Below are 50,250 nucleotides of genomic sequence, written 5' to 3' on the forward strand. Positions count from 1 at the left end.
TCGCGCTGCGGCTGCCCGGCGCCCGCCCCCTGCCTCCGATGCCCGCGGACGCCGCGCTCGCCCTGATCGGCGGGCAGGTCGCCGCCCGCGCGGCCGACCTGCTCCCGCCGGACTGATCGGGGTGTGCGCACGACCGGCCGTCCTCAGACCGACGCGGGCTGCGCGGCGGGGGCGGCCGGTTCCTCGTCCACCACCGCGCCGGTGAACTGGGAACGGTAGAGCCGGTGGTACGCGCCGTGGGCGGCGAGCAACTGCTCGTGGGTGCCCTGCTCGACGATCCGACCGTTCTCCATCATGAGGATCAGGTCGGCGTCGCGGATGGTGGAGAGCCGGTGCGCGATGACGAAGCTGGTCCGGTCCGAGCGCAGCGCGGCCATCGCCCGTTGCAGCAGCACCTCGGTGCGGGTGTCCACCGAACTGGTGGCCTCGTCGAGGATCAGCAGCGACGGCTCGGCGAGGAACGCCCGTGCGATGGTGATGAGCTGCTTCTCGCCGGCGCTGACGTTGCTGCCCTCCTCGTCGATGACCGTGTCGTAGCCGTCGGGCAGGCTGCGCACGAACCGGTCCACGAAGGTGGCCTGGGCCGCGGCGAGGATCTCCTCCTCGGTCGCGTCCGGCCGCCCGTAGGCGATGTTGTCCCGGATGGTCCCGCCGAACAGCCAGGTGTCCTGGAGCACCATGCCGATCCGGCCGCGCAGGTCGTCGCGGCGCATCGTGGTGATGTCCACCCCGTCGAGGGTGATCCGGCCGGCGTCCAGCTCGTAGAACCGCATCACCAGGTTGACCAGGGTGGTCTTGCCGGCGCCGGTCGGGCCGACGATGGCCACCGTGTGCCCCGGCTCGGCGACCAGCGACAGGTCGTCGATCAGCGGCTTGTCCGGCTCGTACCGGAACGAGACGTGCTCGAACTCGACCCGACCGTGCGGGTCGGTGACCCGGGCCGGCTCGACCGGGTCGGGGGTCTGCTCGTCCGCGTCGAGCACCGCGAAGACCCGCTCGGCCGAGGCCACCCCGGACTGGAGCAGGTTGGCCATCGAGGCGAGTTGGGTGAGCGGCTGGGTGAACTGGCGGGAGTACTGGATGAACGCCTGCACGTCGCCGAGGCTCATCGTGCCGGAGGCCACCCGCAGCCCGCCGACCACGGCGATCGCCACGTAGCTCAGGTTCCCGATGAACATCATCGACGGCATGATGATCCCGGAGATGAACTGCGCGCCGAAGCTGGCCCGGAACAGCTCCTCGTTCTTGGCGTGGAACGCGGCCTCGACCTCGCGCTGCCGGCCGAAGACCTTCACCAGCTCATGGCCGGTGTACGCCTCCTCGATCTGGCCGTTCAACTCCCCGGTGTGTGTCCACTGTGCGATGAACTGCTTCTGCGAGCGCTTGGCGATGCGTTGGGTGACCAGCACCGACAACGGCACCGCGACCAGGGCCACCACTGCCAGCACCGGCGAGATCCAGAACATCACGGCCAGCACGCCGACGACGGTCAGCAGCGAGGTGAGCAGCTGGCTGAGGGTCTGCTGGAGGCTGGTGGAGATGTTGTCGATGTCGTTGGTGACCCGGCTCAGCAACTCGCCGCGCGGCTGCCTGTCGAAGTAGGGCAGCGGCAGCCGGTTGAGCTTCTCCTCCACCTCGGCGCGCAGTCGCAGCACGGTGCGCTGAACCACCCCGTTGAGCAGCCAGCCCTGCCACCAGGACAGCACGCTCGCCGCCAGGTAGAGCCCGAGCGCCAGCAGCAGCACCCGGCTCAGGGCGGTGAAGTCGATGCCCACCCCGGGCACCACGTCCATCCGGGCCAGCATGTCGGCGAAGCTGTCGTTGCCGCTGGCCCGGGCCGCCGCGACGGCCTGCTCGGCGGTGGTGCCGGCGGGCAGTTGCCGGCCGATCACCCCACTGAAGATCAGGTCGGTGGCGTGGCCGAGGATCTTCGGCCCGGCCACGCTGAACCCGACGCTCACCACGGCGAGGGTGATGATCGCGGCCAGGTGCAGCCGGTGCGAGCGCAGCCGGCCGAGCAGCCGCCGGGCCGACGGCCCGAAGTTCATCGACTTCTCGGCGGGCATCCCGGCGCCCATCCACGGCGGGCCGCCGCCCTGCCGGCCGGGCGGCAGCCGCTTCGGCGTTCGCGGGTCGCCGCCGGGTTGCTGGGGGGCTCCGCCGTCGGGCGTCCGCGCGTCGCCAGCCGGTTTCTGACTGGGTACGGCCGCACTGCGCGGCTCGTCACGCTCGCTCATGCCGCCACCTCCGTCGTCTGCTGCGAGGCCACGATCTCGGCGTACGTCGGGCAGGATTCCAACAACTCCGCGTGTCGTCCCACTCCGACGACCCCTCCGTTCTCCAGAACGATGATCTGGTCGGCGTCGATGATCGTGGAGACCCGCTGGGCCACGATCACCACCGCTGACTGCGCGGTGACCGGCCTCAGTGCCGCTCGCAGACGCGCGTCGGTGCCCAGGTCGAGCGCGGAGAACGAGTCGTCGAACAGGTAGATCTCCGGCTGCCGGACCAGGGCCCGGGCGATGGCCAGGCGCTGCCGCTGCCCACCGGAGACGGTGGTGCCGCCCTGCGCGATCGGGGCGTCCAGCCCGCCGGGCATCTGGGCCACGAAGTCCCGGGCCTGGGCGATCTCCAACGCCGTCCACAGCTCCTCGTCGGTGGCGTCCGGGTTGCCGTAGCGCAGGTTGCTGGCGACCGTGCCGGTGAACAGGTACGGCCGCTGCGGCACCAACCCGATGCGCCGCCACAGCTCGTCCGGCTCAAGCTCCCGTACGTCCACCCCGTCGACCAGCACCGCGCCGTCGGTGACGTCAACCAGGCGGGGGATGAGTGACAGCAGTGTCGTCTTGCCGGCGCCGGTGCTGCCGATGATCGCAGTGGTGGTGCCCGGGGTCGCCCGGAAGGAGATGTCGCGCAGCACCGGCTCCACCGCTCCCGGGTACTGGAAGCGCACCCCGCGCAGCTCCAGCTCCGCCCGGGTGGGCAGCTCGGTGACCGGCGCGGCGGCCGGGACCACCGAGGAGTCGGTGTCCAGCACCTCGACGATCCGCTCGGCGCAGACTGCGGCCCGGGGCACCATCATCAGCATGAAGGTGGCCATCATGACCGCCATCAGGATCTGCATCAGGTACTGCAGGAACGCGGTGAGCGCGCCGACCTGGATCGCGCCGGCGTCCACCCGCTGCGCGCCGAACCAGAGCACCGCCACGCTGGAGACGTTCAGCACCAGCATGACCACGGGGAAGATCAACGCCAGCAACCGACCGGTACGCAACGCGGTGGCGGTCAGATCGGCGTTGGCGACGCCGAAGCGCTCCGTCTCGTACGGCTCGCGGACGAACGCGCGGACCACCCGGATGCCGGTGATCTGCTCCCGCAGCACCCGGTTCACCGTGTCGATCCGGGTCTGCATGAGCCGGAAACCGGGCACCATCCGCCGGATGATCGCGCCGAGCGCGATGGCCAGCACCGGCACGCTGACCAGCATCAGCCAGGAGAGCCCGACGTCCTCGCGCAGTGCCATGAACACGCCGCCGACGCTCATGATCGGTGCGGCGACCAGCATCGTGCAGCTCATCAGCACGAGCATCTGCACCTGCTGCACGTCGTTGGTGTTGCGGGTGATCAGCGACGGCGCCCCGAACCGGGCCACCTCGCGGGCGGAAAAGCGGTTGACGTGCCCGAACAGTTCGGCGCGGACGTCGCGGCCGAAGCCCATGGCGACCCGGGCGCCCAGGTAGACGGCGGCGATCGAGCAGACGATCTGGATCAGACTGACCAGCAGCATCCAGCCGCCGGTGCGCACGATGTAGTCGGTGTCGCCCCGGGCCACGCCCTGGTCGATGATGTCCGCGTTGAGGCTGGGCAGGTAGAGCGAGGCCATGGTGCCCACGAACTGGAGCAGCACCACCGCCAGCAGCGGTCTCTGGTACGTGCGCAGTTGACCGCGCAACAGTCGGATCAGCATGACGGTTCCTCCGCGTCGGTGGGTCGTCCGGTCCGCGGGTCGTGGCCGCCACCGATGACTTCGAGTAGGAACTCCCGGATCACCTGGGCCTTCGCCGGATCGGCGTCGACCGAGGTGAGCGGGCGTCCGGAGTGCATGAGAGCGCCGAGGGCCGCCGCCCGCTCCCGGCCGGCGGGGGTGAGGGCGAGTCGGATGCTGCGCCGGTCGCTGTCGTCGCGCTGCCGCTCGACCAGACCGTCGCGCTCGAGCGTGTCGACGATGCCGGTGAGGGTCGCCGGCCGGACGAACCCCTTCTCGGCGACCGCCCGGTGTGGCAGCTCGCCGTGTCGGGCGAGCGTCATCAGGGTGATCATGCCGGCCTGGGTGAGGCCGTGCTCCTCGGCGAGGTAGCGGTTCCACCGCTGCCCGACGAGGTGCCCGGCCACCACCAGCAGCCGGCCGAGCGGCACGTCCTGGAGGGTCACGAGTTCCACGACAAGCAGGTTAGCCCCCTGATAGTCAGGGACCAAACGAATTTGCCGCAGCGACGGCCTTCCCCCTGTTGATCATGAAGTTATTGCCGCGACACGCCGACGCGGGAGGCAACAACTTCATGATCAACGGTGGGGGTGGGGTTACCAGCTGGTGGGGAGGGGCATTCCTTCGGTGAAGCCGGCGGCGCTCTGCACGCCGACGATCGCCCGCTCGTGGAACTGGGTCAGGTCCCGTGCGCCGGCGTAGGTGAAGGCGCTGCGTACCCCCGCGATGATCTCGTCGATCAGATCCTCGACACCGGGGCGGGCCGGGTCCAGGTGCATCCGGGCCGAGGAGATGCCCTCCTCGAAGACCGCCTTGCGGGCCCGGTCGTACGGGCTGTCGTCGGCGGTCCGGGCGCTGACCGCCCGAGCCGACGCCATCCCGAAACTCTCCTTGTACCGCCGGCCGTCCGCGTCGGTGTACAGGTCACCGGGGGACTCGTAGGTGCCGGCGAACCAGGAGCCGATCATCACGTTCGACGCGCCGGCGGCGAGCGCGAGCGCCACGTCCCGGGGGTGCCGCACCCCACCGTCGGCCCACACGTGCCGGCCCAGTTGGCGGGCGGCGGCCGCGCAGTCGAGCACGGCGGAGAACTGCGGTCGACCCACGCCGGTCATCATCCGGGTGGTGCACATCGCGCCGGGCCCGACGCCGACCTTGATGATGTCCGCTCCCGCCTCCACCAGGTCCCGTACGCCCTCGGCGGTGACCACGTTGCCGGCCGCCACCGGCACCCCCGGATCCAGCTTGCGGACCGCCTGAAGTGCGGAGATCATCCGTGCCTGGTGGCCGTGCGCGGTGTCCACCACCAACGTGTCCACCCCCGCCGCCAGCAGCGCCTCGGCCTTGCCGGTCACGTCACCGTTGATCCCGACGGCCGCCGCGATCCGGAGCCGACCCCGGTCGTCCACTGCCGGCGTGTAGAGGGTGGCCCGCAACGCGCCCTGCCGAGTCAGCACCCCGACCAGCCGACCCTCGGTATCCACCACCGGGGCGAGTCGACGACGGCCCGCCGAGAGCAGATCGAACCCGGTACGCGGATCCGCGTCCGCCGGAACGGTGTGCAGCTCGGTGGACATCACGTGACGCAGTTGAGCGAACCGGTCCACGCCCGTGGTGTCCGCCTCGGTGACCACACCCATCGGCCGGCCGGCGTCGTCGACAACGATCACCGCACCGTGCGAGCGCTTGGGCAGCAGGTGGATGGCGTCGCCCACGGTGTCAGTCGGGCCCAGCGTGATCGGCGTGTCGTAGACCAGGTGGCGCTGCTTGACCCAGGCGACGACGTTTGCCACCACCTCGATCGGAATGTCCTGCGGGATCACCGCGATGGCACCCCGGCGGGCGACCGTCTCCGCCATTCGCCGTCCGGCGACCGCTGTCATGTTCGACACCACCAGCGGAATGGTGGTGCCGGTGCCGTCGCCGGTGGAGAGGTCGACGTCGAGTCGGGAGCCCAGGTCGGAGTGGGCCGGCGCCATGAAGACGTCGGTATAGGTCAGGTCGTGCGCGGGGGCCGCGCCGTGAAGGAACCGCACCCGGCAATCATTCCCGCTCGCGGTCGGTTCCACCGCCGGTGGTAGTGGAAAACACTCGCACCCCGCCCAGGCGGCGTCGCCCGTCCAGGCTCCGTCAGCCCAGCAGCAGTGCCACGGCGAGCCCGGCCATCACCACGGCGATGACCACGTCCAGCACCCGCCACGCGCCGGCACGGGCGAGCAGCGGGGCGAGGCGCTGCGCGCCGACGCCGAGCGCGGTGAACCAGACCACACTGGCCAGGACGGCGCCGGCACCGAAGACCCACCGGTGTGGGTGTTGCTGGGCCACGCCGCCGAGGAGCAGGACGGTGTCCAGGTAGACGTGGGGGTTCAGGTAGGTGAAGGCGGCGCAGGCGAGCAGGGTCGTCCCCAGCGTGGCCGGCGGTCGCTCGGTGGGCAGCAGAGCGCCGGGGTGCAGGGCGCGGCGGGCGGCGAGCCCCGCGTAGCAGAGCAGGAAGGCTGCACCGCCCCAGCGGATCGCCGTGAGGAGGCCCGGTCGGCCGGTCACCAGCGAACCGACCCCGGCCACCCCCGCCATGATCAGCAGCGCGTCCGACGCGGCGCAGGTCAGCACCACGGGTACGACGTGCTCGCGACGCAGGCCCTGGCGCAGGACGAAGGCGTTCTGGGCGCCGATGGCGACGATGAGCGCGATGGAGATCGAGAAGCCGGCGACGGCGGAGGTGAGCACAGACTCGACGCTAGGGCTGCCGGCAGGAACCAGTCCAACTAAAGATTCTGACGCAACTTAAGCTCAGCTGATGCAAGGTCTGGACTCGGCGCAGCTGCGGACGTTCGCGGCGGTGGTGGCGGAGGGCAGCTTCGACGCGGCGGCCCGGCTGCTGCACGTCACGCCGTCGGCGGTGAGCCAACGGATCAAGGCGTTGGAGGAGGCTGTGGGCCAGGTGCTGGTCCGCCGCGCCCGACCGTGCGTGGCGACCGACGCCGGCCGCCCGCTGCTGCGCCTGGCCGGCCAGCTCATGCTGCTCGAACGGGAGGCGCTGGCCGATGCCCGCGGCCCGCTGGCCGGCGGTGGCCGGATCCGGGTCGCCGTGGTGGTCAACGCGGACTCGCTGGCCACCTGGTTCCCCGCCGCGCTGGCCCGGTTGCCGCAACGGGCCGGTGTCTCGTTCGACCTGCGGCAGGACGATCAGGACCACACCGCCGAACTGCTCCGCGACGGTTCGGTGACGGCGGCGGTCACCGCCCAGCGGGAGGCCGTGCAGGGCTGCCGGGTGCTGCGGCTCGGGGCCGTGCGTTACCGAGCGCTGGCCACACCGGATTTCGTGGCGTCCCACTTCGCCGGAGGACTCACCGCCGCCGCGCTGGCGAGCGCGCCGCTGGTCGTCTTCGACCGGAAGGACCGGGTGCAGCACCGCTTCATCCGGGCGGTGGCCGGTCGGCCGATCGACCCGCCGGTGCACTACGTGCCGTCGGTGCCGGCGTTCAGCGCGGCGATCCGGCTCGGTCTGGGCTGGGGCCTGGTGCCGGAACAGATCGCCCAGGCCGACCTGGCCTCCGGTCACTGTGTCGACCTCGCGCCGGGCCGACACCTGGACGTCCCGCTGTACTGGCAGCACTGGCGGCTGGAGTCGGAGGTGCTGAACGCCCTGACCGCCGCCGTCCGCGCGGTCGCCGCGGAGAACCTCCGCTGACCGCTGACCGGTCGCGACGGCCCGCCCGCCCGGCGGGGCGCGCCCTCCGGAACCGCTCAGGCGATGGTGCAGATCGGGGCGCCGGCGGCGATCACGGCACCGACCTCGGCGCTGAGACCGCTCACAGTGCCCGCCTTGTGCGCGTGCAGCGGCTGCTCCATCTTCATCGCCTCCAGCACCACGACCAGGTCGCCCTCGGCCACGGTGTCGCCGTCCGCCACCGCGATCTTGACGATGGTGCCCTGCATCGGGGAGGTGAGCGCGTCGCCGCCGACCGGGGCGCCGGCCTTGGCCCCGCCGCCGCGCCGGGTCGGCTTGCGGGAGGCGGGAGCCACTGTGGTCGTACTCCCGCCGAAGCCGGCGGGAAGGCTGACCTCGATGCGCTTGCCACCCACCTCGACCACGACGGTGTCGCGTTCGGCCGGCGCGTCGGCGGCGCCGGCGGTGGCGGTGAACGGCGGCACGGTGTTGTCGAACTCCGTCTCGATCCACCGGGTGTGCACGGTGAACGGCTCGGCGGTGAACGCCTCGTCCCGCACCACCAGGCGGTGGAACGGCAGCGCGGTGGCCATCCCGTCGAGGACCATCTCGTCCAGGGCGCGGCGGGCGCGCTCCAGCGCCTCGGTGCGCGTCTCACCGACGATGATCACCTTGGCGAGGAGCGAGTCGAAGTTGCCGCCGATCACGTCGCCGGCCGAGATGCCGGTGTCGACCCGCACACCCGGCCCGCTGGGCAGGCGCAGCGCGGTGACCGTCCCCGGGGCGGGCAGGAAGTTGCGGCCCGGGTCCTCGCCGTTGATCCGGAACTCGATCGCGTGCCCGCGCGGCGTCGGGTCCTCGGTGATCCGCAGCTTCTCGCCGTCGGCGATCCGGAACTGCTCGCGGACCAGGTCGATGCCGGCGGTCTCCTCGGTGACCGGGTGCTCGACCTGGAGTCGCGTGTTGACCTCCAGGAAGGAGATCGTGCCGTCCTTGCCGACCAGGTACTCCACCGTGCCGGCGCCGTGGTAGCCGGCCTCGCGGCAGATCGCCTTGGCGCTCTCGTGGATCTGCGCGCGCTGGGCGTCGGTGAGGAACGGCGCGGGCGCCTCCTCGACCAGCTTCTGGTGGCGGCGCTGCAACGAGCAGTCCCGGGTGCCCACCACGATCACGTTGCCGTGCTGGTCGGCGAGGACCTGCGCCTCGACGTGCCGTGGCTGGTCCAGGTACCGCTCGACGAAGCACTCGCCCCGACCGAACGCCGCGACCGCCTCCCGGGTGGCCGACTCGAACAGCTGCGGGATCTCCTCCATCGTGCGGGCGACCTTGAGGCCGCGCCCACCGCCGCCGAAGGCGGCCTTGATGGCCACCGGCAGGCCGTGGTCGACGGCGAACGCCATCACCTCGTCCGGGCTGCCGACCGGGTCCGGGGTGCCGGGGACCAGCGGCGCGCCGGCCCGCTGGGCGATGTGCCGGGCGGTGACCTTGTCACCCAGGTCGCGGATCGCCTGCGGGGTGGGGCCGATCCAGGTCAGCCCGGCGTCGATGACGGCCTGGGCGAAGTCGGCGTTCTCACTGAGGAAGCCATAACCCGGGTGTACGGCGTCGGCGCCGGCCCGAGCGGCGACGTCGAGCAGTTTGTCGATGCGCAGGTACGTGTCGGTCGCGCTGTCCCCGCCGAGCGCGTACGCCTCGTCCGCGAGGGTGGCGTGCAGGGCGTCGCGGTCGGAGTCGGCGTACACGGCGACGCTGCCCAGGCCGGCGTCGCGGCACGCGCGGATCACCCGGACGGCGATCTCGCCGCGGTTGGCGATGAGTACCTTGCGCACCTTCGTGGCTCCTCCCGGGCAGGTTACTGACGGGGAGTGTATCGGCCACCCCCGGCGGCCCTAACGATCGCTCAGTGTGGGATGCCGCACTGCACCCACCACTGCTTAGTCAAACTTGGCTATTACGCTTATCGGGTGTCTTCGACTCGGATGATGATTCTCGGTCTGGTGCGGTGGATGCAGCCCGTGCACGGCTACGACGTGCGGCGCGAGCTGCTGAGCTGGAGCGCCGACAAGTGGGCGAACGTGCAACCCGGGTCGATCTATCACGCCCTGCGCAAGCTCACCGAGGAAGGGCTGCTCCGCGCGGTCGCGACCGAGCAGGTCGGGGCCCGTCCGGCGCGCACCACGTACGAGGTGACAGCCAAGGGGGAGGACGAGTTCGAGACGCTGCTGCGCAACCTCTGGTGGAACTTCACCGAGCCGGTCGATCCTTTCACCGCAGCCTTTTCCTTCCTGCCCGCGATGCCCCGGTCCGAGGCGGCGGCGGCGCTGCGCAACCGGGCCAACCTGCTGCGGGCCGGCATCGATTCGATGCGCGCCTCGCTTCAGTCGGACTGGGTGCGCAACACCAAGCCGGTGCACGTCAGTTGGATGTTCGAGCTGTGGTCGGCGCGGGCGGATGCGGAGCTGAGCTGGTGTGAGCGCATCGCGGAGCGGATCGAGTCCGGCGTGTCGTACCTGCCTGCTGAACTGGCCAACGCCGAGGGCTGGTCGGGCCGGCGTGAGGGCGAGGAACGGATCGGCCGCGACGCGAAATAGTCAACGTTGACTAGGAAAGCTATATCGCGTTAGCCTGCTGTCGGCACAGCGGGGGAGTGCGCCGTCCGGCGTCGTCCCACTCGACGGCCGGCACGGCCGGCCTGACCGACCAGGAGCAGAAATGATCGAGACCAGGGGGCTGCGGAAGTCGTTCCGCTCCCGCGCGGGTCGAGAGACGAAGACGGTGGACGCCGTGCGGGGCGTCAACCTCCAGGTCGCCGAGGGCGAGATCTTCGGCTTCCTCGGCCCGAACGGCGCCGGCAAGACCACCACGCTGCGGATGCTCGCCACGCTGATCGAGCCGGACGGCGGCGAGGCCACCATCGCGGGCGCCGACCTGCGCAAGGACCCGGCCGAGGTGCGCCGCCGCATCGGTTACGTCCCGCAGGGCGGCAGCACCTGGGACGAGTCCACCGCCCGCGAAGAGCTGGTGCTGCACGCCCGGATGTACGGCATCGGCAAGACCGACGCGCAGCGGCGCGCCGCCCGCGCCCTCGATGCCTTCCAGCTCACCGAGTACGCCGACCGCAAGTGCAAGACCTACTCCGGCGGCCAGCGCCGCCGGGTGGAGATCGCCCTCGGCATCATCCACGAGCCGAAGATCGTCTTCCTGGACGAGCCGACCACCGGCCTCGACCCGCAGAGCCGCGCCCACATGTGGGACGAGATCCGGCGACTGCGCAGCGACGGGATGACCGTCTTCATCACCACGCACTACCTGGACGAGGCCGACGCCCTCTGCGACCGCATCGCGATCATGGACAACGGCGAGGTCGTCGCGGAGGGCACCCCGGCCGAACTCAAGCGGGAGATCGCCGGCGACGTGGTGCTCGTCGGCCTCGACCTGGCCGCCACCCCGCAGGCCGCGAAGGCGCTCGACGGCGAGCCGTACGTCAACAAGCTGGAGACCGCCGACGAGGGTGGCCTGCGCCTCTACGTCGACGAGGGCGCCACCGCCATTCCCCAGGTGCTGCGCCGACTCGACCACGCCGGGCTGGAGCTGCGCTCGATCGAGCTGCACCGGCCCAGCCTGGACGACGTCTTCCTCACCAAGACCGGCCGCTCGCTGCGCGAGTCCTGACCACCGGAGAGACGACTCATGAAATTCGCCCGCGACACGTGGCTGATCTTCCAGCGGCAGATTCAGCTCCTGCTGCGCAACCCGGTCTGGGTCTTCGTCGGCGTGTTCCAGCCGGTGATGTACCTGCTGCTCTTCGCCCCGCTGCTCAAGCCGGCCCTGAACGCGCCCACCCAGGCCGCCGCCTACAAGATCTTCGTGCCGGGTCTGCTGGTGCTGCTGGCCATCTTCGGTGGCCTTTTCCAGGGCTTCGGCCTGATCGCCGAGCTGCGCGCCGGCGTCATCGAACGGTCCCGGGTCACCCCGATCAGCCGGCTCGCCCTGCTGCTCGGCCGCTCGCTGCGCGACGTGGTCTCGCTCATCGTGCAGGCGGTCATCATCACCCTGCTGGCGCTCCTGTTCGACCTGCGGGTCTACATCGGTGACCTGCTGCTGGCGTACCTCATGCTCGCCCTCATCGCGCTCATGACCTCGTCCGTCTCGTACGGCGTCGCACTCAAGGTAAAGAGCGAGGACGCGCTGGCCCCACTGATGAACACCGTGGCGCAGCCGGTGCTGCTGCTCTCCGGCATCCTGCTCCCGCTGACCTTCGCGCCGGGGTGGTTGCAGGGCATCGCCGACTGGAACCCGTTCTCCTGGGCGGTCGACGGCACCCGCGCGCTCTTCGCCGGCGACCTGAGCAACGACAAGGTCTGGCAGGGCCTCACCATCACGGCGGTCCTCGCCGCGCTGGGGGTCTTCTGGGCCGCCCGCCAGTTCGCCCGCAGCGTCCGCTGACCGTCCCCCTGCGCGCGAGTTCCTGAAAATCGGGGTGTCCCTTGCTGGGGGACACCCCGATTTCCACGTTCGGTGGCTGCCGGTTCGGCGGCCCGGCCGTCAGCGCCTGCCCTGCCGTCAGCGCCTGCCTGGCCCTCAGCGGACCCGGGCGAGGGTCAGGCCGTCGGCGATCGGCAGCATCACCGGGTCCACCCGTACGTCGGCGAGGACCTCGTCGTTGAACGCGGCGATGGCCCGGTCACCTTCGTCCTGCGGGGCGATCACCCGCCCGCCACGCAGCACGTTGTCGACGGCGATCACCCCACCCGGACGCATCCGGGGCACCAGCTCCGCCCAGTAGATCGGGTAGCCGGTCTTGTCCGCGTCGATGAACGCGAAGTCCAGGTGCCGCTCGTGTGGCAACTCCCGCAGCCTCTCCGCGGCCGGACCGATGCGTAGGTCGATCAGATCCTGCACGCCGGCCCGCGCCCAGTAGCGCCGGGCGATGCCGGTGAACTCCTCGGAGATGTCGAAACAGGTCAGTCGCCCGCCCTCGGGCAACCCGCGGGCGATCGCCAGCGACGAGAGCCCGGTGAACGTGCCGACCTCGACGGCCTGCCGCACGTCGAGCAGCCGAGTGAGAAACGTCAGGAACGCGGCCTGCTCCGGAGCCACCTGTATGGTGGCGTGCTCTGGCAGCACCGACCGCGTCTCCTCGGCCAGGTCACGGATGATCTCGTCCGGCGGGGAGCCGTGCGCGACCAGATAGGCGTGCAGCTCGTTGGTGAGCGGGATCGACTTGGTGGTCATGACCGGACGTTACCGAGCGGCTCGACCGATTGGCCGCCCGGCGCGATTTTCGTCCACAAGTCGGTGATCCGCAGATCCAACTCGGCGAGGAGCCGGCGCAGCAGCGGCATCGACAGCCCGACCACCGTCCCCGGGTCACCCTCGATCCGCTCCACGAACGGCCCACCCAGCCCGTCGATCGTGAACGCGCCGGCCACCGCCAGCGGCTCACCAGTGGCCACGTACGCGCCGATCTCATCGTCACTGATGTCAGCGAAGTGGACAGTGGTCGACGCGACCGCCTCCGCGCGCCGCCCCGCGGCAACGTCGACAAGGCAGTGCCCGCTGTGCAGAACACCGCTGCGCCCCCGCATCCGCAACCACCGCCGGGTCGCGTCGGCCGCATCCGCCGGCTTGCCGAGGATCTCCCCGTCGAAGGCGAGCACCGAGTCGCAGCCAATCACCAACGTCCGCTGATCGGCCGTCGGGTTCAGCCGGGTCAACACCGCCTGCGCCTTCAGACGAGCCAACTCCAGGCACAACTCCTCGGCCTGCTCGGTCACCACCAGGGACTCGTCCACCCCGCTGACCAGCACCTCCGGCTCGATGCCGGCAGCCTGGAGCAACTTACGACGGGCAGGGCTCGCCGAAGCGAGCACGAGACGGAGCGGCAGATTCTTAGACACGAGCCCGACGTTACCGTCCACCACCCCACCAAGCCCGACACCTCGCCCCGCACCCGCTGCCTGGCCGCCTGGCTGCCTGGCCGTCCGGCCGCTGGCCGCCGGGTGCTCGGGTGGCCCGTTGGTCGGGTGCCGGGCCGCCGGGCGCCCTTGATCCACTCGCCTTTCAGGAAACCGCGGTATCCCCTCGCCCGAATACCGCGATTTCCTGAAACGCGAGTGGATCACCGCGTAACCGCCCTCGCTCGGCGCGAGCAGCGGCTCGGTGTCGGTGATAACGGGGTATCCCGCCGTCCCGGACACCCCGACATCAAGAAACCCGAGTCGATCAGCGGCTGATTTTCGGCGGCGGATCATCGCCCCGTCGGCGGCGCCGCGCTATCACCGCCCACCCGACCCCGGCAGCCACAAGCACGCCAAGGGTGGCGAGGCCGCGCGCGGTCGCACCATCACTCTCGTTGCCTGGCTGAGCGCCAGCCGTCGTGGTCGGGCCAGCACCGGCCGGAGCGCTCACCGATTCAAACCCCAGCGGCGGTACGTCTGCCGTCAGCGCCGCCACAAGATCGATCACCCCATAGCCGTACTCGTCGTCGCGCCCGGGAGGCCCCTTGTCGATGGCGGTAGCCGTGAGCCGGTGCGCCACCTCTCGCGCCGGCAGGTAGGGGTACTTCGACCTGATCAACGCAGCCGCGCCCGCCACGATCGCCGTCGCGTCAGAGGTACCAGTGCCTTTGCGGTACTTGCCATCGATGCTCGTACTGTAGATGTCAACCGCGGGCGCAACCACGTCGATCTCCGGCCCAGTCACCGACACGGCAGCACGTCTCCCGTCTCGGTCGATTCCACCGACAGCGATAACTTCCGGGTAACGTGCTGGGTAGCCCACCAGTTGGCTCCACGGCGCATTGCCAGCGGCGGCAACAACTACAATGTCAGCTTGTAAGGCAATTCTGACTGCCTGTTGCAGTCGAGCGCTTACCCCGCCAGCAATTGAGATGCTGATGACATCGGCGCCGCCGCTGATGGCGTACTCTATTGCTGCTGCCAATGATTCTGAATCGCCATCCTCGCCTGGCGGTGAACAAAATATCGGCAGGATTTTGGCCCTTGGGGCAATGCCGAGCGCACCAGAAATTTCGTCGCCATGGGCTGCGATGAGGCCGGCCATCCCCGTGCCGTGGCCGTCTCTATCGGTCAATCCATCGCCGCCGCCTCCAGCGATCACGTCCTTGCCAGCAAGCAGGTTGCCCCTTAGGTCTGGATGCTGATCTACGCCACTGTCGGGAAGGGCAACGATTATTCCATCGCCTTGGCTGACCTTGTGGGCATCGGAAATTTTGAGGAAATTGAGATGCCATTGCTCGACACGAGCGTAGTTGTCGCGCGCTTGTAATGCAGGCTCTGGAATTCCTCCCGGAAGGCTCACTGCCAGCAAGAGGGGGAGGGCGAGGTACGACCTCACCGAGGAAGGCCGAGAGCGGGGCCCGGGTCGATTGGGCCGTCCTCGTCGGGCGGGAGCACCACAGGTGCGACTCCTTGCTCCGTCCTCCACGGATGATCCGGGTCCCATCGGTTGGACTCGCCGTCACCGTCTCCATGAACCCATCGGCTAGGCCGAGTAGGCGGGGTGCCCGCGTGCCAACCGGCCCCAGTTCCAGGTGCACCACCAATGGGCGACATGCCGTGGACGCTCCCGAGTGCACGCGGAGCGCTCGGCCGCGAGCCCGCCCCTCCCGTTGGCGCTGTCCCAGCGCTACCACCACCGATGACGCCTCCGACGGGATTGACCCGACGCGGTGCAGTCGGACCGCTGTTAGATGGCCCGAGGCCAAGACCCGGTACTCCACCGATTAAGCCGCTTGGTGGAGCTGGCCGAGGTGTTGGGGTCGTATTAACCCCATTGGCTCTCGGCGCCTCGGGTAACGGGCGCCCCGTTGACCCGCGTTGCTCAGTTGGCGGCCTAAGGATCCTTGACGCGTTAGGAACGGGTCCGGGGCTCGTGGGTGGTATACCCATGCCAGTTGGCTGGTTGGCGGGTCCCGCCTGTTGGCCGCGTGGCAAGTCTTGAGTGGTGGGTATTGGCACTGCGGGCGCCCCGCCAAGGACAGGGCCAACTCCTCTTGTGATCGGCATTCGGTCACTTCGTGAATCGCCTGCAGAGCCGCTGGATGGCGATATTCGTGCGGTTGATCGAATGGGAACCGCGACAATAGGAGGAATAGTGGGAGCTGCAGTTGTTGTCGCAGCAGTACCCTCTTCGTCGACGCGAGGGGCGGGTCGCGGGGGTGGTTTTTGAAGGGTTGCTTGGGCTTGTTGGAGTTCTCCGCTCAGGTTGAACATCATGGAGCGGGCCTGCGCGTTCAGCCGTTCCAGTTCCCCATCAGCAACGGGCGGCTGGGTGGCCCGGTTGCCCATCACCGCTTTCGGGTCGGCGACCATCGCCTCGTACGCCTGCTTCTGCTGGAACTTGGTCGCGTACTCCTCGTAGATCTTGCGGAGTGCGGCGCGGGTGGTGCCGATGGCCTGGGTCGCGGCGGAGAGTGCGGTGTAGTTCGCGGCGGCGGCGTCGTGGGTGCGCTGCACCTTGTCGATGAGTTCGTCGAGTTCGGCGAGGTACGTGCGGGAGGCGGCGCTGGTTTCGGGGGGCCATGCCTCGGCGAGTCCGCGTCGGTACTGCTGGAGGCGGCCGAGGTGGGTTTGCGCCAGGTCGCAGACCTTGCGCCAGCCGGCGACCTGCTTCCAGTGGTTGGCGGTGTCGTGGTCCTGAAGGCAGGCCCACATGCTGTTGACGTCCATGAGCTGCCAGTCGGTGAGGCCGGGGGCGCGGCCGGCGCCTCGTTCGATCACGGCAGCATCACCGGCCCTTCGGCGTCGGGGCTGGTCGGGTCGGTCAGGGTCGGCGTCGGGCCGCCGGGAAGCACGCTGGCGGGGTTGGCGAGGGCTCGTTGCACGTCGACTACTCGGGTGGCGGTGAAGGCGTCGGTGTCGGCGTAGTGGGTGGCGACCTGGTCGGCGGCGGCGGCGAGGTGGCCGGTGGCGCCTCGGACGGCGTACACCATGTCGGCGGTGGCCTGCTGCGTCTCGTGGTGCGCGTGCAGGAAGGTGACCAGCTCGATGAAGGCGTCGCACGGGTTGGGCAGCTTCGCGGACATGTCTTCGGCGATGTACGACAGGTGCGGCGCGTAGTTGCTCTCGACCTCGGCGGCGAGCCGGTCGGCGAACTCTCTGAGCTGGCTGATGTCGGCTTCGATGCCGCCGTAACCGCGTAGCCAGGGTGCTGGCCGGTCCTCTTCGGGGATCATGGACCCTCCCTACCCGTAACGGCACAGTTTCCCTGAGTGAGGTTAACGGCTCAACGCCACCGTGGCAGCCCCCGTACGGCGGGTCTCGTGGTCAGCGGGGCAGCCCGGCGGCGCGCCACCCACGGGAACTGCCCGGTCGGCCGCTGCGCGCCCAGGCGGACGTGGAAGCGGGTGCGGGGACGACGGCCGGGCGGGACCGGATGATGATCGCCCCCACCAGAGCGGCCAACTCCTCGGCGGTGGGCACGCCGCGGACGACCCGGAACAGCGGCTCTTCGGCAGACATGCCGCCAGGGTACGCGGCCGGAAGTTACGGGGAACGCACAGTGGCGTGCCGGCGGTGTGAGCGTCAGCGGGTCCGGGTACCGTCTCACCGATGTCGAACGCGCTTCCCCAACTCGTCGCTGACCGATACCGGCTTCTGTCGCCGCTCGGCCAGGGCGGCATGGGCCGGGTGTGGAAGGCGCGCGACGAGGTGCTGCACCGGGACGTCGCCATCAAGGAGTTGGTGCCGCCGCCAGGTCTCACCGACGAGGAGCGCCGCGAGATGCGCGAGCGCTCGCTGCGGGAGGCGCGAGCCATCGCCCGGCTCAACCACGCCAACGTCGTCCGCATCTTCGACGTGCTGCGCACCGACGGCGATCCGTGGATCGTCATGGAGTACGTGGCGTCGAAGTCGTTGCAGGACACTCTCGCCGAGGACGGTCCGGTTTCGGTGGCCCGCACGGTGGAGATCGGCCTGGGCGTGCTGGGTGCCCTCAGCGCCGCGCACAAGGCGGGCGTCATGCACCGCGACGTGAAGCCCGGCAACGTGTTGCTCGGCGACGACGGCCGGGTGGTGCTGACCGATTTCGGTCTCGCCACAATCCCCGGCGACCCCAACGTGACCCGCACCGGCATGGTGCTCGGTTCACCCGCGTACATCTCGCCGGAGCGGGCCCGGGACGGCACGGCCGGGCCGGAGGCCGACCTGTGGTCGTTGGGCGCGACGCTCTACGCGGCGGTCGAGGGCAAGTCGCCGTACGCCAGGCCGTCGGCGATCGGCACCCTGGCCGCGTTGGCCACCGAGCCGATTCCGCCACCGAAAAACGCCGGTCCGCTCAAGGCTGTGCTCAACGGGTTGTTGCGCAAGGATCCGAACGAGCGGATCACCGCCGAGGTGGCGGAGCGGTTGCTGCGCCGCGCCGGGGGCAAGCGGTCGCGCGGAATTTCACTGCTCGATGGCGTACGCCGGCCAGGGCCGAACGGTCCGCGCGAGCCGCGCCCGCCGCACGTGCCGGCGCCGCGACCCGCTGAGAGCGTGGACCAGCCGGTGTCGCCGCCGCCCGCCGCCGCGACCACCTCCGCCGCTGCTGCCGCCGCGCCCCCCGCCGCTGATGCCACGCCGACGGCCGCCGTCTCCTCCGGTGCGGCAGCTGAGCCGACCGCACTGGTGCCCGCCGAGCCGACCGCACTGGTGCCTGCCGAGCCGACCGCAGCCCCGGCCGAGCCGACCGCCATGATCGACCGTCCGTCCGAGGTCGACCCGCCTGATGCCGAGCCGACCGCGAAGGTCGCGGCCGCGCCCGACACGAGCGGCGACGGTACGACTGACGTCGACGACGAGCCGACGGTTGTCGATGGTCCGCCGGTGGCTCCGGAGCAGCGCAAACCGACCACGCCGACGTCGCTCATGCCGCCGGTGAGTCCGGCCGGCCGCGCGGCGGTGCCGCCGTCGGACGGCACGAAGCCGAACAACATCCGACGCAACCTGCTGATCGGGGCCGTGGTCGCGCTGCTGCTGATCGGCCTCGTGGTGGTCGTGCCGCTGCTGACAAAGGACGATCCCAAGACCCCGCAGGCCAACCCCACCGGTGCTGCCGCGACCTCGGCGCCCGCGCCGACCTCCGCTGCCGCGCCACCGCCGCCCACCACCGGTGCGCCGAGCCCGACGGCCTCGGCCACCCCCTCGGCCGACCCGAACGCGCTGCCGGCGGGCTGGAAGCTGCACCGCGACCCGACCGGCTTCGCCCTGCCGATCCCCGATGGTTGGGTGCGTAGCCAGGTCAACCGCAACACGGTCGTCTTCAACCAGTCCAGCGGGCCGGGATTGCTGCTAGTGCAGTGGACCAACACCCCGAAGAAGGACGCGGTGAAGGACTGGCAGGGCCAGGAGCCGAACCGCAAGGGGCTCGTCAACGACTACCAGAAGATCGGTATCGAGCCCTGCAACTTCTGGAAGACCTGCGCGGACTGGGAGTGGCTGGAGACCCGCGACGGCACCAGAATCCACGTCCGTAATCGGGGGTTCGTGACGGCCAAGAACCGTGGTTACGCCCTGCGCTGGGAGATCGCGGAGAAGGACTGGCAGGCCAAGCTGCCGGACTTCGACCGGATCGCCAAGGGTTTCGTGCCCGACCGCAAGGACTGAAACTCATTCGCATGACCTTCCGTCGTCGTGGGTAATTGACAGTCGACGACGGAAGGAGGCACGACATGGGTTACCGACGGAGGGACACTCGGCCCCGGCTGGCACTGTGGATGCTCGTGGCGCTCGGCGACGCGATTCTGCTGCTGGTCAGCGCGGGGGTTTCGGTGCTCGTCGCACTGCTCGGCGTCGTGATCGTTGCCGGCTTTGGCGCGGCCGCCTGGCGGTTGACCCGCCGGGGCGCGCTGGCTCGCGAGGATGCTGTGGTGCCGGCTCTGAGCCGGCGGCGGGCCTGACCCGTACCCGGTGGTGTGGCGGCAGCCGGACCGATTGTCGACCGTGATGGTGACCGTCGATCCCGCTGCCGCCAACGGCCCGGGTCAGGTGTTGTTGGCCAAGGCGATCAGGCGGCTCCGGTCGCCGTTCCAGTAGTTGCGGTCCACGTTGCCGCTGATCCCGGCGACCGCGCCGGTGCTGGTGTACTGCCAGAAGCTCCACACCGACGCGCCGGCCGGCAGGGCGCCGGGTGTGCTCGACCAGCGAGCCAGCCAGAGCGGGTGGTTGGCCCACGGGCCGGTCCAGCTGCCGGTGCACTGGTTCCACCAGCTCGTGGTGGTGTAGATGACGGCGTACCGGCCGGTGCGGGAGCGGTAGGTGTTCAGGAAGTCCTGGATCCAGTTGCGCATCCCGGTGGTGCTGAGCCCGTAGCAGTAGCCGCCGGTGTACGGGTTGGCCTCGATGTCCAGCGCCGCCGGCAGGGTGCGGCTGTCCGCCGACCAGGCGCCGCCGTTGGAGGCCAGGTAGGTGGCCTGGGTCGAGCCGGCGGAGATGTTCGGGCGGGCGAAGTGGTACGCCCCGCGGATCACCCCGGCGTTGTACGAGTTGACGTAGTTGGCGTTGAAGTTCGGGTCCTTGTAGCTGGTGCCCTCGGTCGCCTTGATGAAGGCGAACTCGATGCCGGCGTTGCGGACGCTTGTCCAGTTGATGCCGCCCTGGTAGCGGGACACGTCGACACCGGCGGTGGTGGCGGCGGCCGCCGGTCCGGCGGTCGCGACCAGGGCCGCCGCCGCGGTGGCGAGGACGGTGAGGCCGGCCGCGAGTGCGCGGCGCAGCGATGATCGGGTACGGGCCATGAATGCCTCCAGGGACGCAGTCTATTGACGCCCATCTTTGGAGGTTAGTGCCCTAGATTGCAAGAGTTATCGAGGAAACTTGCATCAACGACCGCCGGTGCCCCCCGAGGATTGCGGTGGAAACGATCAGCGCAGCGTGGCCGGGTCGATCTGCCAGCGGAACGGCTCGACGACGGTCAGCGTCTCGCCGGGCTTGGCGATCTGGTCCTCGACGTAGTGCTCGCCGTCCAGCCGGAACAGCCGCAGCGAGTGACCGTCCCCGTCCTGCTCCACCAGCAGATACCAGGGGATTCGCGCGATGGCGTAGAGCTGCATCTTGACCAGCCGGTCGGCAGCGGCGTTGCCCGGCGAGACGATCTCGCCGACGAGCACCACCTCGGCGGCCTCCACCGCCGTGCCCTCGTCGTCGGTGGCCGCGACGACGACATCGGGGATGACGATCCGATCCACCCCGAGCCGGACGTTGACCGCCTCGAAGGCGAGGAGCGGTTGTGACCGCACCGCTCGACGCAGGCTGTAGACGAGTTCCCACGACACCAACTGATGCCGCTTGCTCGGGGCAGGGCTCACGATCAGGCTCCCGTCGAGCAGCTCGATCCGGTCCGGGGTCTCGCCCAGGGCGAAGTAGTCGGCCTCGGTCCAGAGCCCGACGTGGTGTCGTCCCAGGGGTTCAGCACTCATCGGCGCTCACCTCCTGCTTCACTCGCCACCCGATCAGTCTCACAGGATACGAGCCGGTGCCTCGGCAGCGACACGGAACGCCGCCGGTAGGCTCGCGCCCCATGATGTCGATCGACGGGCTGAGCGACCTGTGGGACACGCTGTTCGGCGCGCAGCCGGACCCGCCGGCGCTGCTGGTGCTGATCACCGGGGCCGTCGCGCTGGTGGTGGTCTCCACCCGGCTGCCGTGGCGGATCGCCCGTAACGCCATCACCATCGCGCACGAGGGCGGGCATGCCCTCGTCGCCCTGCTCACCGGCCGCAAGCTGCGCGGCATCCGGCTGCACTCGGACACGTCCGGGCTGACGCTCTCCGCCGGTCGCCCCACCGGGCCGGGCATGATCCTCACCCTGCTCGCCGGGTACGTCGCCCCGCCGCTGGTCGGGCTGGCCGGTGCCTGGCTGCTCGGCGGTAACCGGATCACCCTGCTGCTCTGGGTGGCGGTGGCGCTTCTGCTGGCCATGCTCGTCATGATCCGCAACGCCTTCGGTGTGGTGTCGTTGCTGGTCACCGGCGCGCTGGTGTTCGCCGTCTCCTGGTACGCGACGCCGCAGGTCCAGGCCGCGTTCGCGTACACCGGGGTGTGGTTTCTGCTGCTCGGTGGGGTGCGGCCGGTGGTCGAGCTGCAACGGCTGCGCTCGCGGGGCCGGATGCCCGCCTCCGACGCCGACCAGCTCGCCGGCCTCACCCCGTTCCCGCCGCTCTTCTGGGTGGGCGTCTTCGCCCTCGTCAACGTGGCGGCGCTGATCACCGGCGCGCTCCTGCTCGCCGGCCCGTTCCTCGCCGACGCCGGCCTGACCAGCTGACCGGCGGGCAGAATGAGGCCATGCGATACGTGATCATCGGGGCGGGCGCGGTCGGCGGGACCATCGGCGTACGGCTGGCCCAGGCCGACCGGGACGTGACTGTGGTGGCCCGCGGCGCCCACCTGGACACGATCCGCGCGCGGGGTCTGACCCTGCGGCAGCCCGACGGTGAGGTCACCGCCCGGCTCGCGGTGGTGGACCGGCCCGGTGACCAGCCGCTGCCAGCGGACACCGTGCTGATCCTCACCGTGAAGTCGCAGGACACCGCCGGCGCGTTGGCCGCCTGGGTGGACGCGCCGGTGGTCGGCGGCGGCACGGCGGGCGAACGTCTGCCGCTGGTGACCGCGCAGAACGGGGTGGCCAACGAGCGGGCCGCGCTGCGGCTCTTCGCCGACGTGCACCCGGTCTGCGTCTGGCTGCCGGCCACCCACCTGGACCCGGGCGTGGTGGTCGCCAACGGCTACCCGCATCCCGGGATGCTCCACATCGGGCGGTACCCCGGTGGCGCCGACGCCACCGACCGGGCGATCGCCGCCGACCTGACCGCCGCCGGTTTCGTCGCCCCGGTCCGCACCGACGTGCTGCGCTGGAAGTACGGCAAGCTGCTCAGCAACCTCGGTAACGGCCTACAGGCGTTGCTCGGCCGGGACATCCCGGACGCGCTGGCCGAGCGGGTACGCGCCGAGGGCGTCGCCGCGCTCGCCGCCGCCGGCATCGCGCACACCTCCCCGGAGGAGGAGAAGGCCGAACGCGGCGACCTGGTCGGGCAGCGCCCGGTCGACGGGGAGCCCCGCTCCGGCGGCTCCACCTGGCAGAGCCTGGCCCGGGGCACCGGCTCGACCGAGGTCGATTACCTCAACGGCGAGATCGCGCTGCTCGGCCGGCTGCACGGCGTACCGACGCCGGCCAACGTCGCCGTGCAGCGGGCCGTACGCCGGGCGGTCCGGGAGCGGATCGCGGCCGGCGCGTTCCCGCTCGCCGAGTTGGAGAAGTTGATCACCTGACCGGGGCAACCGACCACCCCGCCCGGTGCGTGTTCCCAGCGACCGACACGGGGAGGTAGCGGGTGCCGGACGTCGACGGGTTCGACGAGTTCTACCGGGGGAGTCGGCAACGACTCCTCGGGTTCGTCTACGCCCTCACCGGCGATCGCGGCGAGGCGCAGGACGCCGTGCAGGAGGCGTACGTCCGGGCGTGGCAGCGCTGGTCGACGATCAGCGGGTACGACGACCCGGAGGCGTGGGTGCGGGTGGTGGCCAGCCGGATCGCCGTCAGTCGGTGGCGCAGCCTGCGGAGCCGGGCCCGCGCCTACCTGCGGCACGGGGCGACCGAGACCGTTCCCGGGCCGGGCACCGACACCGTCGAGGTGGTCGCCGCGCTGCGTCTACTGCCCGAGGAACAACGCGTCGCGATCGCCCTGTACTACCTGATGGGCATGCCGGTCGCCGACGTGGCGCGGGAGACCGCGGCCCCGGTGGGCACGGTCAAGGCCCGTCTCTCCCGGGGGCGCGCTGCGCTCGCCGGCCTGCTCGCCGTCTCTGACCTGGAGGAGGCCACCGATGCGTGACGACCCGACGCTTGTCGAACAGATCCAGCGCGACCTACGGGACGTGCGGTGGCTCGGCCCCGAGGAGATCCGCGCCCAGGCCCGTCGCCGCAGCCAGCGCAGGATCGTGGTGGCGACCGTCGTGCTGGCCCTCGCCGGGGTTTCCGCCGCGGCGGTCGCCGCGCCGAGGACGTCCCCGCCGGTGGTTCAGCCGGCCGCCTCCGCCTCGCCGACCCGGCACGAGATCACCCTCGACGCCCTGTTGCAGCCGGAGGACCTGCCACTGCCGGTCTACGTGGAGCTGAGCCAGGCAGGGCTGGGCGAGCCGGTCCGGTTGGAGGACACGCTCGGCCGCTGCCGGACGAGTCAGGGGCGATCGGACGGCTGGCAGATGTCGATCCTGTCCCGTTCGCAGACCCTCATGCGGAAGCCCACCCAGGGCGTCCTCGTGCCGGGCGACGCTCTGGTCATGCAGGATCTCTTCAGGCTGACACCCGAGACGGCTCGACAGCTCTTCACCAGTCTGGACGATCTGGTCGCGCCGTGCGCCGAGTGGCGGAGCGTGGCGCAGTGGGATACGCCGGACACCAGCCACACCGCGGAGGTGATCCACAGGTGGGCGGTGGTGCAGCGGGGCTTCGCCGGGGACGACGCCGCCATCCTGCGGGACTCGCTCACGGGCCCTCGGGACGTGCAGACCGGGCAGACGCTCGCCAAGGCACCGCCGCCGACCCTCCTGGCTGTCGTCCGGGTCGGCGACACCGTCTCGCTGCTGCGCATCGCAGATGACGGCACCGAGGCGAAACTCCGTCAGCTCGCCGTGGCGGCGGCGGCCCGGATGTGCGTCGCCGCAAACCCGCCCTGCTGACCCTTCTTGATCCGCACAACTTCAGGGAGCTAGTTGCATCCTGTTTGTGCTGGTCGGCGGGTATTGACGGGGCTGGTGGTGGTGATCCAGCCACTGGCCGCGCCCATGGTGATCTACGTTGTGATCATCTGCCAGGGCCAGGGCCAGGGCCGTGGGTGCGGCGTGGCGTCATCGGGCATGAGTAAACCCTCGGCGAGGATCTCAGGTCGTGACACACATCAATGCGCCCGCCGAGGGCCACGCACTGGTTTACCAAGTCCGGCTGCCGTTGTCGACCCAGACCCTCACCCTCGCCGTTCAGGCGCTGAGGATCCACCGCGAGAGCGTGAAGTCACGATGGCGCAAACTGCCCGACCTGAGCACCGCCCTGATCGTGCTGGCTGTCCTGCGTCACGGTGAACGACCCGCCGACCTGGCCGCCGCCTATGGGGTGTCACACCACAGCGTTCGCCGCTGGGTCACACAAGTCGTCACCGTTCTGGCCCGGAGGGCACCACGGCTGGACCGCGTCCTGGCCGCCCGCACACGCGCGCTCACCGGCACCGACGACCCGGTCGTGCTGCTCGACGGCACCTGCATCCCCGTGCACGCGCCGACCGGGCGGGCCGAGAGACAACTCTGGTGCCCGAAACACAAAGCCCACCACCTACGCGTCATCACCCTGACCGATCACCGCGGCCGACTGCTCTGGGTCTCCGCAGCGCAACCAGCCCGGCTTCACGAGGCCACCCATGCCAAACGCCTACACCTACCCGCCCGACTCCGCCGACACGACCTCGCCGTGATCTGCGACCGCTTCCACACCCGCCTCGACGATCAACCCGACACCAACCCGAGCGTCATCGTCGGCCGCCGCGCCTGCCGCAACCACACACTCACCCCCGCCGAAAAACGCACCAACGCGCTCATCGCCCGCGAACGCGTCGCCAACGAACACGCCCACGCCCACCTGAAGAACTGGCGCATCCTGCACCGACTACGCCGCGACTGGCGACGCGACGCCACCACCCTGGTGCGGGCCCTGCTCGTGCTCACCCACGCCGAGATCACCCGCTGAACCCACCCGGGCAAACGATCAACCCGAAGATCAACAAACCCTCAGCCAGCCCGAAAACACCCCACCCCAACACGTCAAGACCCGCTGACCAGCACAAACAAGATGCAACTAGCTCAGGGATGTTGCTGCCTCCCGGCGCCTGGAGGCAGCACTTTCCCCGAAGTTGCGCGGATCAAGCGAGCAGGGCAGCGGCGAGATCAGAGCGGGATGTTGCCGTGCTTCTTCGGCGGCAGGGTCTCCCGCTTGGTACGCAGGACGCGCAGCGCCCGGACGATCTGGGTACGCGTCTCGTGTGGCGCGATCACCGCGTCGACGTACCCGCGCTCGGCGGCCACGTACGGGTTGGCCAGGGTGTCCTCGTACTCGGCGATCTTCTCGGCCCGGACCGCCGCCGGGTCCTCGGCGCCGGCCAGTTCGGAGCGGTAGAGGATGTTCACCGCGCCCTGCGCGCCCATCACCGCGATCTGCGCGGTCGGCCACGCGAAGTTCAGGTCCGCGCCGAGGTGCTTGGAGCCCATCACGTCGTACGCCCCGCCGTACGCCTTGCGGGTGATCACGGTGACCTTGGGGACGGTCGCCTCGGCGTATGCGTAGATGAGCTTGGCGCCCCGGCGGATGATGCCGTCCCACTCCTGACCGGTGCCGGGCAGGAAGCCGGGTACGTCCACGAAGGTCAGCACCGGGATGTTGAACGCGTCGCAGGTGCGCACGAACCGGGCGGCCTTCTCCGAGGCGGCGATGTCCAGGGTGCCGGCGAAGTGCATCGGCTGGTTGGCCACCACACCGACCGGTCGCCCCTCGACCCGGCCGTAGCCGACCACGATGTTCTGCGCGTAGAGCGGCTGGACCTCGAGGAACTCCCCGTCGTCGAGGACGTGCTCGATGACGGTGTGGATGTCGTACGGCTGGTTGGCCGAGTCCGGGATCAGGGTGTCCAACTCCCGGTCCTCGTCATTGACCTCAAGCGAAGCGGGGGCCTCGACGACGACCGGCTCGTCGAGGTTGTTCGACGGCAGGTACGACAGCAGTGCCTTGACGTAGTCGACAGCGTCCTCCTCGTCCGTGGCGAGGTAGTGCGCGTTGCCGCTGCGCGTGTTGTGCGTACGTGCCCCGCCCAGCTCCTCCATGCCGACGTCCTCGCCGGTCACCGTTTTGATCACGTCCGGGCCGGTGATGAACATGTGCGAGGTCTGGTCGACCATCACGGTGAAGTCGGTGACCGCCGGGGAGTAGACCGCGCCGCCGGCGCAGGGCCCCATCACCAGCGAGATCTGCGGGATGACACCGGAGGCTCGCACGTTGCGGAAGAAGATCTCGCCGTAGAGGCCGAGCGAGACGACGCCCTCCTGGATCCGCGCGCCGCCGGAGTCGTTGATGCCGACCACCGGGCAGCCGATCTTCATGGCCAGGTCCATCACCTTGACGATCTTCTCGCCGAAGACCTCGCCGAGTGAGCCACCGAAGACGGTGAAGTCCTGCGCGAAGACACACACCTGCCGGCCGTCCACCGTGCCGTAGCCGGTGACCACGCCGTCGCCGTACGGGCGGTTGCGCTCCAGCCCGAAGGCCGTGGATCGGTGCCGGGCCAGCTCGTCGAGTTCGACGAAGGACCCCTCGTCGAGCAGCATCTCGATCCGCTCGCGGGCGGTCTTCTTGCCCCGCGCGTGCTGCTTCTCCACGGCGCGGGCCGACCCGGCGTGCACCGCCTCGTCGACCCGGCGCTCCAGGTCCGCCAGCTTGCCCGCGGTGCTGTGCATGTTGGTCCCGGTCTCGGTAGTCACCCAGGGAATATAACGATGGTTCAGGTGGGTGCCGCTGTGCAGTACGCCTCAGTGTCGACCGGAGCACCGCCGTAGGCTGGCGGAATGTCGGGCTCCCCGTACACCGATCTGGATCGGCCGCCGCTGTCGGCGGCCCGGCTGCGCCGCGCGCTGGTCGCGCCGAACGGGCCGTGGGCCCGGCTGGAGCTGCGCGCCGAGACCGGCTCCACCAACGCCGACGTGGCCGAGGCCGCCCGGGGCGACGAGCCCGAGGGCCTGGTCGTGGTCGCCGAGCGGCAGACCGCGGGGCGTGGCCGGCGCGGTCGGGTCTGGCAGTCGCCGGCCCGGGCCGGCATCGCCACGAGCGTGCTGCTGCGGCCCGGCGAGGCCGTGCCGGACCGCGGCTGGCTGCCGGCGGCACCCACGGGGTACGGGTGGCTGCCGTTGCTGGCCGGCGTGGCGCTGGTCGAGGCGGTGGCCCGGCTGGCCGAGCTGGACGCCACCCTCAAGTGGCCGAACGACCTGCTGATCGACGACGCGAAGTGCGCCGGCGTGCTGGCCGAGGCGGTGCCCGGACGCGTACCGGACCAGCCGCCGGCCATCGTGCTGGGCATCGGGCTCAACGTGACGCTGCGCGGCGACGAGCTGCCGGTGAACCCGACCGGGCTGCCGGCCACCTCGCTCCAGTTGGCCGGCGCGGTGGCCACCGATCGGGATCCGCTGCTGCGGGCACTGCTGCGGGCGCTCGCCGACTGGTACGACCGGTGGCGTTCGGCGGGCGGCGACGCGGTGGCCAGCGGCCTGCGCGACGCCTACCTGGCGGCCTGCGCGACGATCGGCCGCGAGGTACGCGTCCTGCTCCCCAACGGCGACTCCCTGACCGGCACCGCCACCGGAGTGGACCCCGACGGCCAACTGATCCTCACCACCCCCGCCGGCGCCCGAACCCTGGCCGCCGGAGATGTGCTGCATCTCCGCTGAGGGGGCCGCGTGGCGGATGTTGTGGTGGGGCTTGGGGGGTTTACCGTCTGCGCGACTAGAAAATCGCGTTGGAGGTTCCCGTGGCGTTTCCTGAAGACGTGCTCACCGAGGACGAGCATGTCGTGCTGCACCTGCACCCGCACTGGAAGGCGTTGATCCGGCCGATCGCGGTGCTGGTGCTGGCCATCGCCGCGGTGGTGGTCGGCGTGCTCCTGTTGCCCGAGAGCGGCGGCGGTTCGATCGCGCTGGCCGTGATCGGGGCGATCGCCCTGGTCGCGGTGCTCTGGCTCGGCCTGTGGCCGTTCCTGGTCTGGCGCACCACTCACTACCTGTTCACGAACGAGCGTGTCCTGCTCCAGCAGGGCGTCTTCTCAAGGGACCGGCGGGACCTTCCGCTCGCCCGGGTCAACGACCACTCGATGAACCAGCGTTTCATCGAGCGGCTGCTCGGCTGCGGGACGCTCACCATCGAGTCGGCCGGTGAGCGCGGCCAGTCGGTGCTCTCCGACGTGCCGGACGTCGGAAAGGTGCAGACCACCCTGTACGAGCTGGTCGAGGCGCAGCACGACAAGCACTCCCTGGGGGACGGCGAGATGCGCGACATGCTCGCCGACATGCAGGACGGCAAGCCGCTGCGAGACAGCACCACCTGAACCGAGCCGGTTGAGACCCGCCCCTGCCGCAGTGCCGGGGGCGGGTCAGTCGTGTCGTTGAGCCTCGGCTGAGCCGCTGGTCTCCGTCGGGTCGCCGTCCGGCTGGTCAGCGTCGGTTCCGGCGGCTTCGGCCTCGGCGGGGTGGGTTTTGACCGGGCGGACGGCGAACCAGCCACGGAAGCGGGTCCGCAGCACTTCCTGCTCGGGCCGGTCGTCCGGGCCGAGGCGCAGCATGGTGCCGGTGAGGCTGACGGTGCCGAGCCCGGGGCGGGCGGTCGACGGTCGGGCGCCCATCACGTCGACCCGCACCGCGAGCCGGTCGCCGGCCCGCACCGGGGCGAGCCAGCGCAGCTCCTCCAGGCCGGGCGACGCGTCCGCGGCGGCCCGGGACAGCAGATGGTCGACGTACGCGCGCATGAACAGGCTGACCGTGTAGAAGCCGCTGGCGATCAGGCCGCCGTGCCGGCTCGCCGCGGCCAGGTCGGGGTCGACGTGGTACCACTGCGGGTCGAAGCGGCGGGCGAACGCGACCATCTCGTCGGCGTCCACGGTGACCACGCCGAGGTCGACGGTGAGCCCCGGGACGAGATCCTCGAAGAACAGCTCGGCCGGTCGCCCCGTGCCGGAACGGGCGTCGGGCGTCGTCACCGGCGGCGCGCGCGGCGGGTGCCGACGTGCAGCTCCGCGGCGAGTTCCGCGTCCAGGTCGGCGGCGGGGCTGACGCTCAGTCGCGGTGGCCGCCCCTGGGTGGGTGTGCCGGGCGGGTAGTCGGCGCGTTGCGCGGACTCCGCCTCCTCCAGCTCGGACACGGACTCCGCCAACTCGGCGACCGGGTCCATCCCCGCCATGGTGTCCCACTCGTCGCGGGGAACGCTGTGCCAGGTGGACTCGGGCTTCGCGATCTCGTCCTCGACCGGTGCGACGGGTTGGAAGACGAAGGTCCGGTATGACCAGAACCGGAACAGCGTGGCCAGCAGGACGCCGACGGTCTTGGCCAGATTCAGCCCGAGCAGGCCGTGTACGCCGAGGCCGTACTTGGCCGCCGCCACCGCGCCCAGCTCGATGAGCAGGCCAGCACCGTTGAATAGGAAGAAGAGCAGATATTCCCGGCGAAGCGCCGATTTCGGACGATCGCGGTACGTCCAGTGCCGATTCATGAGGTACGACGTGATGGTGGCGACGATGGTCGCGATCACGGTCGCCTTCAACTGACCATTGACGAAAACGGTCAGTGCGAGGGCATTGAACACTGCGTAGTTGATGACGGTGTTGATGCCGCCGACGATGCCGAACTTGAACGCCTCGTGGATGAACTTCTGCCAGCGCTCAGGCAGCAGACGGACAAGACGCATGCGAAACACCTTAGGGCAGTCGGTGTGGCCGGCGATCACCGGCCGAACGAGGTGGGCGGCAGGTCACGCCCCGTGGTCAGGGTCGGGATTCACCTGCGGAAGGGTCGGCGTTCCCGCTTCGACGAAGACGAACCGCCGGTACGACCAGAATCGGAACAGCGTGGCGAGCCCGGTGCCGACGATGTAGCTGGCGAGGTTGTCCGCCAGGCGCGTCTGGAACACGGCCGGCCAGATTGCTCCGAGCCCGTAGCGGCTGAGCGCGAGGCAAGCGACAGTGATGCCGAGGCCGACCGCGTTGAAGAAGAAGAAAAGCGCGTACTCGCGGGCGGCGTTGTTGCGCTGGCGGTGCCGCCAGGTCCAGAACCGGTTGCCCACGAAGGCGACGGTGGCCGCGATCACCGTGGAGATCGTCTTCGCGGTCAACTCCTCGACGCCGTGCCTGCTCGTCAGGTAGTTGAAGAGCGCGAAGTCGATGAGGAAGGCGAAACCACCCACTGTGGCGAACTTGCTCATCTCGCGGAGCAGGTGACCGAAGCGGTCGAGCAGTGAGCCGACGAGACCCCGTCGGGTCTGCCGGGGACCCGGTTGTTCCCCGGTCATCGTGGCGGCCACGGAGGGAGCCTACCGGCTGCCGGCCAGTCAGAGGGGTAGCAACGGCAAGCGGGCGTGGTCTCCCCGAGGGGCCCAGCGCCGCGTGTGTAACCACTGCACAGAGCGTAGCCAAATGGGAGGACTGAGCCGCCGCGGAACGGGAATCCCCGCACCGGTCGGCGGGGCAGGTCGACGGCCCGACCGCAACAAGCGTCCGCCGGGGTGCACAACAAGATTTGCGTGAAACTGCGCGGGAAAGCGGGTATCAGCTCGTGATGCCGCAGCGAGGCCGCAGCTTGTGCAGTTCTTCACAACCTGTCCCACTGACTCGGAAGGCTGCCCGGTTTACGCTGAGGCCAATCCCAGGTTTCCACGAAGGCGACGCATCGCGCCGCCGAGTCTCGTGCATCCCATAGATCGGTCAGCGTCGACCACAAGGAGATGTGTCATGGTTGCTCCGGCTGTTGTGCGGGGTATCGATCAGGCCCCGACGTCCCATCCGAAACTGCTCGCCTGGGTCCGTGAGGTCGCGGAACTGACCACCCCCGACCGTGTCGTCTGGGTGGACGGGTCCGACGAGGAGTGGCGCCGCCTCACCGATGAGCTTGTCGAGGCCGGCACCCTGATCCGGCTCAACCCCGAGAAGAAGCCCAACTCGTTCTACTCGCGCACCGACCCGACGGACGTCGCCCGGGTCGAGGAGCGCACCTACATCTGCTCCGTCGACGAGGCGGACGCCGGCCCCACCAACAACTGGATGGCGCCGGCCGAGATGAAGCGGACGATGACGGATTTGTACCGGGGCTCCATGCGCGGTCGCACCATGTACGTCATCCCGTTCGTGATGGGCCCGGTCGAGGCCGAGTCCCCGATGTTCGGTGTCGAGATCACCGACAGCCCGTACGTGGTCGCCTCGATGCGCATCATGACGCGGATGGGCACCCGGGTCCTGGAGGGGATGGGCGACGACACGGACTTCGTGCACGCGCTGCACTCGATCGGCGCCCCGCTCGCCCCCGGCCAGGAGGACGTCGCCTGGCCGTGCAACGACACCAAGTACATCTCGCACTTCCCGGAGACCCGGGAGATCTGGTCGTACGGCTCGGGTTACGGCGGCAACTCGCTGCTGGGCAAGAAGTGCTACTCGCTGCGGATCGCCAGCGTGATGGGCCGGGACGAGGGCTGGCTCGCCGAGCACATGCTGATCCTCAAGATCACCTCACCGGAGGGTCGGGTCTACCACATCGCCGGCGCGTTCCCGTCGGCCTGCGGCAAGACCAACCTCGCGATGGTGGAGCCGACGATTCCCGGCTGGAAGGTCGAGACCATCGGCGACGACATCGCCTGGATGCGGTTCGGTCCGGACGGCCGCCTCTACGCGGTCAACCCCGAGTACGGCCTGTTCGGCGTCGCGCCCGGCACCGACTGGAAGACCAACGCCAACGCCATGCGCACCCTGGACCGGGGCAACTCCATCTTCACCAACGTCGGCCTCACCGACGACGGCGACGTCTGGTGGGAGGGCATGGGTGAGCCGCCGGCGCACCTGATCGACTGGAAGGGCAACGACTGGACGCCGGAGAGCGACAGCCTTTCCTCCCACGCGAACAGCCGGTTCTGCACCCCGATCACCCAGTGCCCGATCCTCGCCGAAGAGTACTTCGACCCGAACGGCGTACCGATCGACGCGATCCTCTTCGGCGGCCGCCGCAAGGACACCGTCCCGCTGATCACCGAGGCCCGCGACTGGGTGCACGGCGTCTACATGGGCGCCACGCTCTCCTCGGAGACGACCGCCGCCGCGTCCGGCGCGGTCGGCGTGGTCCGGCGGGACCCGATGGCGATGCTGCCGTTCATCGGCTACCACGCCGGGGACTACTTCCGGCACTGGATCGAGATGGGCAAGGGCACCGACGGCGACGAGGCGAAGCTGCCGAAGATCTACTACGTCAACTGGTTCCGCAAGGACCCGGACGGCTCGTTCCTCTGGCCGGGCTTCGGGGAGAACTCCCGGGTGCTCAAGTGGGTCGTCGAGCGGATCGAGGGCACGGCCGACGCGGTCGAGACGCCGATCGGCATGGTCCCCGCGCAGGACGCCCTGGACGTCGAGGGCCTGGACATGACCCCGGAGGACGTCCGGATCGCGCTGAAGGTCGACCCGGACGAGTGGCGCAACGAGCTGCCGATGATCACCGAGTGGTTCGAAAAGTTCGGTGACAAGCTGCCCGGTGTGCTCTGGGCCGAGTTGGACGCTCTGCGCGCCCGCCTCGACGCCGAACAGCCGCAGCGCCAGGTGTGAAGACCGCCCCCTGCGGGCATTGTCGGATCCCATGAGGACGGCCGCCGAGACCCAGGTCCGGCGGCCGTCCGCCGTCCGGGTGCTGACCATCCTGCTGGCGACGACGGCGGCGGCCACCGTCGTGGTCGAGCTGCTCAATTGGTGGTACGCCCCGGAGCAGGGTTTCGGGCTGGCCGTCCGGACCGGCTGGGCCATGCTGCGCTCGTTCGGCTTCCTGCTGGTGATCGGGCATGTGCGCCGGGGTCGTACGGCGGCGCGCCCGTTCGGGCTGATCCTCGCGGTCACCACGATCTTCGCGGTCGGCCGGCTCATCGTGCCCCGGCAGGGGGTGCCGCCGCTGCCCGGCCTGCTCGGCTTCGCGATCCTCACCGCGCTCTGTGCCGCGGTGGTCTGGATGCTCTACCGCTCGTCGGCGTTGGCCGGGCACCTGGTCCGGCACCGTCCACGCCTGGTCATCGACCGGGACGGCATCTCCTGGCGGGAAACCCCGCCACGCCGACCACAGGCCAGCGCCTGGTTGTTGACCAGCCGGGTGGCGGCCTTCACCTACAGCCCGTTGATGCTGGTGCCGGCCCTGGTGGCCGGCGGTTCCATCCTGGATGGTCGACTGACCGCGGTACCGGCCGTGCTGTTCTGGTTCGGCGCGGGCATCACCGCCAGTTACGCCGTGCTGTTCTGCACGGCGTTCCTGATGCGGGGCAAGGACTGGGCGCGCGGGCTGCTGGTCGTCGTCACGGTGGCCGTACTCGCGGTGGATCTGCCGCTGTGCTGGTGGCTGCTGGGCGTGGACGGCCTGGTCCGCGACGGAGCCCCGCTACTCGCCGCCGCGGCGCTGACGCTCTACGGTCTGCGCCGCGCCGCCCGCGCCCCCGACGCCGCCTAACCTGAGCCCAACCCTTGAGCGCGGCGAGGCCCCGCACCGACGCCGCTGGGTGCCGACCCGGCGGCCGACCAGAGCCCAGCCCTTGCCCAGCCCCTGCCCAGCCCCTGCTTTGCTCTGCATCCTCCTTTGCTCTGCACCCGCGGACGCGACGGTTACCGTCCGCGACTGTCGCCTATCGGGGTGCAGAGCAAAGGAGGGGGGTGAGACGGGTCGGTCCAGTGCGGGAGCGGTCTTCGCGGGCGGGCAGGGGGCAGGATGGCGGGTGGCGTCGGTCACAGCGTCGGCGTCGGGACGGCTGCGGCGATCGTCGGGGCGTCCGGCCGCGCAAGGCCGACCGGGTCGCCCGGCGGGAGCGGCCGTGCCGCGTCGGACTGGAGGGAGGCGCGCGGTGGGCGACGAGTTCGACGTGGTGGTGGTGGGGGCGGGGCCGGCCGGGGCGGCTGCCGCGCTGACGGCGCGCCGGGCGGGTGCCAGCGTGCTGCTGCTGGACCGGGCCGACTTTCCCCGGGACAAGGCATGTGGTGACGGGATCGCCGCGCACTCGGTGGACGTGCTCACCGAGCTGGGGGTGACCGAGGCGGTGGCGGGCTACTCGCCGCTGCCCGCGTTACGCATGATCGCGCCGGGTGGCGGTGCGGTGGCTCGGGCGCTGCCCCGACCCGCGTACACCGTGCCCCGGGAAGTCTTCGACGCGCGGCTGGTGGCGGCCGCGGTGGCCGCCGGCGCGCAGCTGCGCCGGCACACCGTGCGCCAGGTCGAGCCCCGCGCCGACCGGGTGGTGCTGGACGGGCAGGTGTCCGGGCGGGTCGTGATCGGCGCGGACGGCGCCGGCTCGGTGGTCCGTCGGGCGCTCGGCCATCCGCAGAATCCGGACCGGCATCTCGCGCTGGCCATCCGGGGGTACGCCCCGGCTCTGCCCGGCCCGGCCGAGCAGCTCATCGTCACCTCGAAGGCGCGTTGGCCGGCGTACGCCTGGTCGTTTCCGATCGGCGACGGACGGGCGAACGTCGGGTACGGGGAGGTCCTGCGCGGTGAGCCGCTGAGCCGGGCGTACCTGCTGGACCGGCTGGCCGCGCTGCTGCCCGGCACCGACCTGGCGACCGTGACCGCGTTGCGCGCCCATCACCTGCCGCTCTCCACCCACCGGCCGACGCCGGGGCGGGGGCGCACGCTGCTGGCCGGCGACGCGCTGTCACTGATCAATCCGTTCACCGGGGAGGGGATCTTCTACGCGTTGCTCTCCGGCGCGCTGGCCGGGTCGGCGGCGGCCCGTTCGCCCGAGGGTGCGGTTGGCCGCTACGCCGACGGGTTGCGTCGTCGCCTCGGCACCCACCTGCGGCACAGTTCGGTCGCGGCCTGGTTGGCCCGGCGCCGCCGGGTGGTGGACGCGGCGGTCCGGGCCGCCCGTCGGGACGACCGGGTGTTCTACGACGTGGTCGAGCTGGGACTGGGTGACGGACGCCTCACCGCTCGTACGCTCGCAATGATCGGCGTCGGTCTGGGCGGCGGGGATGGGGCTCCGAGGCAGTGAACTGGCGCAAGGGTCGCTACGCTGCTAGGTGATGACGCTGCGGAACCTTATCTACTCCGTGTACGAGCGCCGGCTCACGGCGAAGCTCGCGGGTAAGCCGGTGCCCCGGCACGTCGGGGTGATGTGCGACGGCAATCGCCGATGGGCGAGGGAAATGGGCTTCGTCGACCCGAACGACGGGCACCGGGTCGGCGCGGCGAAGATCAAGCATGTCCTCGGCTGGTGTGACCAGGCCGGCGTCGGGCACGTGACCCTCTACCTGCTGGCCACCGACAACCTGCGCCGTCCGGCCAGTGAGCTGGACCCTCTCCTCAAGATCATTGAGGATCTGGTGGTGGAGCTGGCCGAGGAGGGCAACCCCTGGCGGCTGCGCATCGTCGGGGCGCTCGACCTGCTGCCGGCGCAGACCGCGGCGGCGCTCAAGGGGGCCGAGGAGCGCACCCGCGAGCGCACCGGCGGCGCGGAGGTCAACATCGCGGTGGGCTACGGCGGTCGCCGGGAGATCACCGACGCGGTCCGGTCGTTGCTGCTGGAGCACGCCGCCACCGGCGGCACGCTCGAGGAGTTGGCCGAGGTGCTGGACGTCGAGCACATCGCCGAGCACCTCTACACCCGGGGCCAGCCCGACCCGGACCTGGTCATCCGCACCAGTGGCGAGCAGCGGCTGTCCGGTTTCATGCTTTGGCAGTCCGCGCACTCGGAGTTCTACTTCTGCGAGCTCAACTGGCCGGATTTCCGGCACATCGACTTCCTGCGGGCGCTGCGCTCGTACGCCACCAGGCAACGCCGCTACGGCGCCTGACCCGGCGGCGACGCCCTCGGTCGCCGCTCGGTCAGGTCAGGTGGGTCACGGCAGGTGGGTCAGCGCCCGGGTGAGGAAGTCGCCCAGGGCGGCCGGCGACTCGATCGTCAGGTCGGCGGCGTTGGCCACCTCGTGGCCGGTCTCCGGGTTGGCCACCGCCACGCAGATGCCGAGGAAGTCCGGGTCGGCGGCGGCGCGAGCGCGCAGCGCGGCGAAGGCCTTGATGTCGGAGACGTCGTCGCCGAAGTACCAGGCGCCGGTGGCCCCCTTGATCGCCTCGCCGATCACCATGCCCTTGTCCCGGTCGACTGGCGGCTTGAGCTCCAGCACCATCCGCCCGGCCTGCGAGCGCAACCCCAGCCGGTCGGCCTGTGCCTGCCCCCACTGCTGCACGGTCGCGCCGAGCTGCGGGGCGGTACGCCAGTGCAGCGCGACCGAAAGCCGCTTGTACTCCACCAGCGTGCCGGGCGGCAGCTCCGCCCGAGCCAGGTCGGCCAGCTCCGCCATGGTCGGCACCCAGGGCAGCGCGGCCGGTTCGGTGACGGTGTCCCCGCCCGAGTGGCTGTGCTCCAGCCCGTAGAGGCCGTAGAGGTCCACGCCGACGAGCCCGCCGAGCTGATCCCTCAGGAACTCGACGGGTCGGGCGGAGACGATCGCGACCCGCTGCACGATCGGGGCCAGCGCCTCGATCGCGGCCAACGCCTTGGGCGCCGGGCGTACCGCGGTCGGATCGTCGTCGACGGGCGCGAGCGTGCCGTCGAAGTCGAAGAAGAGCACGGTCCCGGCCGCCCGGCTGGCGGTTGTCCGCCAGGCCTGGTCGGCGTTCAACGGGGTTCTCGGCTGCTGATTGCCCAGATTCAACGGCGGCACGCGCGTCAGCGTACCCCGGCGATCCAGGCTCATTCCTGGCCGAGCTACCCGTTCAGCGGTATGCGATCAGCGTTCGGCGGCTCCTCGTCCGCGGCGACCGAACGGCACCACCGCCGCCTCCTGGCCGTGGCTCAACAGGTAGCCCTCCACGAACCCGGTGTTGCGATCGCCGGTGTGGTTCTCGATCTCGTTGAGCCGTGCCACCAGGAACTCGGTGAGCGCGCTGATTCGGTTGTTCAGACGCTCGTGCAGCTCGGCGACGACGGCCAGGACGACCGCGGTGCCGGCGGTGATGAGCGCAAAGAGGTTGACGAGCAGCGGAAGCTGCCCGCCGTCGACCGCGAGGGTCACCGTGTTGCCGGTCGCCCACAGTGTCACCGACACCGTTGCGACCACGACTGCCAACCACTTCAGGGTCATGGACAGACCCCTCCTTCTGTCCCGCAGGGCTGGGTTCGGCCTTGTCCCGTCCCCCCGCCGATGACGAGCCCAAGCAGTACGAATAGGGACGCTAGCGTGCCCGTTCCGGCCCCGGAGGCAAACGAATGAACCCGACCAGGCGTTCTTTCGCTATCTGAGGAACTAGCCTGCCTGATTGCCCCTTTTTTGGACATCGACCGGCAACGTTGGGCGGTATGCGAGGTACCTGATGGTTTCGCGGATGTGGAACTTCTCCGCGTCCGACACCTGCGGATCGATGAGACGGCGCAGCAGCGCCTCCACGTCCGGGTCCATCGGAGGGGCGGCCTGGCCGGTGCGGGGGCCGGCCGCGGTGCGGTCCCAGCCGAGCGCGGCGAAGGCGGCGGCCGGGTTCAGCCCCAGGCCCTCGCAGAAGGCGACCACCCGCTCGGCCTCCGGGTCGCTGGCCCAGTCGCCCCGCACCCACCGGTTGATGGTCTGCCGGGAGACGCCGGTGCGCCGGGACACCTCGGTGCCGCTCCAGGCTCGGGTCGCCCGCGCCTCGTCCAGGGCCCGCCGGACGAAGGTGGCGAAGGCGATCTTCCGCGCATTGGCCGTCTCGGTCACCCCGTGACGGTACGGCCAGCCGGCCGCGGGTGTGCGCCCCGGCGCGCCACTGTCACGCGGACGTGACAAAGGATTCGGATTTCCGGTAAACGAGTCGGTGCCACTGTTGAGGGGTGTCACGCGGGCAGAATAGATGAACGTAGTGGCGAACGTAAGCGGACGAAAAGCTGATACTGTCACGCCCATGGGACAATCTACGGTGTGTCACGTGCATGAGACGATTGGTGCTCACATGCGTCATGCCCCCGGTGCCAGGGGGTCGTGGTGACCGAGCTCGCCACCCGCGCCCAGGCCTTCGGGCTGATCGCCGAGGGGGTCGCCGCGGGGCTGACCGCCCCCTGGCGCCTCTACCTCGCCCGAGGCTGCCGCTACCTGTCGCTGAGCGTCGGTGATCGTGCCGAATGGAACGCCTGGCGTACCCATCTCGGCTGCCCGGAGCTGAGCGTCCGGGTCTACGACGCCGGCGGCGAGATCCGCCGGTCCTCGGTGGCCGAAGTCGTGCTGGACGGCTGCCGGATCAGCGTCGAGCTGGTCGAGGAGGTCAGCACCGACGACCTGGACCGGCTGCTCGTCGCCGACCCCACCACAACTGAGCCGGAGGAGCGATGACCTGGCGTCCCGGCTGGGCCGGAGCTGCCCGATGAGCCCGTTTCTCGCGGTGTTCCTCGTCCTGGTGCTCGGGGCCACCAGCTACGCCGCCGGCCGGTTGCACGGGCAGCTCAGCTACCGCATCGGTTACCGCTTCGGTTACCGGCAGGGCTACTTCGACGGTGACCGGGGCGCCTGGAACCGGCGTCGTCGGGACGCCCAGGCGGCGATCGCCTCGGCCCTGTCGGTCTCGCCCGCGGGTGTGGTCCGCTCCGCCGACGCGGTCGAACGCCCCGGCACCACGTACACCGGTTCGTCGTTCAGCGCGCCGGCCGCCCCGATCACCGGGCGGCACCCGACCGGCACGCTCGTCCGACGTACCGGTTGAGGTCGGTCGGCCGGTCACCCCGCCGACCGGCGCCACGAACGCGGTGCGTAGTCCGCGGCGGACACGCACCGTCGGGGTCACGTCAGACCGGTGACGGTGGCCCCACCGGCCGGGATGCGCGCAGGGGGCATGCATCCCGGCCGGTTCCGCCGCGCCTCTTGGCTGGTGTGGGCCAGGTCGGAACGGTGTTCACGAGCGCGTCTTGGGAGATCCACGTCCGACCTCTAGCCGGGAAGGTCCGGCGGGGCTAGCGTCTAGGCATGGCACGGGGTTCTCCCGAGCCAGCCGGTCCGCCCGGATCTGCGACCTCGCGCACGGGGTTCCGCATCCGACCCCGTGTCCCCGGGCACCGGAGGAGGCGGAACACGGGTGGCGGGTGCCCATCCGTCGGAGCAGGCCTGTGACGACTCGCCGTACCACCGCCGGTGCCGACCAGACCCCGGCCGCGACTGCCACGACCCGCCGCGCCACCAGGAGCCGCCGTTCGGCGGCCGCCGCGCCGGCCGACCCCAAGGAGCCACGACCAGCCGGCCAGGCCTTTGTCCTGGACACATCGGTGCTGCTCTCCGATCCGGCGGCGTTCCACCGGTTCGCGGAGCATGAGGTGGTGCTGCCCCTGGTGGTCATCACCGAGTTGGAAGGCAAGCGGCACCATCCGGAGCTGGGCTGGTTCGCCCGGCAGTCGCTGCGGATGCTCGACGACCTGCGGGTTCGGCACGGCCGACTCGACCGCCCGGTGCCCGCCAACGACGTCGGCGGCACCCTGCGGGTGGAGCTGAACCACACCGACGACGGTGTCCTGCCGCCCGGTTTCCGCACCGAGAGCAACGACGCCCGGATCCTCTCCGTCGCGCTCAACCTCGCCGCCGAGGGGCGGGAGGTGACCCTGGTCAGCAAGGACATGCCGCTGCGGGTCAAGGCGGCCTCGGTGGGTCTGCGTGCCGACGAGTACCGCCACGGCCAGGCCAGCGACCCGACCTGGACCGGCATGTCGGAGCTGGAGCTGAGCGAGGAGCAGATCGGCCAGCTGTACGCCGGCGAGACGCTCGACCTCGACGAGGCGGCCGGGCTGCCCTGCCACACCGGTCTGGTGCTGCACTCGGCGCGCGGCTCCGCGCTCGGTCGGGTGCTGCCGGACAAGTCGGTACGTCTGGTCCGGGGTGACCGGGAGGCGTTCGGGCTGCACGGCCGCTCGGCCGAGCAGCGGATCGCGCTGGACCTGCTGCTGGACGAGTCGATCGGCATCGTCTCGCTGGGCGGCCGGGCCGGCACCGGCAAATCGGCGTTGGCGCTCTGCGCCGGGCTGGAGGCGGTGATGGAGCGCCGCCGGCACAAGAAGGTGATCGTGTTCCGCCCGCTGTACGCCGTCGGTGGCCAGGAGTTGGGCTACCTGCCGGGCTCGGAGTCGGAGAAGATGTCGCCGTGGGCCCAGGCGGTCTTCGACACGCTCGGCGCGGTGGTGCACGAGAACGTGCTGGAGGAGGTCACCTCGCGGGGCATCCTGGAGGTGCTGCCGTTGACCCACATCCGCGGGCGCAGCCTGCACGACGCCTACGTGATCGTGGACGAGGCCCAGTCGCTGGAGCGCGGGGTGCTGTTGACCGTGCTGTCCCGGATCGGGCAGGGCTCCCGGGTGGTGCTCACCCACGACGTGGCCCAGCGGGACAATCTGCGGGTCGGCCGGCACGACGGGGTGACGGCTGTCATCGAAGCGCTCAAGGGTCATCCGCTCTTCGCGCACGTCACCCTCAGCCGTTCGGAGCGGTCGCCGATCGCCGCGATGGTCACGGACCTTCTGGAGGACATCCCCATCTGACGGGGGTTATGTGGGCTTTTGTCCGCATTCTACGTGTGGCGCAGATCACAAACAGCCTGGTTGGTTTCCCATCAGCCTCACTGTGCGCAATCGTGTCCAACGAGCGTCCACGCACCATCGGAATCGTTGGTGATCGTTCGTCCCGAGACGGACGGCATCGGCGAAGGTCGGTGCGTCGGCGCGACCGGCAACCGGTCGGGGCGCTCGTGGCACGGCTGACGGCCACCTCTGGCCTGCGCCGCGCCACGTCCTTGCTCCCGACGAAGGGACCACTTCGTGAGTCGGCTGTGGAGCCGGTTGGGCGCCCGTACGGCTGCTGTAGCGCTGCTCTCCGTGGGCGTTGCCGGTGGCTTCTACCTGGGCGAAGACCGGGAAACCCAGCAACAGGCCCTGACCGACCAGGTCAGCGTCGAGGTCGATCGAGCGGACCTCGCGTACCAGCGTGAGCGGCAGGCCGCCCACCGGGTGCAGTTCTCCAAGCAGCGGGCCGTCGAGTACCAGGCCAAGCTGCGAGCGGCCGAGGCCGCCAAGGAGGCCGCCGAGCGGGCCCGCAAGGCCGAGGCCGCCGCGGCCTCCCGTAAGCGCGAACGCGCGGCGGCGAACGAGGCCGCCAAGCCGTACGACGGGCAGATCCCGGCGTCCTGCGCGGAGTACAGCGGCAACCGCAAGATCGGCTGCGCCCTGATGATCGACAAGGGCTTCGGCATCGCCGAGTTCCCCTGCCTGGAGAAGCTCTGGACCAAGGAGAGCGGCTGGAACCACAAGGCCAGCAACTCGTCCTCCGGCGCGTACGGCATTCCGCAGTCGTTGCCGGGCAGCAAGATGGGCTCCGTCGCGTCCGACTGGCGGACCAACCCGGCGACCCAGATCATCTGGGGGTTGGGCTACATCAAGGGCAGGTACAAGTCACCCTGTGGCGCCTGGACCTACTTCCAGAACAACGGCCACTACTGACGGCCTTTCAGAGGCAGGGCGGGTGGAGCAGCACCCGCCCTGCCTCTGTGCGTACCCCCGGACGGGACGCGAGTGGCGGTCGGCCGCTTTTGCTGATAGCAGTTGTGGAGTGACCCTGCACCCGCCAAGCGGCGACCCCTACCGGTTCGGCACCGAGGCGTTCTACGCCTCGCTCGGCCGGGCGTTCGTCGCCATGTGCGCGGTGGTCCCGTTCCTCTTCCTCATCGAGGCCGTCGACCAGGGGCTCGCGTTCGGCCTGGACGCCACCGCCGGCATCATCCCGCAACGCATCGAAGGGCTGGACGGGGTCTTCTTCTCCCCGTTCCTGCACCACGGCTTCGACCACCTCTACAGCAACAGCATCCCGCTGATCCTGCTGGGCACCTTCGTCCTCGCCGCCGGCGCCCGCCGGTTCCTCTGGTCGACCCTGGTCATCATCCTGGTCAGCGGGCTCGGCGTGTGGTTCACCGGCTCGCCCAACTCGGTGGTGGTCGGCGCCAGTGGCGTCATCTTCGGCTACCTGGGCATCCTGCTCACCCGGGGCATCGTCGAGCGCAGCTGGTGGAACTTCGCGGTCTTCCTCCTGGTCGGTCTGCTCTACGGCTGGCAGCTCGTCGGCATCCTCCCCACCGACGAGCGGATCTCCTGGCAGGGTCACCTGTTCGGCCTGCTCGGCGGGGTGGTGGCGGCGATCCTGTTCCGTCGGCGGCGACCGACCGTGGACGGGCCGGACTACTCCGGTTCCACCCTCAGCCTGCCCTGAGGCGAATCTCCGGCGCGCCCCTGGGACGTGCTTGCCCGACCGCCGCCGTCCGCCTACGGTCGAGATCAGCACGCGTTGATCCGTAAGCGGAAAGCGACGGTACGCCATGCGCGAGGTCGATGTCGCCGTGATCGGGGCCGGTCCGGCCGGGCTCTTCGCCGCGTACTACGCCGGTTTCCGGGGGCTGTCGGTGGCGGTGATCGACGCGTTGCCCGAGCCGGGTGGTCAGGTCACCGCCATGTACCCGGAGAAGCTGATCCTCGACGTCGCCGGTTTCCCCGCGATCAAGGGCCGTGACCTGGTGGCCAACCTGGTCGCCCAGGCGGCCCCGTTCGGTCCGCAGTACCTGCTCGGCAACCGGGCGGAGAAGCTCGCGTACGCCGACGGCCGCCCGGTGCTCGGCCTGGCCGGCGGCGAGCAGCTCTCCTGCGGCGCGATCGTGGTCACCGGCGGGCTCGGCAGCTTCAGCCCGCGGCCGCTGCCCTGCGCCGACGGCGCACCCGGCTCGGGGATCGTCTACTTCGTCACCGAGCCGACCGAGCTGACCGGCCGGGACGTGCTGATCGTCGGCGGCGGCGACTCCGCCTTCGACTGGGCGCTGGCGTTGCAACCGCTGGCCCGGTCGGTGACCCTGGTGCACCGACGGGAGAAGTTCCGGGCGCACGCCTCGACGGTCGCCCGGGTGCTCTCCCTGCCGGTGCGGGTGGTGGTCAACGCCGAGGTGACCAGGCTGATCGGGGAGGGCACGGTGACCGGCGCCGAGGTGACCGTGCGCGGTGGCGCGACCGAGACGTTGCCGGTGGACACCGTGGTGGCCGCCCTCGGCTTCACCGCCGACCTGGGCCCGCTCGCCGAGTGGGGGCTACGACTGGACCGGCGGCACATCCTTGTCGACAGCGCGATGGCCACCAACCTGCCGCGGGTCTTCGCGGCCGGTGACATCACCGAGTACCCGGGCAAGGTCCGGCTGATCGCCACCGGCTTCGGTGAGGCGGCGACGGCTGTCAACAACGCGGCCGTGGCCATCGACCCGAGCGCCCACCTCTTTCCCGGGCACTCCTCCGACGCCGGCTGACAGTCGTATCGGGCGCTGACCGGTCCGCCTCCGGATCGAGACGGGTCGACCGGACCCTGAGGGGATGACAGGGGTTCGACAAGCCGCGTGACGGCGCGCCGACGACGTCGGCGTGGCTGTGCCATACGGTCACCCTGCTGGCCCTGCTGGCCCTGCTGGCCCTGCTGGCCCTGCTGGCCCTGCCGGCCCTGCTGGCCTGGTGGTGCTGGTGTCAACGACCATGTGCTGAAGGCGGCCTTCCCGGCGGGGTGACGGCCCGTGCCGGCGATGCCGCCCCGGGGCGCGGGAGGCGGTTGACAGGGTAGATCTTGGACACTTTCCGTTAGCAGCTAACGGAAAGTGTCCAAGATTGCCAGCGATGGCGGGGGTCGGGGTCGTGCCGCATGGGAGCGTCTGGTCCCTGTCGACAGTCGGAGGTCAACTCGCCGCGACACGTCCGCGACCGATCATTTAGCTGAGCGGTGTGCGCCTGGTCCACCCGACGAACCGAGTGAACAGCGCCTCTGGTCCGGGCATCTCGTCGGCGTTGAGCCGCACCAGGTCCCCGGTCGCGTCGAACAGGTATCCCGCCATCTCGATGGCCAGCCCGCCGGGTCGTCGTCGTACACCGCTCGCAGGGTCAGGCGGGCGGACGGGCACGGCCAGGGACCGCAGCCACGCCGGCAGACCCAGATCGGGCGGACGGGCGCGTGCCCAGCGGAGATCGAAAGGCGATGAGCAGGCGTTGCGGTGTGCGACGACATGCTCACCATAGTCTCGCTGGAGTTGTCACTAGTCAACTACCCGAGCCGACTACCCGAAACGTTGGCCCGGCGATAACACAGGCAGTTGCCTACCGTCAAGGTATGGACCTCGTTGGGCTTGCGGAGATACGGGCGATGCTCGGTGGTATCTCCCGTCAGCGAGCGAACATCATCGCCAACAAGAAGGGCTTCCCTGACCCCGTTGCGCAGTTGGTCATGGGGAAGGTGTGGCGTCGGCGTGACGTAGAGAAGTGGATTGCCGCCAACCGGCCCGACCTCGGGGAGTGAGAACCGGTCAGCGGCGGGCGGGTGGCGCCAGCGCGGCGATCAGCACGGCAACCATGGTCAGTGCCGCCCCGAGCAGAGTGTTCACCCCGGGGTGCGAGGCCGCCGTGGGAAGGATCAGATCCAACAGGACGGCACCCACGATCTGCCCGGCGATGGTGGCCAGGCCGAGCAGCAGCACGCCGGTGAAGCGCACGATCGCGGCGGCGATCGCGATGAACACGATGCCGATCGGGCCGCCCAGGTAGAGCCACGGCTCGGTCGGCAGGTGGCCGCTGGGCCAGCCGCGTACCGCGATGTCGATCGCGAACGCGACGAGCAGGGTGGCCGTGCCGACGGCGAAATTGACAAGCGTGGCGGTCAACGCGCTGTCGGCTGCCGCCCGGACCCGACCGTTGACGGCCTGCTGCCAGGCGATGCCCACCCCGGCGAGCAGCGGCAGCAGGGCCAGGGCCAGCGCGCTCAGGTCACCAAGTCGGTCGCCGACCGCCAGGCCGACCGCCAGCACGGTGAGCACCGCGCCGGCCAGCCGCTGCCGGGTGATCGGCTGGCGGCCGGTCGGCCCGATCCCGGCCCGGTCCACGGCGAGGCTGCTGCCGCTTTGGCCGGCGACCACCGCCACCGTGAAGACCGCCACGCCCAGCGTGCCGATGGTGAGACCCTGGGTGGCCACCAGGAACGCCCCGCACATCCCGCCGAGGCACTGCCACGGCCGTAGCGCGCCCGTCCGCAGGGCCTGCCGGGTCGCGACCAGCCCACGCCGGCCGCCGGGCGTCGCGGGCACCAGCACCAGCAGCACCAGCAGGCCGATGCCGAACGAGACCACGGCGGCGGCGAAACCGTCGGCGAGGCGTACCCCCAACTCGCCGTTGATGCGCGACTGCACCGCCACCGCGACCCCAGAGGTCGACGCCAGCGCGACGCCGGTGATCCGGCGGGCGGCCGACAGGGTCTGCGGGGTCGCCGTGTCGGTGCTTGTCACTCCTGCTCGGCCAACGGACGACCATCGAAGTCGACAGCGGAGTAGAGCGCCAGCTTCTCCAGCCGGTGGTACGAGTCGATCACCCGGATCGTGCCGCTCTTCGAGCGCATCACGATCGACTGGGTGTACGCGCCGCCCGCCCGGTAACGCACCCCGCGCAGCAGGTCGCCGGAGGTGACCCCGGTCGCCACGAAGAAGCAGTTGTCACCCGTGACAAGATCATCGGTGCCCAGCACCCGGTCCAGGTCGTGCCCGGCGGCGATCGCCTTCTCCCGCTCCTGCTCGTCACGCGGCCAGAGCTTCGCCTGCATCGCACCGCCCATGCACTTCAGCGCGCACGCCGAGATGATGCCCTCCGGGGTGCCGCCGATGCCCATCAGCACGTCGACGTCCGACTCGCCCCGGGCGGCCGCGATCGAACCCGCGATGTCGCCGTCGGAGATGAACCGGATACCCGCCCCGGTACGGCGGATCTGCGCGACCAGGTCGTCGTGGCGGCTGCGGTCCAGCACACAGACCGTCACCTCGGAGACGTCGGTGCCCTTGACCTTGGCGATCCGGCGCAGGTTCTCGGCCACCCCGGCGTTGATGTCGATCACGTCGGCGTACACCGGCCCGACGGCGAGCTTCTCCATGTAGAACACGGCGCTGGGGTCGAACATCGCCCCCCGCTCGGAGACGGCGAGCACGGCCAGGGCGTTCGGCATGCCCTTGCTCATCAGGGTGGTGCCGTCGACCGGGTCGACGGCGACGTCCACCTCCGGGCCGGTGCCGTCGCCGACGTGCTCGCCGTTGAAGAGCATCGGGGCGTTGTCCTTCTCGCCCTCGCCGATCACCACCACACCGCGCATCTGAATCGAGTTGATCAGCTTGCGCATCGCGTCGACAGCGGCCCCGTCGCCGCCCTCCTTGTCGCCCCGACCGACCCACCGGCCGGCGGCCATCGCCGCGGCCTCGGTGACCCGGACCAGGTCGAGGGCGAGGTTTCGGTCGAGATCCTGTGGGATCCGCGTCCTGGTGTTCGTCATGACGGCTACTCCTCCTCGCGACGGTGCGGGGACGACCCGGCGGCAGGGATGCCCCCACTGCCGGCTTTGTCGCTGATCCTCACACGATGGCCGACCGGGCGTCGGCGCGGGGCGGTGATGGCCCGGATACCGCCGGTCGGGCGGCTGCGAAGATGGAGGGGTGGAACCCGCACAGCCAGCCGATCGCGTACCCGCCGACCGCACGCCGCCCGACGGTCAGCCGCCGGCCGACGTCCCCGCCGGCCCCGGTGGTGAGCCCGCCGCGACCGATCCGACGCCGCCGCCGGCGGTGTCCGCCAAGTCCGAGCGGTCGACGAAGGACATGGCGATCTCGCTGCTCGTGCTGCTCGTCCCGATCGCGCTGCTGCTGGCGTTCTACCGGGGGTTCCTCGGCGGCGACTCTCCCACGACCGTCGATCCGGCTCCCGCGATCGAGCAGGCCCGCTCGGCGAACGTCTTTCCGGTGAGCCAGCCACAGGGGCTCGGTTCCGGCTGGTCGACCGTCAGCGCCCGCTACCAGACCGTCGAGGGCGGTGCGAACCTGCGACTCGGCTACGTCACTCCGGAGGGGCGGGGCGTCCAACTGTTGCAGAGCAGCGTCCCGGCGGACCGTCTGCTCCCCGCCGAGCTGACCAGTCAGGGCCAGCCGCAGGGCCCGACCGAGCTGGCCGGGCGCACCTGGCAGCTCTACACCGCCCGGGGCAACCAGCAGGCGCTGGTCCTGCTGGAACCGACCCGCACGGTGATCGTCATCGGCGACGCCCGGGACAACGAACTCCGCGAACTGGCCGGCTCGCTGCGCTGACCGGACCCGGCGATCGATGTCCCCACTGACGTCGAATCTGGGCAACCGGCCCGAAGGGTGATTGTCCGACGCGTCGACAGGGAACAAGGAGGGGGTGATCCGGGCGCGCTGCTCGGCCCGGATCGCGCGACGCAGCCGACGGTGCTGCTGCGTCGCCCGGTTTCCGGCGCCCCCCAGGTCGTCGGGTGACCCCCTTGGGAGACACATATGACTGTTCGACGACTCGGCGCCGGCCTGGTAGCCGCCGCTCTGATCACGCCCGCCCTGGCCGCGTGCGCCAGCGGAACCGGCACCGCCGGATCGACGCCGTCCCCGACAGTGAGCGCGTCCGGCTCGGCGAGCCCGTCCGGCACCCCGGTGGCGGGCGACGCCAAGCAGGCCCTGCTCGACTCCACCAAGGAGATCAGCAACGGGAACTTCCGGTTCACGCTTGCCGGCGCCGGCTCGACGGCGGAAGGGCTGGTGCACCAGCCGAGCCAGAGCGCGGCCATGAAGATCTCGATCGGTGGCCCCTCGTCCGACCTGGCGATGAAGCTCGACGTGATCCACTACAAGCCGGACAGCTGGGTCAAGCTGGAGCTGAGCGGCCCCACCGCCAACAGCCTGCCCGCCATCAAGCAGCTCAACCTCGGCAAGTACCAGCACCTGGACCAGAACCGGATCAAGGGCAACCGCAACCTCGGCTTCGACTTCGAGAAGGTCGACCCGGCCGGCAGTGCGGTGCTCACCCAGGGCATCACCGAGGTCCGCAGCACCGGCACCGGCGCGTACGCCGGCACCATCGACGTCACCAAGGCCGCCGAGGCGGGGTCCTTGAACGCCGCCACGATCGCCGCGCTGGGCACCCAGGCGAAGACCGTCCCGTTCACCGCGAAGGTGGACCCGCAGGGCCGGCTCAGTGAGCTGGTGCTTCAGCTGCCGGCCGCCGGGCAGACCGCCGCCCAGGAGATCCGGATGACCTACTCCGACTACGGGGCCGCCACCGCCGCGCAGAAGCCGCCGGCGGACCAGGTCGTCGAGGCGCCGGCCGAGCTGTACAGCCTGTTCAACTGACGTACCCGGGTGGGGTGGCTCCGGCCACCCCACCCGACGCGGCTGCGGTCAGGAAGCCGGCTCCTGCCGGGCGGCGTCGATCCGCGCCCGCGCGCCGTCCAGCCAGCGTTGACAGATCACCGCCAGCGCCTCGCCGCGTTCCCAGAGTGCCAGCGACTCCTCCAGGGACGTGCCGCCGGCCTCCAGCCGCTCCACCACCGAGGCCAGCTCGGCGCGGGCCTGCTCGTAACTGAGCCGCTCGTCCGGCCCGGCCTTCGTGTCGTCAGTCATCGCGTTCATCTCAGCACACCACTCCCCGCCGCGCCGCGTCGCCACTCAGCCATCGACCGTGGCGGCCAGCTCACCGTCGGCCAGTCGTACCCGCAGCGGGTCGCCCTTGCCGACCTCCGCCGCGGCGCGGACCACGTGGCCGTCCGCGCGCTGGACGATCGCGTACCCCCGGTCGAGGGTGGCGGCGGGGGAGAGGGCACGCAGCCGCGCGAGAGTGTGCCGCAGGTCACCCTCGGCGGCGCTGAGCCGATGCTCCAGGCAGCGGCCGGCCCGCTGCCGCAGCGCGGTCAGTTCGGTGGCACGCTGCTCCACCATCACCTGGGGCCGGGCCAGCACCGGCCGGGAACGCAGCCCGTCGAGCCGGTGCGTCTCCCGGTCGACCAGGTTGCGCACCGCTCGTTCGAGGCGGTGCCGGGCCTGGCCGATGAGGCGTACCTCCTCGGTGAGGTCGGGGACGACCCGCTTGGCCGCGTCGGTCGGGGTGGAGGCGCGGACGTCGGCGACGTAGTCGATCAGTGGCGCGTCCGTCTCGTGGCCGATCGCGCTGACCACCGGCGTACGACAGCCGAACACCGCGCGGCAGAGCGCCTCGTCGGAGAAGGGCAGCAGGTCCTCGATGCCGCCACCACCACGGGCGATGATGATCACGTCGATGCTCGGGTCGGCGTCCAGCACCTTGAGCGCGTCCATGATCTGCGGCACCGCGGACGGGCCCTGCACGGCCACGTTGACCGTCCGGAACTCCACCGCCGGCCAGCGCCGTCGGGCGTTGGTCAGCACGTCCCGTTCCGCCGCCGACGCGCGACCGGTGATGAGCCCGATCCGGCCGGGCAGGAACGGCAGCCGACGCTTGCGGGCGCGGTCGAAGAGCCCTTCGGCGGCGAGCAGCTTCTTGAGCTTCTCCAGCCTGGCCAGCAGCTCACCGAGCCCCACCTGGCGAATCTCGTCGGCGCGCAGGCTCAGCGTGCCCCGGGCGGCGTAGAACTCCGGCTTGGCGTGCAGCACCACGCGGGCACCCTCACGCAGCTCCGGTGCCCCGGCGTCCAGGACGTCCCGGTTGGTGGTCACGGTCAGGCTCAGGTCGGCCGACGGGTCACGCAGGGTCAGGAAGACCGTGCTGGCTCCGGGGCGGCGGCTGATCTGCGCCACCTGCCCGTCCACCCACACCCAGCCCAGCTTGGCGATCCAGGCCCCCACCTTCTGGCTGACCACCCGCACCGGCCAGGGCTCCTCGGCGCTACTGGCCCCGCCGCCGCCCCCGCTGCTTCCCACCCGCCCACCGTCGGTCACCCGCCCACCCTACGGACCCTCCCGGTGATCAAGAGGTTTGCGTCAGCGTTGGGCGCGTTTCTGACGCAAAC

50 protein-coding genes and 1 pseudogene are annotated in these 50,250 nt (G+C 70.6%); 26 read left to right on the plus strand and 25 right to left on the minus strand.

The features are described 5' to 3' along the window. Positions 1–143 precede the first annotated feature (143 nt). The 5 genes from ABZU52_RS17240 to ABZU52_RS17260 all read right to left on the minus strand — a co-directional run bounded on the left by ABZU52_RS17240 (position 144) and on the right by ABZU52_RS17260 (position 6,712). Positions 144–2,078 (minus strand): ABC transporter ATP-binding protein, encoded by a 1,935-nt coding sequence (locus tag ABZU52_RS17240; protein WP_354972041.1) that lies wholly within the window; start codon positions 2,076–2,078, stop codon positions 144–146. 155 nt (positions 2,079–2,233) lie between these two features. Beyond that, a complete protein-coding gene (locus tag ABZU52_RS17245; protein WP_354971996.1) occupies positions 2,234–3,967 on the minus strand; it encodes an ABC transporter ATP-binding protein in 1,734 nt (577 codons plus the stop codon). Beyond that, positions 3,961–4,440: a MarR family transcriptional regulator gene (locus tag ABZU52_RS17250; protein WP_354971997.1), complete on the minus strand. Its 480-nt coding sequence runs from the start codon at positions 4,438–4,440 to the stop codon at positions 3,961–3,963. Before ABZU52_RS17250 ends, ABZU52_RS17245 begins: the two co-directional genes overlap by 7 nt. Before the next feature lie 141 nt (positions 4,441–4,581). Next, positions 4,582–6,021 carry a GuaB1 family IMP dehydrogenase-related protein gene (locus ABZU52_RS17255; RefSeq protein WP_354971998.1) on the minus strand — a complete coding sequence of 480 codons (1,440 nt, stop codon included), beginning with the start codon at positions 6,019–6,021 and terminating at the stop codon, positions 4,582–4,584. 94 nt (positions 6,022–6,115) lie between these two features. After that, positions 6,116–6,712, minus strand: a complete 597-nt coding sequence (locus tag ABZU52_RS17260; RefSeq protein WP_354971999.1) for a LysE/ArgO family amino acid transporter — start codon at positions 6,710–6,712, stop codon at positions 6,116–6,118. A 70-nt stretch (positions 6,713–6,782) separates the two neighbouring features. Between ABZU52_RS17260 and ABZU52_RS17265 the strand changes: the two genes are divergently transcribed. Continuing rightward, entirely contained in the window at positions 6,783–7,676 is an 894-nt protein-coding gene (locus tag ABZU52_RS17265) for a LysR family transcriptional regulator ArgP (RefSeq protein ID WP_354972000.1), read from the plus strand. A 56-nt stretch (positions 7,677–7,732) separates the two neighbouring features. Here ABZU52_RS17265 and ABZU52_RS17270 read toward each other — a convergent pair whose 3' ends face one another. Continuing rightward, positions 7,733–9,484: a biotin carboxylase N-terminal domain-containing protein gene (locus tag ABZU52_RS17270; RefSeq protein ID WP_354972001.1), complete on the minus strand. Its 1,752-nt coding sequence runs from the start codon at positions 9,482–9,484 to the stop codon at positions 7,733–7,735. 150 nt (positions 9,485–9,634) lie between these two features. Here ABZU52_RS17270 and ABZU52_RS17275 point away from each other — a divergent pair, with 150 nt between their 5' ends. From ABZU52_RS17275 to ABZU52_RS17285, 3 genes are all read left to right on the plus strand, one after another. Then, positions 9,635–10,246 (plus strand): PadR family transcriptional regulator, encoded by a 612-nt coding sequence (locus ABZU52_RS17275; RefSeq protein ID WP_354972042.1) that lies wholly within the window; start codon positions 9,635–9,637, stop codon positions 10,244–10,246. A gap of 121 nt (positions 10,247–10,367) precedes the next feature. Further along, positions 10,368–11,327 carry an ATP-binding cassette domain-containing protein gene (locus ABZU52_RS17280; RefSeq protein WP_354972002.1) on the plus strand — a complete coding sequence of 320 codons (960 nt, stop codon included), beginning with the start codon at positions 10,368–10,370 and terminating at the stop codon, positions 11,325–11,327. 18 nt (positions 11,328–11,345) lie between these two features. Beyond that, on the plus strand, positions 11,346–12,101 hold the full coding sequence (locus tag ABZU52_RS17285; RefSeq protein ID WP_354972003.1) for an ABC transporter permease: 756 nt from the start codon (positions 11,346–11,348) through the stop codon (positions 12,099–12,101). 135 nt (positions 12,102–12,236) lie between these two features. On the opposite strand, the gene ABZU52_RS17290 is transcribed toward ABZU52_RS17285, so the two are convergent. The 5 genes from ABZU52_RS17290 to ABZU52_RS17310 form a co-directional block, all read right to left on the minus strand. Beyond that, positions 12,237–12,890, minus strand: a complete 654-nt coding sequence (locus ABZU52_RS17290; protein WP_354972004.1) for an O-methyltransferase — start codon at positions 12,888–12,890, stop codon at positions 12,237–12,239. Further along, positions 12,887–13,555, minus strand: coding sequence for a Maf family protein (locus ABZU52_RS17295; protein WP_354972005.1), 669 nt, complete (start codon positions 13,553–13,555; stop codon positions 12,887–12,889). The genes ABZU52_RS17290 and ABZU52_RS17295 overlap by 4 nt, the downstream gene beginning before the upstream one ends. Positions 13,556–13,880: 325 nt before the next feature. Next, positions 13,881–14,978, minus strand: a complete 1,098-nt coding sequence (gene mycP, locus ABZU52_RS17300; protein WP_354972043.1) for a type VII secretion-associated serine protease mycosin — start codon at positions 14,976–14,978, stop codon at positions 13,881–13,883. A 1,417-nt stretch (positions 14,979–16,395) separates the two neighbouring features. Next, on the minus strand, positions 16,396–16,854 hold the full coding sequence (locus ABZU52_RS17305) for a hypothetical protein (RefSeq protein WP_354972006.1): 459 nt from the start codon (positions 16,852–16,854) through the stop codon (positions 16,396–16,398). A gap of 91 nt (positions 16,855–16,945) precedes the next feature. Beyond that, positions 16,946–17,140, minus strand: coding sequence for an acyl-CoA carboxylase subunit epsilon (locus ABZU52_RS17310; protein WP_354972007.1), 195 nt, complete (start codon positions 17,138–17,140; stop codon positions 16,946–16,948). A 90-nt stretch (positions 17,141–17,230) separates the two neighbouring features. Here ABZU52_RS17310 and ABZU52_RS17315 point away from each other — a divergent pair, with 90 nt between their 5' ends. Together ABZU52_RS17315 and ABZU52_RS17320 are read left to right on the plus strand one after the other, a co-directional pair. Next, positions 17,231–19,264, plus strand: coding sequence for a protein kinase (locus ABZU52_RS17315; RefSeq protein ID WP_354972008.1), 2,034 nt, complete (start codon positions 17,231–17,233; stop codon positions 19,262–19,264). A gap of 65 nt (positions 19,265–19,329) precedes the next feature. After that, positions 19,330–19,557, plus strand: a complete 228-nt coding sequence (locus ABZU52_RS17320) for a hypothetical protein (RefSeq protein WP_354972009.1) — start codon at positions 19,330–19,332, stop codon at positions 19,555–19,557. 84 nt (positions 19,558–19,641) lie between these two features. Here ABZU52_RS17320 and ABZU52_RS17325 read toward each other — a convergent pair whose 3' ends face one another. Next, complete coding sequence (locus ABZU52_RS17325) at positions 19,642–20,394, minus strand: GH25 family lysozyme (protein WP_354972010.1); 753 nt, start codon at positions 20,392–20,394, stop codon at positions 19,642–19,644. 126 nt (positions 20,395–20,520) lie between these two features. After that, complete coding sequence (locus tag ABZU52_RS17330) at positions 20,521–21,075, minus strand: Uma2 family endonuclease (protein WP_354972011.1); 555 nt, start codon at positions 21,073–21,075, stop codon at positions 20,521–20,523. 101 nt (positions 21,076–21,176) lie between these two features. Between ABZU52_RS17330 and ABZU52_RS17335 the strand changes: the two genes are divergently transcribed. The 5 genes from ABZU52_RS17335 to ABZU52_RS17355 all read left to right on the plus strand — a co-directional run bounded on the left by ABZU52_RS17335 (position 21,177) and on the right by ABZU52_RS17355 (position 25,391). After that, entirely contained in the window at positions 21,177–21,920 is a 744-nt protein-coding gene (locus ABZU52_RS17335; RefSeq protein WP_354972012.1) for a M50 family metallopeptidase, read from the plus strand. Between the two features lie 20 nt (positions 21,921–21,940). After that, positions 21,941–22,924, plus strand: coding sequence for a 2-dehydropantoate 2-reductase N-terminal domain-containing protein (locus ABZU52_RS17340; protein WP_354972013.1), 984 nt, complete (start codon positions 21,941–21,943; stop codon positions 22,922–22,924). Positions 22,925–22,986: 62 nt separating this feature from the next. Next, entirely contained in the window at positions 22,987–23,487 is a 501-nt protein-coding gene (locus ABZU52_RS17345; RefSeq protein WP_354972014.1) for a SigE family RNA polymerase sigma factor, read from the plus strand. After that, the gene (locus tag ABZU52_RS17350) at positions 23,480–24,334 is read left to right on the plus strand and encodes a hypothetical protein (RefSeq protein ID WP_354972015.1); all 855 of its coding nucleotides are present in this window, start codon (positions 23,480–23,482) and stop codon (positions 24,332–24,334) included. Before ABZU52_RS17345 ends, ABZU52_RS17350 begins: the two co-directional genes overlap by 8 nt. A 208-nt stretch (positions 24,335–24,542) precedes the next feature. Further along, positions 24,543–25,391, plus strand: coding sequence for a transposase family protein (locus ABZU52_RS17355; protein WP_354972016.1), 849 nt, complete (start codon positions 24,543–24,545; stop codon positions 25,389–25,391). Between the two features lie 197 nt (positions 25,392–25,588). Here the strand turns inward: ABZU52_RS17355 and ABZU52_RS17360 are convergent, their stop codons facing one another. Beyond that, a complete protein-coding gene (locus ABZU52_RS17360; RefSeq protein WP_354972017.1) occupies positions 25,589–27,172 on the minus strand; it encodes an acyl-CoA carboxylase subunit beta in 1,584 nt (527 codons plus the stop codon). Positions 27,173–27,256: 84 nt separating this feature from the next. Here ABZU52_RS17360 and ABZU52_RS17365 point away from each other — a divergent pair, with 84 nt between their 5' ends. Both ABZU52_RS17365 and ABZU52_RS17370 read left to right on the plus strand, forming a co-directional pair. Continuing rightward, a complete protein-coding gene (locus tag ABZU52_RS17365) occupies positions 27,257–28,132 on the plus strand; it encodes a biotin--[acetyl-CoA-carboxylase] ligase (RefSeq protein WP_354972018.1) in 876 nt (291 codons plus the stop codon). Positions 28,133–28,212: 80 nt separating this feature from the next. After that, entirely contained in the window at positions 28,213–28,785 is a 573-nt protein-coding gene (locus ABZU52_RS17370; protein WP_354972019.1) for a PH domain-containing protein, read from the plus strand. Between the two features lie 45 nt (positions 28,786–28,830). Here ABZU52_RS17370 and ABZU52_RS17375 read toward each other — a convergent pair whose 3' ends face one another. From ABZU52_RS17375 to ABZU52_RS17385, 3 genes and pseudogenes are all read right to left on the minus strand, one after another. Further along, positions 28,831–29,433 (minus strand): MaoC/PaaZ C-terminal domain-containing protein, encoded by a 603-nt coding sequence (locus ABZU52_RS17375; RefSeq protein WP_354972020.1) that lies wholly within the window; start codon positions 29,431–29,433, stop codon positions 28,831–28,833. After that, positions 29,430–30,137: a GtrA family protein gene (locus tag ABZU52_RS17380; protein ID WP_354972021.1), complete on the minus strand. Its 708-nt coding sequence runs from the start codon at positions 30,135–30,137 to the stop codon at positions 29,430–29,432. The genes ABZU52_RS17375 and ABZU52_RS17380 overlap by 4 nt, the downstream gene beginning before the upstream one ends. Before the next feature lie 63 nt (positions 30,138–30,200). Then, positions 30,201–31,040, minus strand: a pseudogene (locus ABZU52_RS17385) (GtrA family protein). Between the two features lie 136 nt (positions 31,041–31,176). Between ABZU52_RS17385 and ABZU52_RS17390 the strand changes: the two are divergent. The 4 genes from ABZU52_RS17390 to ABZU52_RS17405 all read left to right on the plus strand — a co-directional run bounded on the left by ABZU52_RS17390 (position 31,177) and on the right by ABZU52_RS17405 (position 36,243). Then, a complete protein-coding gene (locus ABZU52_RS17390) occupies positions 31,177–33,027 on the plus strand; it encodes a phosphoenolpyruvate carboxykinase (GTP) (RefSeq protein WP_354972022.1) in 1,851 nt (616 codons plus the stop codon). Positions 33,028–33,058: 31 nt separating this feature from the next. After that, positions 33,059–33,910 carry a hypothetical protein gene (locus ABZU52_RS17395; RefSeq protein WP_354972023.1) on the plus strand — a complete coding sequence of 284 codons (852 nt, stop codon included), beginning with the start codon at positions 33,059–33,061 and terminating at the stop codon, positions 33,908–33,910. 388 nt (positions 33,911–34,298) lie between these two features. Then, complete coding sequence (locus ABZU52_RS17400) at positions 34,299–35,441, plus strand: geranylgeranyl reductase family protein (protein ID WP_354972024.1); 1,143 nt, start codon at positions 34,299–34,301, stop codon at positions 35,439–35,441. A gap of 31 nt (positions 35,442–35,472) precedes the next feature. Next, positions 35,473–36,243, plus strand: coding sequence for an isoprenyl transferase (locus tag ABZU52_RS17405; RefSeq protein ID WP_354972025.1), 771 nt, complete (start codon positions 35,473–35,475; stop codon positions 36,241–36,243). A gap of 45 nt (positions 36,244–36,288) precedes the next feature. Here ABZU52_RS17405 and otsB read toward each other — a convergent pair whose 3' ends face one another. From otsB to ABZU52_RS17420, 3 genes are all read right to left on the minus strand, one after another. Next, entirely contained in the window at positions 36,289–37,113 is an 825-nt protein-coding gene (gene otsB / locus ABZU52_RS17410; protein ID WP_354972026.1) for a trehalose-phosphatase, read from the minus strand. Between the two features lie 66 nt (positions 37,114–37,179). Beyond that, positions 37,180–37,533, minus strand: coding sequence for a hypothetical protein (locus ABZU52_RS17415; protein ID WP_091394345.1), 354 nt, complete (start codon positions 37,531–37,533; stop codon positions 37,180–37,182). Positions 37,534–37,695: 162 nt separating this feature from the next. Then, complete coding sequence (locus tag ABZU52_RS17420; RefSeq protein ID WP_354972027.1) at positions 37,696–38,139, minus strand: XRE family transcriptional regulator; 444 nt, start codon at positions 38,137–38,139, stop codon at positions 37,696–37,698. 264 nt (positions 38,140–38,403) lie between these two features. Here ABZU52_RS17420 and ABZU52_RS17425 point away from each other — a divergent pair, with 264 nt between their 5' ends. The 6 genes from ABZU52_RS17425 to ABZU52_RS17450 all read left to right on the plus strand — a co-directional run bounded on the left by ABZU52_RS17425 (position 38,404) and on the right by ABZU52_RS17450 (position 43,723). After that, on the plus strand, positions 38,404–38,748 hold the full coding sequence (locus ABZU52_RS17425) for a hypothetical protein (protein ID WP_354972028.1): 345 nt from the start codon (positions 38,404–38,406) through the stop codon (positions 38,746–38,748). A gap of 31 nt (positions 38,749–38,779) precedes the next feature. After that, positions 38,780–39,115, plus strand: a complete 336-nt coding sequence (locus ABZU52_RS17430) for a hypothetical protein (RefSeq protein ID WP_354972029.1) — start codon at positions 38,780–38,782, stop codon at positions 39,113–39,115. Between the two features lie 400 nt (positions 39,116–39,515). After that, entirely contained in the window at positions 39,516–40,931 is a 1,416-nt protein-coding gene (locus ABZU52_RS17435; protein ID WP_354972030.1) for a PhoH family protein, read from the plus strand. Between the two features lie 276 nt (positions 40,932–41,207). Beyond that, positions 41,208–41,885 (plus strand): lytic transglycosylase domain-containing protein, encoded by a 678-nt coding sequence (locus ABZU52_RS17440; RefSeq protein WP_354972031.1) that lies wholly within the window; start codon positions 41,208–41,210, stop codon positions 41,883–41,885. A gap of 109 nt (positions 41,886–41,994) precedes the next feature. Next, on the plus strand, positions 41,995–42,648 hold the full coding sequence (locus tag ABZU52_RS17445; protein WP_354972032.1) for a rhomboid family intramembrane serine protease: 654 nt from the start codon (positions 41,995–41,997) through the stop codon (positions 42,646–42,648). Between the two features lie 106 nt (positions 42,649–42,754). Beyond that, the gene (locus tag ABZU52_RS17450; protein ID WP_354972033.1) at positions 42,755–43,723 is read left to right on the plus strand and encodes an NAD(P)/FAD-dependent oxidoreductase; all 969 of its coding nucleotides are present in this window, start codon (positions 42,755–42,757) and stop codon (positions 43,721–43,723) included. Between the two features lie 450 nt (positions 43,724–44,173). On the opposite strand, the gene ABZU52_RS17455 is transcribed toward ABZU52_RS17450, so the two are convergent. Next, positions 44,174–44,296, minus strand: coding sequence for a hypothetical protein (locus ABZU52_RS17455; protein ID WP_354972034.1), 123 nt, complete (start codon positions 44,294–44,296; stop codon positions 44,174–44,176). 272 nt (positions 44,297–44,568) lie between these two features. On the opposite strand from ABZU52_RS17455, the gene ABZU52_RS17460 reads away from it, so the two are divergent. After that, entirely contained in the window at positions 44,569–44,754 is a 186-nt protein-coding gene (locus ABZU52_RS17460) for a hypothetical protein (RefSeq protein ID WP_354972035.1), read from the plus strand. 7 nt (positions 44,755–44,761) lie between these two features. Here the strand turns inward: ABZU52_RS17460 and ABZU52_RS17465 are convergent, their stop codons facing one another. Next, a complete protein-coding gene (locus ABZU52_RS17465) occupies positions 44,762–45,733 on the minus strand; it encodes a DMT family transporter (protein WP_354972036.1) in 972 nt (323 codons plus the stop codon). Then, a complete protein-coding gene (glpX, locus tag ABZU52_RS17470) occupies positions 45,730–46,761 on the minus strand; it encodes a class II fructose-bisphosphatase (RefSeq protein WP_354972037.1) in 1,032 nt (343 codons plus the stop codon). Before glpX ends, ABZU52_RS17465 begins: the two co-directional genes overlap by 4 nt. Positions 46,762–46,921: 160 nt before the next feature. Here glpX and ABZU52_RS17475 point away from each other — a divergent pair, with 160 nt between their 5' ends. Continuing rightward, positions 46,922–47,566 (plus strand): DUF4245 domain-containing protein, encoded by a 645-nt coding sequence (locus tag ABZU52_RS17475; RefSeq protein WP_354972038.1) that lies wholly within the window; start codon positions 46,922–46,924, stop codon positions 47,564–47,566. Between the two features lie 207 nt (positions 47,567–47,773). After that, positions 47,774–48,619, plus strand: a complete 846-nt coding sequence (locus ABZU52_RS17480; RefSeq protein WP_354972039.1) for a hypothetical protein — start codon at positions 47,774–47,776, stop codon at positions 48,617–48,619. A gap of 48 nt (positions 48,620–48,667) precedes the next feature. On the opposite strand, the gene ABZU52_RS17485 is transcribed toward ABZU52_RS17480, so the two are convergent. Both ABZU52_RS17485 and xseA read right to left on the minus strand, forming a co-directional pair. After that, the gene (locus tag ABZU52_RS17485) at positions 48,668–48,889 is read right to left on the minus strand and encodes an exodeoxyribonuclease VII small subunit (RefSeq protein WP_030328827.1); all 222 of its coding nucleotides are present in this window, start codon (positions 48,887–48,889) and stop codon (positions 48,668–48,670) included. A 45-nt stretch (positions 48,890–48,934) separates the two neighbouring features. After that, the gene (gene xseA / locus ABZU52_RS17490) at positions 48,935–50,179 is read right to left on the minus strand and encodes an exodeoxyribonuclease VII large subunit (protein WP_354972040.1); all 1,245 of its coding nucleotides are present in this window, start codon (positions 50,177–50,179) and stop codon (positions 48,935–48,937) included. Positions 50,180–50,250: the final 71 nt, after the last annotated feature.

Origin of the sequence: Micromonospora sp. NPDC005220 (assembly GCF_040607895.1) — a bacterium.
Lineage (GTDB): Bacteria > Actinomycetota > Actinomycetes > Mycobacteriales > Micromonosporaceae > Micromonospora.

Bases quoted from the DNA above. Each gene is read 5' to 3' on its own strand.
- ABZU52_RS17290 (WP_354972004.1), bottom strand. From the start codon at position 12,890: ATGACCACCAAGTCGATCCCGCTCACCAACGAGCTGCACGCCTATCTG.
- ABZU52_RS17325 (WP_354972010.1), bottom strand. From the start codon at position 20,394: ATGGCCCGTACCCGATCATCGCTGCGCCGCGCACTCGCGGCCGGCCTC.
- ABZU52_RS17365 (WP_354972018.1), top strand. From the start codon at position 27,257: ATGTCGGGCTCCCCGTACACCGATCTGGATCGGCCGCCGCTGTCGGCG.
- ABZU52_RS17415 (WP_091394345.1), bottom strand. From the start codon at position 37,533: ATGACCCTGAAGTGGTTGGCAGTCGTGGTCGCAACGGTGTCGGTGACA.
- ABZU52_RS17245 (WP_354971996.1), bottom strand. From the start codon at position 3,967: ATGCTGATCCGACTGTTGCGCGGTCAACTGCGCACGTACCAGAGACCG.
- ABZU52_RS17395 (WP_354972023.1), top strand. From the start codon at position 33,059: ATGAGGACGGCCGCCGAGACCCAGGTCCGGCGGCCGTCCGCCGTCCGG.
- ABZU52_RS17315 (WP_354972008.1), top strand. From the start codon at position 17,231: ATGTCGAACGCGCTTCCCCAACTCGTCGCTGACCGATACCGGCTTCTG.
- ABZU52_RS17480 (WP_354972039.1), top strand. From the start codon at position 47,774: ATGACTGTTCGACGACTCGGCGCCGGCCTGGTAGCCGCCGCTCTGATC.
- ABZU52_RS17450 (WP_354972033.1), top strand. From the start codon at position 42,755: ATGCGCGAGGTCGATGTCGCCGTGATCGGGGCCGGTCCGGCCGGGCTC.
- ABZU52_RS17380 (WP_354972021.1), bottom strand. From the start codon at position 30,137: ATGCGTCTTGTCCGTCTGCTGCCTGAGCGCTGGCAGAAGTTCATCCAC.
- ABZU52_RS17275 (WP_354972042.1), top strand. From the start codon at position 9,635: ATGATGATTCTCGGTCTGGTGCGGTGGATGCAGCCCGTGCACGGCTAC.
- ABZU52_RS17285 (WP_354972003.1), top strand. From the start codon at position 11,346: ATGAAATTCGCCCGCGACACGTGGCTGATCTTCCAGCGGCAGATTCAG.
- ABZU52_RS17460 (WP_354972035.1), top strand. From the start codon at position 44,569: ATGGACCTCGTTGGGCTTGCGGAGATACGGGCGATGCTCGGTGGTATC.
- glpX (WP_354972037.1), bottom strand. From the start codon at position 46,761: ATGACGAACACCAGGACGCGGATCCCACAGGATCTCGACCGAAACCTC.
- ABZU52_RS17240 (WP_354972041.1), bottom strand. From the start codon at position 2,078: ATGGGCGCCGGGATGCCCGCCGAGAAGTCGATGAACTTCGGGCCGTCG.
- ABZU52_RS17390 (WP_354972022.1), top strand. From the start codon at position 31,177: ATGGTTGCTCCGGCTGTTGTGCGGGGTATCGATCAGGCCCCGACGTCC.
- ABZU52_RS17265 (WP_354972000.1), top strand. From the start codon at position 6,783: ATGCAAGGTCTGGACTCGGCGCAGCTGCGGACGTTCGCGGCGGTGGTG.
- ABZU52_RS17405 (WP_354972025.1), top strand. From the start codon at position 35,473: ATGACGCTGCGGAACCTTATCTACTCCGTGTACGAGCGCCGGCTCACG.
- ABZU52_RS17430 (WP_354972029.1), top strand. From the start codon at position 38,780: ATGAGCCCGTTTCTCGCGGTGTTCCTCGTCCTGGTGCTCGGGGCCACC.
- ABZU52_RS17320 (WP_354972009.1), top strand. From the start codon at position 19,330: ATGGGTTACCGACGGAGGGACACTCGGCCCCGGCTGGCACTGTGGATG.
- ABZU52_RS17485 (WP_030328827.1), bottom strand. From the start codon at position 48,889: ATGACTGACGACACGAAGGCCGGGCCGGACGAGCGGCTCAGTTACGAG.
- ABZU52_RS17280 (WP_354972002.1), top strand. From the start codon at position 10,368: ATGATCGAGACCAGGGGGCTGCGGAAGTCGTTCCGCTCCCGCGCGGGT.
- ABZU52_RS17305 (WP_354972006.1), bottom strand. From the start codon at position 16,854: ATGATCCCCGAAGAGGACCGGCCAGCACCCTGGCTACGCGGTTACGGC.
- ABZU52_RS17330 (WP_354972011.1), bottom strand. From the start codon at position 21,075: ATGAGTGCTGAACCCCTGGGACGACACCACGTCGGGCTCTGGACCGAG.
- ABZU52_RS17350 (WP_354972015.1), top strand. From the start codon at position 23,480: ATGCGTGACGACCCGACGCTTGTCGAACAGATCCAGCGCGACCTACGG.
- ABZU52_RS17340 (WP_354972013.1), top strand. From the start codon at position 21,941: ATGCGATACGTGATCATCGGGGCGGGCGCGGTCGGCGGGACCATCGGC.
- ABZU52_RS17310 (WP_354972007.1), bottom strand. From the start codon at position 17,140: ATGTCTGCCGAAGAGCCGCTGTTCCGGGTCGTCCGCGGCGTGCCCACC.
- ABZU52_RS17335 (WP_354972012.1), top strand. From the start codon at position 21,177: ATGATGTCGATCGACGGGCTGAGCGACCTGTGGGACACGCTGTTCGGC.
- ABZU52_RS17455 (WP_354972034.1), bottom strand. From the start codon at position 44,296: ATGGCGGGATACCTGTTCGACGCGACCGGGGACCTGGTGCGGCTCAAC.